A 48,278-nucleotide genomic window follows, 5' to 3' on the forward strand; every position below is an offset into this window, starting at 1 on the left:
TGCGCGTCGAACATGGCGTAGGCCGCGAACACGGGCGCCTCGATCATCTGCGGCGCGGCGGCCAGCTCCGGGCATTGGGCGATCAGGCCGTCGAGCAGCGCCTGGCGGTCCTTCTCGTCCAACCCCTCCGGCAGCCCCGGCTCCGGCGAGCCGAGCACCTCGAAGATCAGGAAGGCGGTGGCTTCGACGGGGCTGTGCAGCCGCGCCGCCATCGGCTGGCGGCGCTGCGAATCGGCCAGAGCCGTGATCTGCTCGTGGAGGTCGTGCAGCGTCAGGCGTTCCAGCGTCGCGTCGGTCAGCAGCCTGGGCTCGACCATGACCACCGTACCGGGCGGAAGGCCCAAGTGCCGGTGCAGAAGGTCGGCCGTCGCCAGGGGGTCGATCTTCAGGCGAAGCGGCTGGGGCAGGTTCGCCTGCAGGGGCAGCTCCAACGCCCCCATGATCGCATAGGAGGGCTTTTCATCGGTCGGCCCGTCCATGACGACGGAGCAGGCGGCCTCCGCCAGCAGGTCGAAAAGCCACTCGGCCATCTCCTCATCGAGCGCCGCCAGGACGGTGAGGAGGTCCTGTTCGCGATCCTGCTCCAGAAAGGCCTGGAGCGTATCCACCGCCGCGTCCGCGTCCCCATGGTCATGCCGCCGGGCGTTGATGAGGTGGATGAGGTCGCGCGTCAGGGGATCGGGCCGATACCAACTCGACATACGGGCCTCCACCGTGGCGTCAGGCGGATTGCTGATCCATGTTGCCAGAGTTGCGCGTCCCTGGCAAGCCCTCAGACGGCCGCGTCCGCCCGACGGCGCCTCACTCGCCGATGATCTTGATCAGCACGCGCTTGCGCCGGCGCCCGTCGAACTCCGCGTAGAAGACCTGCTCCCAGGGACCGAAGTCCAGCCGCCCCCCGGTGACGGCGAGGACGACCTCCCGTCCCATGAGCTGACGCTTGATGTGCGCGTCCCCGTTGTCCTCGCCCGTCTCGTTGTGGCGATAGACCGCCTGCTGCGGCGCCAGCCGCTCGAGGAACTCGTCGTAGTCCTTCAACAGGCCGGGCTCGTCGTCGTTGACGTAGACGCTCGCCGTGATGTGCATCGCGTTGACGAGGACGAGCCCCTCCGTGATGCCGCTCTTCCTCAACGCGGCCTCGACCTGGGGGGTGATGTTCACATAGGCGCGGCGCGTCTTGGTCTCGAACCAGAGTTCTTCCCGGTAGGATTTCATCGGCGAGCGCGCGGATGATCGCGCGCATTCTGCCCCAGCGGTCCCCCAAGATGCAAGGGTGCACTCCGCCCTGGTGCAGGCGCGTGCGAATCGGCATATAATGGGAGCCCTGATTCGCAGCCGGAGGCACCCCATGCCCCAGCGGTCCCGACCCCCGGTCCGCCTCTCCGCCAACGCCCTGACGGTGCTGCGTCGCCGCTACCTCCTGAAGGACGAGGGCGGCCGGCCGATCGAGACCCCGGCGCGGATGTTCCGCCGCGTCGCCGCTAACCTGGCGGAGGCCGAGCGCCTCTACCCCGGCGGCGACCGCCGCGCCCCGCGCGTGGCGGAGGCCTTCCACCGGATCATGAGCCGCCTGGAGTTCCTGCCGAACTCCCCGACCCTCATGAACGCGGGCCGGGACCTGCAGCAGCTCGCCGCCTGCTTCGTGCTGCCGGTGGAGGACTCGCTGGAGTCCATCTTCGACGCGGTCAAGCACCAGGCGCTCATCCACCAGTCGGGCGGGGGGACCGGCTTCTCCTTCAGCCGCCTCCGCCCCAAACACGACCGCGTCGCGACGACGAGCGGCATCGCCTCCGGCCCGGTCTCCTTCATGCGCGTCTTCAACATGGCCACGGAGGTCATCAAACAGGGCGGCACCAGGCGGGGCGCCAACATGGGGATCCTGCGGGTGGACCACCCGGACATCCTGGAATTCATCGGCGCCAAGCAGGATCGCCGGGAGCTGACGAACTTCAACCTGTCGGTGGGCGTGACCGACGCCTTCATGCACGCCCTCTCGCGGAACCGCGACTTCGCCCTCGTGAACCCCCGGACCGGCAAGAGCGTCGCCCGCCGCGCGGCCGCCGAGGTGTTCGACCGCCTCGTGACGGCCGCCTGGGAATCGGGCGAGCCGGGCGTCGTCTTCCTGGACACGATCAACGCCGCCAACCCCACGCCCCACATCGGCCGGATCGAGGCGACCAACCCCTGCGGCGAGCAGCCGCTGCTGCCCTACGAGTCCTGCACGCTCGGCTCGATCAACCTGGCCCGGTTCCTGGCCGGGTCCGCGTCCCGGCCCCGCGTGGACTACGAGCGCCTGGCCGAGGTGATCCCCATCGCGGTGCGGCTCCTGGACAACGTCATCGACATGAACCGCTACCCCCTCCCCGAGATCGAGGCCATGACGAAGGGCAACCGGAAGATCGGCCTCGGCGTGATGGGCTTCGCGGACCTGCTCATCGCGCTCGGCGTCCCCTACGACGACGAGGAGGCCCTCGCCCTGGGCGGACAGGTCATGCGGTTCGTCTGGGAGCGCGCCCGAGCCGCCTCCGCCGAGCTGGCGAAGGAGCGGGGCGTCTTCCCGAACTTCAAGGGCAGCCGGCTGGAGTCGGAGGGGGTCCGGCTGCGCAACGCGACCGTGACGACGGTCGCGCCGACCGGCACGCTCAGCATCATCGCGGACTGCTCGCCGGGCATCGAGCCGCTCTACGGAGTGAGCTTCGTGCGGACCGTCATGGAGGACGTGCGGCTCCATTCCCTCCATCCGCTCTTCGTCCGGAAGGCGAGGGCCGCGGGCATCTACTCCTCGCGCCTCATCAGGGCCGTCTCGGCCAACGAGTCCATCCAGCGCCTGGAGGAGGTGCCGCTGCGGCTCCGACGGCTGTTCGTCACCGCCCACGACGTCCCCCCCGCCCACCATGTCCGGATGCAGGCCGCCTTCCAGCGGTACAGCGACAGCGGCGTCTCGAAGACCATCAACCTCCCCCCGACCGCCACGACGAAGGACGTCGCCAACGCGATCCTCCTGGCCTACCGCTCCGGCTGCAAGGGGCTCACGGTCTTCCGCAGCGGCAGCCGGGAGAAGCAGGTGCTCTCGTGCGCCAACCTGCAGTACTGTTGACGGCATGATCCGCCCGCCCGCCGTGGCCGGCCAGTTCTACAGCGCTTCCACGGAGCAGCTCGACCGGGACGTCTCCCGCTACCTGGACCTGTCGGTGACGGCCGGACCGGCGATCGCCTGCGTCTGCCCGCACGCGGGGCTCATGTATTCGGGCCACGTCGCGGGCGCGGTCTTCGCCGAACTCGCGGTGCCCGGGCGGGTGATCCTCCTCGGCCCGAACCACTGGGGCGAGGGACCGCCCATCTCGCTGTTCGCCGACGGCGCTTGGGAGATTCCCGGAGCGACGATCCCCGTGGACCGGACCCTGGCCGCCGCCCTCCTCGCGCGCTGTCTGGCCGTCGCGGCCGACCCGCAGGCCCATCGGTTCGAGCACTGTCTCGAAGTGCAGCTCCCGTTCCTCCGCCGGCGACGTCCCGACGTCCGGATCGTGCCGGTCCTCCTGGCCACGGCGGACCGGACCACCTGCCGGAACCTCGGCCTCGCCCTGGCCGCCGTCGTCCGTGAGGCCGGCGCCGAGCCCCCACTCCTGCTGGCCAGTTCCGACCTCAACCACTACGAACCCGACGAGCCGACGAGGGCGAAGGACCGCCTGGCCATCGAGGCGATCCTCGCGCTGGACCCGGACCGCCTCGCCGACGTCTGCCGCGCCCACGAGGTCTCCATGTGCGGGCTGGCCCCCACGATGACAGTCCTGCACGCCGCCCGCGCGCTCGGCGCGGGCGGGGCTCGGCTCGTCCGCTACGCCACGTCCGCGGACGCGGGCGGGGACCGCCGCCGAGTGGTCGGGTACGCCGGCATCCTCATCGCCTGACCGTCCGCGCACCACCCCCACGGTTTGACAGGGCCGCCTGACAGTGGTATGAACACGGGCCATCGCCTGTCGGCATACGTACAGGAAAGGAGGACCGATCCATGCTCGGACAGTCCGGCCATGCCACGACCGCAGGCCCGCCCCACGGATGGAGCCTGTCGTTCGCCCGGGAACCGGAACCGGACCTGGAGCTCGACGACGCGCCGGAGGGGGAGGGCGGATCGCATGCCTCCGGCTCGCAGAAGCCGCCGGGCCGCAGGCCGGCGACCCTGGTCCTCCTGCTCCTGCTGGTCGCCGTCGGCGCCTACATCGCCATGGACCCCGGGCTCCTGCTGAACCTCCTCGGCATGGGCGAGGAGGAGACGGCGGAAGCCCCCGCGCCGCCGCCCGCCCCGACGGCCAAGGCGCCGGCTCCTCCGCTTTCTGTGGCCCCCGCGGCGCCGGGATCGCCCGCGCCGGCCGGCCAAGCTCCTCCGCCGACCGTTCAGCCTCCGCGGACGGCCGCCTCGCCTCCCCCGCCCACGCCTCTCTACCGCGAGGGCCAGCGCGTCACGGTGGTCGCCGACCCCGTGAAGCCGGGGCCGGTCGCCCTTCAGGCGGACGCCGCCGGCACCAAGCCGGGACCGACCGTCGCGCCGGGATCGGCGCTGACGGTCGTGGACGGCGAGCTGCGCGGCAGCGCCTGGATCTACGCCGTCAAGACCATGGACGGCGCGGTCGGCTGGGTTCCCGAGGCCAAGCTCAAGGCCAAGTCCTGACCGGGTGCCGGGCCGCTCCGGAGGATCGCCGACGTGGCGGAACGTCGCGGGGCTCGTGCTATAATGCGGCCCTTCCGGAGCCCACGTGATGCTGCGCGCCATCATCTTCGACTTCGACGGCGTCGTCGCGGACAGCGAGCCGACCCACTGCGCCGTCTTCCAGCGCGTGCTCAAGGAAGACGCCGGGGTGGACCTCACCGTCGAGGACTACTACGCCCATTACCTCGGCTATGACGACAAGGGCTGCTTCGCGGCGGTGCTGGCCGACCGAGGCCGGCCCGCGCCCCAGGCCCTGATCGACCATCTCGTCCGCCGGAAAGCCGACATCTTCCTCGACGAGTTGAGAACGCATCTGGTGATCTTCCCCGGCGTGCGCGAGTTCGTGCGGGAGGCGGAGCCCCGGTACCGCCTCGCGGTCGCTTCCGGCGCGCTCCGGCACGAGATCGAGTTCGTGCTCGAGGAGGCCGGCATCCGGAAGGCCTTCGAGCACATCACCAGCGCCGAGGACGTGCGGCGGGGCAAGCCGGACCCGGAGGGGTTCCTCCACGCCCTGACGGCCTTGAACCGCCTCGGCCGATCAGGCGAGGGGCCGCTGGCGCCGGCCGATTGCCTCGTCGTCGAGGACTCGCTCCCCGGCATCAGGGCCGCCCACGCGGCGGGCATGAAGGTGCTGGCCGTCTCAAACACGCACCCCGTCGAGGACCTGCGGGAAGCCGACGAGGTCGCGGCCTCCCTCGCGGGGCTCCGGCCGCAGGATGTCGCCGCGCGGCTGTGGCGTACCGCCTGACCCGACACCATCACCGGCCATGAAGATCTGCTCGCTCTTGCCCGGCGCGACGGAGGTGGTCGCGGCGCTCGGCGCCACGGGAGACCTCGTGGGCATCACCCACGAATGCGACTACCCGCCGGAGGTCAGGACCAAGCCGGTCCTCGTGCGCCCGACCATCGACGCGGACCGCCGCTTAAGCCACGAGATCGACCGCGAGGTCAAGGCGGCGGCCGCCGCCGCCGCGGAGCTCTACGCGCTCGACCTTCCCCTGTTCGCGCGGCTCCAGCCCGACCTCATCATCACGCAGGACCTCTGCCACGTCTGCGCCATCACCCCGACCCAGCTCCAGCGGGCCGTCGCGACGCTCCCCGCTCCTCCCCGCATTCTGTCCCTGAACCCCGTCGGACTCGACGACGTGATCGCGGACGTCGAGCGGATCGGCGAGGCGATCGGCCGGACGGACGAGGCCCGCGCCTACGCCGGGCGGCTGCGCGCCCGAGTGGCCGCCGTGCGCGAGCGAGCGGCCCGGGCCGCTCGGCGGCCGCGGGTGGCCTGTCTCGAATGGCTCGATCCCCTGTACGTCGGCGGCCACTGGGTCCCCGAGATGGTTGCAATCGCTGGCGGCTTGGACGCCCTGGCCGCCCCCGGCGCGCCCTCCCGGCGGGTCGAGTGGGAGGAGGTGTTGGCCGCGGCACCCGACGTCCTCGTCCTGATGCCCTGCAGCTTTACCATCGAGCGGACTCTCCGCGAAGTCGACCGGGTCACGAGCCGCCCCGGCTGGGCGAGTCTCCCCGCGGTCAAAGCCGACCGGGTCTTCGTCGTCGACTCGTCCGGCTATTTCAGCCGTCCGAGCCCCAGGCTCGTGGACGGCGTCGCGGTGTTGGCGGCCCTCCTCCACCCAGACCTGTTCGGCCCCCTGCCCGCCTGCGCCACGCGGCTGGGGCCCGGTCCCGCCCGATGATGCCGCAGGCCGCGATGGACCCCTCGGACGCCCAGGCCTACTGCACCGCCGTCACGAAGCGGAGCGGCAGCAACTTCTACTATTCCTTCCTGTTCCTCCCCAAGGAGCGCCGGGAGGCGATGTACACGGTCTACGCCTTCTGCCGCGAGGTGGACGGCGCGGTGGACGACCCCCCGCCCGGGAGTCGCCCGGAGGAGCAGATCGCGCGCTGGCGGGCCGAGCTGCATGCCGCCTACCATGGAGAGCCGACTTCCCCCGTGGCGATCAGCCTCGCCGGCCACGCGCGGCGGCTCGGCATCCCGCAGGACTATTTCGAGGACCTGCTGCGCGGCGTCGAGATGGACCTGACGACTTCCCGCTACGCCACCTTCGAAGACCTGTCGCTCTACTGCTACCGCGTCGCGTCGGTCGTGGGCCTGATCTGCCTGAAGGTCTTCGGCACCGAGTCGCCCCTCGCTCGGGACTACGCCGAGAGCCTCGGCATGGCTTTTCAGCTCACCAACATCCTGCGCGACCTCGGGTCGGATGCGGATCGCGGGCGGATCTACCTGCCCGGGGAAGATCTGTCGCGCTTCGGCTATCGGGAGGAGGAGCTGCTCGGCAGGACCTACTCGCCCGCCTTTACGGAGCTGATGCGGTTCGAGTGCGACCGCGCCCGGGGTTACTACGAGCGCGCCAGCGCCGTCGCGGCGCGGCTGCCGCCGGCCGACCGCCGCGCGCTGACGGCGGCGGAGATCATGCGGGGCGTCTACGCCCGCATCCTCCGACGCATCGAGGAATCCGGCTACCGCGTGTTCGACTCCCGCATCGGACTGGCCCGGCCGCACCGGCTCGCCATCGCGGCCGGCGTCTGGCTGCGCTCGCGCATGCCCCTTGCCTTCTCCGGATAGATGGCCGGCCGTGTGCTCGTCATCGGGGGCGGCCCGGCCGGGCTGACCGCCGCCTGGCGGTTGAGCGCGCGCGGCCACGCGGTGACGGTGCTCGAACGCCGCGCCGCGCTCGGCGGGCGCCTGGCGGGCGCGAGGCCGCTCGCGCTCGGCCGCCAGGAAGCCACCCAGTCCCTCCTCCGCTCGCTGGGCACGGACCGTCTGCTGGTCCCCGTGCCCCGCTCCCCGGTCGAGTTCCTCCTCCCCGACGGAGGGTGCGTCCGGTTCCGCCGCCCGCCGCTTCCCGCGCCCTTCCACCTCTTCGCCGGCCTGGCGATCTTTCGCGGGCTCCCGGCCGGCGACCGCTGGCGCCTGCTGACGCTCCTGGAGCAGGCCTGGGAAGGACACGCGGCCTGGCCGGCGGACCTGGAGAGCCGGACCGCGGAAGAGTGGCTGGTCGCGGCCGGCCAGTCCGAGGCGGCGCGCCTGGCGGTCTGGGGCCCGCTGGCCCGTTTCCTGGCGGGGGGCGGGTTGCCCGCCGTCTCGGCCTCGGCCCTGCTCACGCCGCTGGCCCGCTGGCTCGCATCATCCCGACGGCATGCGAGCACGACCGTCCCCCTCTGCGACGGGGAGGACCTGCTCATTCGTCCGCTCCAGGACCGGTTGCACCGGCAAGGAACGACGATCCTCACCGGCGCGGCCGCGGTGTCCATCGACTGCGCCGGGGACCGGGCCGAGGCGGTGCGGCTGGCCGATGGAAAACGCCTCGCGGCCGACTGGGTCGTGGCCGCGATCCCGCCCCACGACCTGCGCCCCCTGCTGCCGGAGCGCGTCACGGCCCGCTACGCCTACTTCCAGCAGCTCGGCCTGTTGGCCGCCCGGCCGGCGCTCGCCGTCGAGCTCGACCTCGACGCCCCGCTCGCGGTCCCGAGGCTGGTGTTGCTCGCCGGACAGCCCTTCGACTGGCTGGCCGGAGCCGGCACCCGCCTCTCACTCGTCGCCGCCGGCCGGCCGGAGACGCTCGACCGGTCGGACGGCGTGCTCGGGGAGCAGGCTCACGCCACGGTCCGAGCCGCCTACCCGGGACAGCCCCTCCCCCGCCGCTCGGTCCGCCGCATCCTCCGGGCACCCCGCGCCGGGCTGCTGCCGGCGCCGGGCAGCACCGGACACAGACCGCTGCCGCAGAGCCCGATCCCGAACCTGCTCGTGGCCGGAGACTGGATCGACACGGGAGAACCCGCGTCGCTGGAGAGCGCGATCCGAAGCGGGGAGCGTTGCGCCGAAGTGATCGGCGAGCGGCCGGTATGATCCGATCGCCCTCCCCGCCGCCCTTGCCCGTTGACAGGCGTTGGAGGCCGGCCTAAGATGCCGCTCCATCGGGCCCCCTAACCCGCATTATTCATGAACGCTTCTGCTGCAACCGCGGATTCGCGGCTGCGACAAGCCAGCAGGCGACTGCCGTGCATGCTGGCGAGCGGGCTCGCCGCTCGGACCCTCGACGGAGGGGTTCAAGTACGCCTCGGGTCTTCGCGGCTCCACGCGCCCGTCTCGCGACGCGACTCCACGGTTTCGCGACGAACCGTCATGAATCATGCGGGCCAAGACGAGAGCCGCCGGTGACCCTCCAAGAACTCCGCGATCTTCTGCACGATTGTCAGCGCTGCCCCCTCGCCCGCCTGGGCCGGACCCAGGTGGTCTTCGGCACGGGAAATCCCCAGGCCTCGATCATGTTCGTCGGCGAGGGGCCGGGGTTCCACGAAGACCGCCAGGGCGAGCCCTTCGTGGGTGCCGCGGGAAAGCTCCTGAACGAGCTGCTGCAATCGGCCGGCTTGGCCAGGTCGCAGGTCTACATCGCCAACGTCGTGAAGTGCCGCCCCCCGAACAACCGGGATCCGGAGCCGGAGGAGGTGGCAACCTGCAAGCCCTTCCTGCTCCAGCAGATCGCCCTCATCAACCCCAAGCTCGTCTGCACGCTGGGCCGCTGGGCCACGGAGACGCTCCTCGGCCGGAAGGTCAGCATCACGAGGATTCGCGGGCAGGCGATCCGCGCCGAGTCCTTGACGATCTTTCCCCTGCTGCACCCGGCCGCCGCTCTGCACCAGGGCGGCCTCTTGGAGCCGCTGCGCGAGGACTTCCGCAAGCTCAAGGCCTACCTCGACCAGCTCGCCAGCCAGCCGCCCGCGCCGGCCGGCCGGGCGCAGCCCGAGCCGAAGCAGGTCCAGCTGGATCTCTTCGGGTCCTGATCGAGGGGTGGAGGCGACGGTCCGTCCCGCCGCCCCGCGTCGGACGACGGCCCGGACGGTCATCGAGAAGGCGCCGGCTCAGGACGTGCCGGGGTTGACTCTCGGCGCTGATGAGCGCCCCCGCCCGCCTGAGGATTTCCCGCGCCTTGGTCTAAAGGGCCGGATGCGCGTCGTTGAGCGCCTGCTCGGCCAGCGGGACCGCGGTCGGATCGCTCGCGCGCGCACCGAGCGCCAAGCGGCCGATGGTGCCGGCTGGGTTTCGTGGAAGGGCGTCGGTGCAGGGGACGGAGACGGCGACGGAGGCTCAGGCCTTGCGGTCCGCGGAGGAAGAAGGGCGGGCCGGCTCGGAGTCGCCGGGGGAGTCGCCGGACCCGTCCTCGCCGGCTTCCTCCTCGGGTTGCTCCTCCTCAGGCTCCTCGAACCATTGCACCAGCATCTCCTCCCACCAAGCCTCGTCCACCTCCGGCCCCGGGTCCGTGCCGAGCAGGGCCACGTCCTCCGCCGTGAAGGAGGGGCCGACGAGTTTCGGGTCGTGCTTGGCCCGAAGGATGACCTCCTGGGTCGCGAAGCCGCCGACGATCCAGGAGTCCGGGTCGGCGCGGCGGGACTTGTAGGCCTTGAGCCCGTGCTTGAGGTAGAGGAAGATCGCGCGCTGCCTCTCGTCCCCGACGCCGGCGGGCGGCAGGCTGAGCGTCTTCTCGATCTTCTTGCGCCACTTCCGGTCGTCGTAGCGCGAGGTGATGAGCTGCAACATCCGCTTGCCGGTCTCAGCGTCCAGTGCCACGGTGGTCCTCCTGTTCCCTCCCGCCCAGGCCGATGACGTCCGGCAGCCCGCCGGCTTCCAGGAGCGCTCGGCACCGGGCGTGGTCGGCGTGCGGGACGTAGACGTACAGCCCCGCATACTCGCCGCCGAGCGGGGAGGTCGTCCGGTAGACATCCAGCCTGAGCGCGTAGTCCACGTCGCCCCCGGTCAACAGCCGCTCCGCCGCCTCGGCCTCCGCCACGCTGCCCGCGATGTAGACGAGGCGCAGGTCGGCACCGACCAGCTCCTCCTCGTCGCGGCGGGGGCTCATGAGCGCACCGGGCCGCTCACGGCCGCAAGTGCGTCTTGAAAAAGGCCAGGGTCCGCGCCCAGGCGTCCTTCGCCTCGGCCGGCTTGTAGACGTCCTTCCTCGTGTCGTTGAAGAAGGCGTGGGGCGCGCCGGGATAGGTCTTGATCTCGCCCGGCTTGCCGTACTTCTTGAGGGCCGCGGCGAGCCGCTGCACGTCGGCCTTCGTGATCCAGCCGTCCTCCTCGCCGTAGATGTACAAGACCGGGCAGGCCAAGTCCTTCAGCGGCGCGTCGGGGTTGGGCACCTGGCCGTAGAACGGCGCGGCGGCCTTGATGGCCCGGTTCACGCAGGGCAGCATGAGCGCATAGGAGCCGCCCATGCAGAAGCCCGTCACCCCGATGCGGGCGGCATCCACCCCCTCGACGGACTTGAGGTACGTCACCGTCGCGTTCAGGTCCTTGAGTCCGTCCTCCTGCCGGAGGCTGTTCATGAGCTTGCCCGCCTCGCCGGGATCGGTCGTCACCCGGTTGCCGAGCCGCGAGTAGAGGTCGGGCGCGATCGCCACGTAGCCCTCGCGGGCGTACCGCCGGGCCACGTCTTTGATGTGGTCGTTGAGCCCCCACCATTCTTGCACGACGATGAGGGCCGGCCGGGGCCCCTTGACGGCCGGACCGACCAGATAGGCCCGGACCGTGACGCCCTCGCCCGGATAGGTCACCATCTGCTCTTTCAATTCGTCGGCCATGGTCCCTCCGAAGCAATTGGGTGATGGGGGGATCGATCGGGGGATCGGGGGATTAGCCACTTGGGGGCTTGACGATTGCGCGAGCGCTGGAGGCGCCTCGTCCCGATCTGCAATTCCCTCCCTCCATCCTCCGATGAGCCCATCAACACACCCCTCAGTTCCCCGCGACCGTCATCTCGGCGATCTTGACCGTCGGGCTGGCGATGCGGCCGCGGAAGACGAGGTCGTCGCCGACCGCCTCGATCTCGGCGAACATCCTCTTGAGATTTCCCGCGATCGTGATCTCCTCCACCGGATAGGCGAGCTCGCCGTTTTCGATCCAGAGGCCGGCCGCGCCGCGCGAGTAATCCCCCGTCACCAGGTTGACGCCGAACCCGATCAGCTCCGTCACGTAGAGCCCGTCGCGGACCGAGCCGATGATCTCGGCCGGGGTCTTCCCGCCGGGCACAAGATAGAAGTTGGCGGGGCCTACGCCCGGCGCCTCGCCGACCCCGCGCACCGCGTTGCCCGTGGAGGGCAGGCCCAGCTTCCGGCCCGAGTAGGTGTCGAGCAGGTAGCTCGTCAGGATCCCCCGGTCCAGGACGGCGGTCCTCCCCGTCGGCAACCCCTCCCCGTCGAAGGGACGGGAGCCGAGCCCGCCCGGTATCGAGGCGTCGTCGTAGACGGTCACGAACTCGGGCGCGAGCCGCCGTCCGAGCTGGCCCAGCAGGAAGGAGGCGCCCTTGTAGAGGGAATAGCCGGATACCGCGCTGCACAGATGCCCCAGCAGACTCCCGGCGATCTCGGGATCGAAGACGACCGGCACCTTCCTGGTCGAGACCCGCCGCGCCCCCAGGCGGCGGACCGTGCGTCTGGCCGCCTCGGCGCCGACCGCCTCCGGCGCTTCCAGCCGGGCGAACTTGCGCTGGACCGCGTACCAGGAATCCCGCTGCATGCCGCCTCCGTCGGGCGCGGCGGCGACGGGGGTGACCGACAGGGAAAAGGTCGAGCTGCGATACTCACCGAGGAACCCGCGCGAGTTGGCCAGGAGCACCCGACTCGCGGAGGAGTCGAACTCCGCGCCCTCGCTGTTGGTGATCCGCTCGTCGGCCGCCATCGCGGCGGCTTCGCCGCGGCGGGCCAGCTCGATCTGGGCTTCCGTCGACAGTTCCGTGGGATCGTAGAGGTCAAGGTCGGGGACGTCCGTGGCGAAGGCACCCGCTTCGGGCAGACCGGACACCTCGTCCTCGGCCACCGCCGCGGCCATCCCGCAGAGGTCCTCCAAGAGCCGATCGAGGGACTCCTTCGAGAAGTCCGACGTGGCGGCGCTGGCCGACCGATGGCCGAAGAAGACACGCAGGCCCATCCGTTTCTCCCCCGCCTTCGTGAGCCGGTCCACCGCGGAGAGCCGGACCTGGACCGAGAGATTGGTGCCGGAGGCGATCATCACCTCCGCGTCGGTGGCGCCGCGCCGCCGCGCCCGGTCGAGCAGGTCGGAAGCGAGTTGCGGGAAGTCGTCGCCGGCCATCACGCGCTCGTGCCGCCCACGGTGATCTCATCGATCCTGATCGTCGGGAGCCCCACGCCGACCGGGACCGACTGGCCGTCCTTGCCGCAGGTGCCGATGCCCTCGTCGAGCTTGAGGTCGTGCCCGACCATGGACACGCGGGTCAGGACCTCGGGGCCGTTGCCGATCAGCGTCGCACCCTTGACGGGCCGCGTGACCGCGCCGTCCTCGATCAGGTAGGCCTCGCTCGCGGAGAAGACGAATTTGCCGTTGGTGATGTCCACCTGCCCGCCGCCGAACGACAGCGCGTACAGCCCCCGCTTGACGGACCGGATGATATCCTCGGGGGCCGACTCCCCCGCCAGCATGAAGGTGTTGGTCATGCGGGGGAGCGGAATGCACTGGTAGCTCTCGCGCCGGCCGTTGCCCGTCAGCGGGATCCCCATGAGCCGCGCGTTCAGCCGGTCCGTGAGGTAGCCGCGGAGGATGCCCCGTTCGATGAGCACCGTCCGGCTCGTCGGCGTGCCCTCGTCGTCCATGTTCAGCGAGCCGCGCCGGAAGGCGAGGGTGCCGTCGTCCACGATGGTGCAGAGCTCGGAGGCCACCCGCCGCCCGAGCAGGTCGCTGAACGCGGACGTCTTCCGGCGGTTGAAGTCGGCCTCCAGGCCGTGCCCCACCGCCTCGTGCAGCAGGATGCCCGGCCAGCCGCCCGCGAGCACGACCGGCATGGCGCCCGCCGGCGCCTCGACGGCGTCGAGGTTGACGATCGCCTGCCGGGCCGCCTCCCGGGCGTACCGGAGGTGCTTCTGCCCGTCGAGGAAGAAGCTCACGCTCACGCGCCCGCCGCCGCCGAAGGTGCCGACCTGGCGGTTGGTCCCCGCCTCCGCGATGCAGGTGACTTGCAGGCGCACCAGCGGCTGTACATCCCCGACGACCAGGCCGTCCGTCGTCGCCACGAGCACGACCTTGTGCTCGCTGTTGAAGGAGGCCATGACCTTCTTGATGCGGGAATCGTAGCGGCGGGCCTCCGCGTCGATCGCGTTGAGCAGGTCCACCCGCTCCTTGGTGGCGATCTCCGTGACCGGCGTCTCGAGCGGATAGAGGTCCCGCGCGGGCCTGGCCCGCCGGGTCGCGGGCACCGGCTCGCCCCCCCGCGCGGAGCCAGCGATGTAGCGGGCCGCGTCGGCGGCCAGCTCCAAATCACGCAGGCTGAGCTCGTCCGAGTAGGCGAACCCCGTCTTCTCCCCCACGGTCGCCCGCACCCCGGCCCCCCGGGACACGCTCTTGACGGCCCGCTTGACGAGGCCCTCCTCCATGGACACGGAGTCCGACACGCGGGACTCGAAGTAGATGTCGGCGTAGTCCACCCCGCCGACGGCCACCTTCCCCAGGGTCCGCTGCACCGCGCCCTCGTTCAGCCCGAAGACCGACAGGTCCACCGTCTCGCCCGGTGTCGCCACGTGTTTTCCTCCGTCCATCCCGCCGCGGGCCGAGTATAGCCGATCGCTTTCCGAGGGCGCAACGCCGCGGGCGCCGGGCGGGCCCGCCGCCGCGTCCCGACTGACCGCCTGCCACTTACCGTTTGACTTTTCGGGCGCCGGCCTTTAGACTGGCTCCACTCACCTGCCGCCTGCACGGCGTTCAACGCACCTCCTGGCCGACATCGGCGGAGCACGCATGACCAAAGGCACCGAGATCAGCGTCGGCCACCTCTCCGAAGCGGACCTGCTCGCCCTCCTGGACCCCGACCTGCTCCCGAAGCACGTAGCAATCATTATGGATGGGAACGGGCGATGGGCCGAGCTGCGCGGCCTGCCCCGGATCGCCGGCCACGCCGAGGGCATCAAGTCCGTCCGCGAGGTCATCACCCTGTGTCGGGACCTCGGCATCGGCGCGCTCACGATCTACGCCTTTTCCCAGGAGAACTGGAAGCGGCCCGCCAGCGAGATCAACGCCCTGATGACGTTGCTGGAGCAGTACCTCCAGAGCGAGCTGGAAGCCTTGATCGAGAAGGGCGCGCGCTTCCGTGCGATCGGCCGCGTGGACTCGCTGCCCTCCTCGGCGCTCAACTGGGTGCGGAAGGTGGAGCGGGAGACCGCGCATCTCGACCGGCTGATGCTCAACGTCGCCCTGAGCTACGGCGGCCGGTCGGACATCGTGGACGCGGTCCAGCGCCTGGCGCGGGACTGCCAGAGCGGAGCCGTCCATCCGGACCAGATCGACGAGACTCTCCTGGAAAGCTACCTGTCCACCCACGGGCTCCCGGACCCGGACCTCCTGATCCGTACGAGCGGGGAGGCCAGGATCAGCAATTTCCTGCTCTGGCAGCTCGCCTACACGGAGATGTACTTCACCCCCACCCTGTGGCCGGACTTCCGGCGCCGCGAGGCGCTGCTGGCCCTCGTCGACTATCAGAAGCGGGACCGGCGGTTCGGCCGCCTGTCCGGCGCGGCGTTCCCCGAGCGCGGGCTGTAACACGGGGTCGCGCGGGGTGTACCAGGCAGAGTTGAAAACCGCGGCCCGGGTGCCGGTGCCCGTCCGCCGCCTGGACCCCCGCCGCGTCTATTCGGCGCTGGTCTTCGTCCCGCTGTTCTACGTCCTCGTCCGATACCTGCCCCCCCTCGCTTTCTTCCTCTTGGTCGCCGCGGCCTCCTCGCTCGCCCTGCTGGAGCTCTACCGGCTGCACTTCCGCGAGGACGCCCCCCCTGTGCTCCTGGCCCTGGGTCTGGGCGGCGGGCTGCTCCTCCTGAGCGGCATCCAGTGGCCCGGCCTGCTCGCCGAGCGGACCGCGCTCCTGCTGGCGCTCGCGGCGGTCCTTCTCCACCGGCTCAAGTCCACGAGCGACCTCCGGCGGAGCCTGACCGACTCGGCGGTGCTCCTCTTCGGCCTGCTGTACGTCCCGCTCACGCTGGGCCACCTGCTGCTCACGCGCGCGCGGCCGGACGGCGAGTTCCTCGTCTTTTTCCTGATCCTGGTCACCTGGGCCGGCGACACGGGCGCCTACTACGTGGGAACGGCCATCGGCCGGCACAAGCTGGCTCCGGTCATCAGCCCCAACAAGACCGTCGAGGGGCTGATCGGCGGGCTGGTCCTCGCGGTCGCGGCGGCCTTCCTCGCACGGGCCTGGTTCCTGCCGACCTTCGGTGCGGGCGACTGCCTGGCGGCCGGCCTGCTGCTGACGCTGGCGGGCGTCGCGGGGGACCTGAGCGAATCGGTCATGAAACGCGGCGCGGGCGCCAAGGACACGGGCGGGCTGATCCCCGGCCACGGGGGCATGCTCGACCGGCTGGACAGCCTCCTGTTCACGGCGCCGGCGTTCTATTACTATGTGACCCTGGTGAAAGGGTAGCCGCCAGAGGCCTGCCATGAAAAACATCGTGATCCTCGGGTCCACCGGCTCGATCGGGACGAACACGCTGGACATCGTCGCCAAGTTCCCCGACCGTTTTCGGGTCGTCGGCCTCACCGCGGGCGCCAACGAAAAGGTGCTGGAGGAGCAGGTCCGCGCGTTCAAGCCGGCCGCGGTCGCCCTCTCCAGCGAGGAGGCCGCGGCCCGGCTGCGCGCCCGCTGCCGGGACCTGGCCGTGGAGGTCCTCTCGGGCGAGGCCGGAGCGGCCCGGGTCGCCGCCTGGCCGGACGCCGAAATGGTCGTGTCCGCCATCGTCGGAGCCGCGGGCCTGGTGCCGACCCTCGCCGCGATCCGGGCCGGCAAGCAGGTGGCCCTGGCCAACAAGGAGCCGATGGTGATGGCCGGCCCCCTCATGCAGGAGGAGGCGCGCAAGCGCGGCGTGCGCATCTTCCCCGTGGACAGCGAGCACAGCGCGATTTTCCAGTCCATGGAAGGGCACCGCCGCGAGGACATCCGCCGCCTGATCCTGACCGCCTCGGGCGGACCCCTGTGGGAGCTGTCCCGTGAAGAAATGCGTCACGTCAAGCCCGAGCAGGCCCTTCGACACCCCAACTGGAAGATGGGCGCCAAGATCACGATCGACTCCGCCACCCTCATGAACAAGGGCCTGGAGGTGGTCGAGGCCCGCTGGCTGTTCGACATCCCGGCGAGCCGGATCGAGGTGCTGATCCACCGGGAAAGCATCATCCATTCTCTGGTAGAATACCGCGACGGCTCGGTCCTGGCGCAGCTTGGCCTGCCGGACATGCGGACGCCCATCTCCTACGCGATGGACTACCCCGCGCGCGTGCCCCTGGACCCGCCGCCCCTGGACCTGGCCGCGATCGGGAGGCTGACGTTCCACCGCCCGGACCATGAGCGGTTCCCCTGTCTCGCGCTGGGCTACCGGGCACTGGAGGTCGGCGGCACCATGGCCGCGGCCCTGAACGCGGCCAACGAGGTGGCGGTCGCCGCCTACCTCAAGGAGCGCATCGGGTTCCTGGACATCCCGGAGACCATCCGCCGGACGATGGACGCGCACCGGCCCCGCGAGATCGCCGCCGTCGAGGACGCCCTGGAGGCGGACCGCTGGGCGCGCGAGCAGGCCGAGGCCCTCATCCGCGGGATGGAACGGTAAGGGACGCAAAGGAGCAGCATGGTCCACTCCCTGATCGCCTGGTCGCCCGACGCCGTCTGGGTTCTGCTCCAGAAGGCCTGGTGGTTCCTGGTCGTGCTCGGTGTCCTGGTCGCCTTCCACGAGTTCGGCCACTTCCTCGCCGCCCGCTTCTCCGGCGTCAAGGTGCTCAAGTTTTCGATCGGGTTCGGCCCCAAGCTCTTCGGCCGGCAGGTTGGCGAGACGGAATACCTGCTCTCCGCGGTGCCCCTGGGCGGCTACGTGAAGCTCTTCGGCGAGGAGGAATCCGACGCCCAGACCGAGGAGGAGTGCCGCCGCTCCTTCGCGCACCAGCCGCTGCGCAAGAAAATGCTCATCGTGGCGGCTGGTCCCGCCTTCAACTTCCTGCTGGCCTTCCTGATCTTCTCCGGCTGGCTCGCCACGGGCGCGCCGCTCTTCGTCCCCACCTTCAAGGACCTCACACCGGACGTCGAGGCCCTGCGGCCCGGCTCGCCGGCCGCCGCCGCCGGCGTGCAGGTGGGAGACCGCATCCTCCGGGTCAACGATAAGGACGTCTCCACCCGCACCGACCTGCTCGACGCGATCGCCAGGAGCGAGGGCAAGCCGCTCTCCCTCGACGTGCGCCGCGGCGGGCAGGTCAAGACCCTCATCCTCACCCCCGAGGCCATCCCCTACAAGGACGGCGACAAGGAGCAGGTAGGGTACCAGATCGGCATCGAGGAAACGGCCCCGGTCGTGACCGCCGTCATGGCCGGCTCCCCGGCGATGGCGGCCGGCTTTCAGGACGGGGACCGGGTCGTCCGGATCGAGGACCAGGACATCCACACCTGGTCCCAGATGACCGGCCTGGTGCGGGACCATCCGAACCGTCCGCTCCACTTCCAGGTGAAGCGCGACGGCGCGGTCGTCTCGCTGACCGTCACGCCGGTGCCCGAGAAGGCCATGGTGGACGGAAAGCCGATCGAGGTCGGCAAGATCGGGATCTCCGGTCCCGGCCGCTCGGTGGTCCGCGCGGCCAGCCCCCTGCTGGCCGTCTTCCGCGGCGCGGAGGCCACCTGGGGCTGGACGGAGCTGACGGTCGTCGGCATCTACAAGATGATCGCGGGGGAGATCTCCAGCAAGAACATCGGCGGCCCCCTCACGATCGCCAACATCTCCGGCGAGGCGGCGGCGCAGGGGACGTCCAGCGTCGTGTTCCTGATCGCCATCCTGAGCATCAACCTCGGCGTGCTGAACCTGCTGCCGATTCCGATCCTCGACGGCGGACACCTGCTCTTCTTCCTCATCGAGGCGGTGCTGAGGCGGCCGCTCGGCGAGCGCCAGCGGGAGATCGCCCAGCAGGTCGGCCTGCTCCTGCTCGTCGGCATCATGGTCTTCGCCTTCTGGAACGACATCGAACGGCTGATTGCACACTGAGTCGTCGGTTCTCGGTGTTCAGTCTCTGACCGACGACCGAACACCGGGAACCGCACACTCTGCCCGTAGCGACCATGCGCACGTCACGGCTCCTGATCCCGACGCTCCGCGACGACCCCGGCGAGGCCGAGGTCGTCAGCCACCGCCTGATGCTCCGAGGCGGCTTCATCCGCAAGGTAGCCGCCGGCGTCTACACCTACCTGCCGCTGGGCCTGCGCGTCATCCGCAAGATCGAGGCCATCATCCGCGAGGAGATGAACCGGGCCGGCGCGCAGGAGGTCCTGATGCCCATCGCTTCCCCCGCCGAGCTCTGGCGGGAGACCGGACGCTGGGACTTCTACGGCAAGGAGCTCTTCCGCTTCAAGGACCGCCACGAACGCGATTTCTGCCTCGGGCCCACGCACGAGGAGGTCATCACCGACCTGATCCGGCGCGAGGTGCGCTCCTACCGGCAGCTCCCGCTGAACTGCTACCAGATCCAGACCAAATTCCGCGACGAGATCCGCCCGCGGTTCGGCCTGATGCGGGGCCGCGAGTTCATCATGAAGGACGCGTACAGCTTCGACCGCGACGAGGAAGGCGCCAAGCTCAGCTACCAGAAGATGTACGACGCCTACCACCGCATCTTCACGCGCTGCGGACTGACCTTCCGCGCGGTCGAGGCGGACACGGGCCTCATCGGCGGCACCTCCTCCCACGAATTCATGGTGCTGGCGGACACGGGCGAGGAGACGATCGTCTACGACGAGGAGGGAGCCTACGCCGCCAACGTGGAGCGGGCCGAGGTGGCCCCCCCGACCGAGGAGCCGGCCGAGGCGCCCAGGCCCCTGCGGAAGGTCGCCACCCCCGGGGTCCGGACCGTCGAGGAGGTGACCGCTTTCCTGAACACGAGCCCCGACCGACTGGTCAAGACGCTCCTCTACAAGACGCCCAAGGAGACCGTGGCCCTCCTCATCCGCGGGGACCACGAGGCGAACGAGATCAAGCTGAAGAAGTTCCTGGGTGTGACCGACGTCGAGTTGGCTGGTCCGGACGTCGTCGCCGCCGTGACCGGCGCGCCGGTGGGGTTCGCCGGCCCCGTCGGCCTCACGGGCGTCCGGGTGCTGGCCGACCAGGCCGTCCGGGCCTGTCGGAACTTCGTGGTCGGCGCGAACGAAGCGGACTCCCACTACACGGACTGCAACTGGGGCCGCGACTTCTCCGTCGAAGCCTTCGCCGACCTGCGCAACGCCCGCGCCGGCGATCCCGCCCCGCACGGCGGCGGCCCGCTCAAGGCGGCCAAGGGCATCGAGGTCGGCCACGTCTTCATGCTCGGCCTGAAGTACAGCCGGTCCATGGGGGCGTCCTTCCTCGACGAGAAGGGACAGGAGCGGCTCGCCGTCATGGGCTGCTACGGCATCGGCGTCGGCCGGACCGCGGCGGCGGCCATCGAGCAGAACCACGACGCGAAGGGCATCATCTGGCCGCTCCCGATCGCCCCTTTCCACGTCCACCTGCTGCCGCTGGGCAAGTCCGAGCGGGTCGCGGAGGTGACCGGCGTGCTCTATGACGCCCTGATCGCCGCCGGCGTCGAGGTCCTCTGGGACGACCGGGACGAGCGGGCCGGGGTCAAGTTCAACGACGCGGACTTGATCGGGGCGCCCTTCCAGCTCGTGATCGGCGACAAGGGCCTCGCCCAGGACCAGGTCGAGATCAAGGACCGCAGGACCGGAGGGGTGTCGAAGGTTACGCCGGGCGAGGCCGTCGCCCGCCTCCGGGAACAGGTCCGGGCCGCCGCTTCCTGACACCGCCCTTCCCTTCGCCCGCTTTCCCCTTGCCTTCCATCTGGTTTCCGCCTAGGCTTAAGGCCTGCGTGCCCACCGGCCGGGGCGAAGGGCCGTCCGCTGAAGGGAGGGCTCCGCTCGCCGGAAGGAGCGAGGCGGGCGGCCCAGCCCGGCGCGGGGGCACGAAGCGAGTGAAGACACCGAGTGGTCGTGATCCGCCGCGCGCCATCGCAAGCGCCGCGGCCCAGGCGAGCGAGGTAGGGCCCCATGGAGACGACGAGAAGCCTGGCCGACAACCTCCAGGAACTCCAGCAGAAGGTCGCCTACGCGGAGCACGTCAAGCGGATCACCAACCTCATCCACGCCGCCAAGGACCTCGACCAGATCCTCCTCGACCTGCACAAGGACATCCTGAGCGTCTTCGATGCAGAGGGCCTGACCCTCTACGCGGTGGACGCGGAGAAGAAGGAAGTCTTCTCCAAGGTCCCGGAGATCGACGGCATCCAGGAAATCCGCGTCCCCATCAACGAGCAGAGCCTGGTGGGGTTCAGCGCCAAGTACCTCCGCCCCGTCAATGTCGCCGACGCCTACGACAAGGCCGAGTTGGCCACGCTGAGCCCCACCATCAGCCACGACGCCTCCTGGGACCAGAAGACCGGCTTTAAGACCAAGCAGGTCCTGACCTACCCGATCGTCGCCGAGAACAAGTACCTGATGGGGGTCATCCAGATCCTCAACAAGAAAGGCGGGGGACGCTTCACCAAGAAGGACGAGGAGTCCGTCGCCGAGATCGCCAAGGGGCTCGGCATCGCGTTCCACAACCTCCGCAAGCTGGCCAAGAAGACCCCGACGAAGTTCGACGCCCTCGTGTCGAACAGCCTTATCACGCAGACCGAGCTGGACAGCGCCATCGCCGAGGCCCGGCGGGGCAGCCTGGAGGTCGAAACCCTCCTGATCGAGAAATTCCGGGTGCCCAAGGCGGAGCTCGGCAAGTCCCTCAGCCAGTTCTACCGGTGTCCCTTCGTCGAGTTCAGCGAACGCCTCGTCATCGACCCGGACCTGCTCAAGTCCCTGAACGCCGACTACCTCCGCAAGCACTCCTGGACGCCGCTCCGCCGGGACAAGGGCGCCGTGGAGATCCTGGTCGACGACCCCAACGACCTCGACAAGGTGCAGGACATCAAGCGCATCTTCCCCGGCCAGAATCTCCGGTTCTCCGTCGCTCTCCGTCGCGACATCCTCCAGTTCCTCGACGCCGCCACCGGGTCCGCCGAGCCCGGATCCCCCCAGAGCTCCATCACCGAGATCATGAGCGCCCTGGAGGCCGAGCAACGCCAGGTCGAGCAGGAGCAGGAAGAGGCCGCCGCCCCGACGATCAACGAGAACGACAACGCCATCGTCAAGCTGGCGAACCAGATCATCGCCGAGGCCTACCGGCGGGGCGCGTCGGACATCCACATCGAGCCGTACGGGGAGAAGAAGGACACGATCGTCCGGTTCCGCGTGGACGGGAACTGCACCGAGTACACGAAGATCCCGCCGAGCTACCGGCGCGCCATCGTATCGCGCTTCAAAATCATGGCCAGCCTCGACATCGCGGAGCGTCGCAAGCCCCAGGACGGCAAGATCAAGTTCCGCCTGGGCGAGGGCAAGGAGATCGAGCTGCGCGTCGCCACGCTCCCGACGTCCGGGACCGGGAACGAGGACGTGGTCATGCGCATCCTGGCCGCCAGCGAGCCGATGCCCCTGGAGAAGATGGGCTTCTCCGAGCGCAACCTGCGTGAGCTGAAAGCCATCGCGCAGAAGCCCTATGGGATCATCCTCTGCGTGGGCCCGACGGGGTCCGGGAAGACGACCACCCTCCACTCGGTGCTCGGCTACATCAACACGCCGGACATGAAGATCTGGACCGCCGAGGACCCCGTCGAGATCACCCAGTACGGCCTCCGCCAGGTCCAGGTGCAGCCCAAGATCGGATTCACCTTCGCGATGGCGATGCGCGCCTTCCTCCGCGCCGACCCGGACGTGATCATGGTCGGCGAGATGCGCGACAAGGAGACGGCCGACACCGGCATCGAGGCGTCCCTGACCGGCCACCTGGTCCTGAGCACCCTGCACACGAACAGCGCGGTCGAAACCGTGACCCGTCTGCTGGACATGGGCTGCGACCCCTTCAGCTTCGCCGACGCCATGCTCGGGGTCCTGGCCCAACGACTGACGCGCCGCATCTGCAAGGAATGCCGGACCGAGTACCGCCCTTCCCGCGAGGAGTACGACGAACTGGTCCACGCCTACGGCGAGGAGTCCTGGGCGAAACAGGTCGGCGCCGCCTACGACGACACCTTCACGCTCTACAGGGGTAACGGCTGCGAAGTCTGCAACAAATCGGGGTTCAAGGGCAGGGTCGCGCTGCACGAGCTGTTGCTCGGCACGGACCGGATGAAGCGGATGATCCAGGCCAAGGCCAAGACCGAGGACATGCTCAAGGCCGCCGTCGAGGAGGGCATGACGACCCTCGTGCAGGACGGCGTCCAGAAGGTGCTGCAGGGGCTGACGACCTACAAGGAAGTCAAGGCGGTGGCGATCAAGTAGGGGCGGGAGGGAAGGAGTCAGCGCGCCGCCGTCCGCCTCGCGAAGCGTTCCGGCAGCAGCGCCCCGCCCGTCCGGATGCCGCGGCTGCCCAATCCCTGCTCGACCGCCGCGATCCTGGCGCTGAAGTTCGGGTGGGTCTTGAAGAAGGCCTGGTCGTCCCCCTTGAGGTCGCGGAGCCGCTTCAGCAGTCCGACGTAGGCCCCCGGGTCGTAGCCGACGCGGGAGGCGAAGACCGCCCCCAGTACGTCCGCTTCGATTTCCTTGTCCTGGTCCAGCCCCTCGTCGAGCAGCTTCTTGACCGCCCCGTCGATGATCCCCTTGAAGGCCTCCGGGTTCTGGTTGGCGTAGGCCAGGCCCGCTTGGGCCACCCCGCTGATCTGCTTGCTGCGCTGGATGACCGCCAGAATGTGCTTCTCGCTCACGTGCCCGACCTCGTGCCCGAGGACCGCGGCCAACTCCGCCTCGTTCTTGATCTGCTTCAGAAGCCCGCGGGTCACGAAGATGTAGCCGGCCGGGGCGGCGAAGGCGTTGATCGAGTCGTGGTTGAGGATCGCGAACCGGTAGGGGATGTCCGGCCGGTCGCTCGTCATCGCCACGGCCTGCCCCACCAGGTTCACGTAGCGGGTCAGCGCCGCATCGTCGGAGACGCCGTTGTAGCGGGCGACGACTTGCAGGGCGATCGCCTGACCGATGGACTGCTCTTCCTCGTAGCCGATCGGCAGCAGCCCGCTGATGAGGGTGCCGCCGCCCTTGACGACGCCGACGAGCCGGGGATCGCCGGACTGCCGCGCCGCGCCCTCCGCCACCTGCTGAAGCTCCGCGCACCCCCCCTGGAGGGCGGAAGCGGCGAGGAGCACCGCCGCGCACAGCCCACGGCCCACGCGCTCAGTTCCCGTATTCACCGAGCTTCCCCTCCTTCAGGAAGGCCTCCACCTCGGACTCCGGGACCTGGTAGCCCGTCATGCGATCGATCGCCGCACGGTCCTCGGGCTTGATGCCCGAGCGGTTCGCGTAGTCCTCCGAGGCCTTGTCCAGCCCGCGGGCGCCAGCCGAGGCACTGACGTCCGACGCCTCCCGCTGCCTCATATTTTTCCCGAGCGCGGCCAGCGTGTCGTCGCCGCCCTTCGGCTTGGTCGCGCTGACCTTGTTCGCGAAGATCCAGCCGGTCTGGCCGCCGGCCGTCTTGACCTGCAGCCACTGGCCGTCCCGCTTGACCACCGTCAGCTCGTCGCCGAAGCGCAGGTCCGCCACCTCCTTGTCGAGGGAGGTCTTGCCGGCGCGCAGCTTGGCCGTCCGGCCCTGGACATAGACCGTTTCGGCCGACGCGTCGCCCACCGCCAGCAGCAACGCCATCACCAGGCATGCTCCCGTCCGCCCCAGCAGCCGCATCGTCCTCACCGACCGCGACCTCCCTACTTGGCCTTCAACTCGTAGACGCCGTCCCAGTCCTCGGGCGGCGGGTGCGTCAGGTACTCCTCGGACCGTTCGAGATACACTTGACACAATCCGTCGGCGGGATCAAGCCCCAGCGCCTCCGTGAATTTCGCGCGGGCCGCCGCGAACTCGCGCCGCTTGTAGGCCGCGAGCCCCTCCAGATAGAGGGAGACCAGCCGCCGCCGCGCGGGAGACAGATCACCCTTGCGCCCGATCAGCTCGTAGACCGCGACCGGCTGCTCCTTCCCCTTGACCCGCAGCAGGTCCACCTCGCGGGCCTCGATCGCCTCGCGGGCCAGCTCGTAGGTGCGGGGGCCGAGCAGGATCAGGGTGTGGTAGAACTTGTTGGCCCCCTCCAGCCGCGAGGACAGGTTGACGCTGTCCCCCATCGCCGTGTACTCCATCCGCACCCGCGAGCCCATGTTGCCCACGACGATCGGCCCCGAATTGATGCCGATCCGGGTCGTGAGGGGCTTGAAGCCCCGCGCCGTCAGGTCCCGGTTCAGCTCCTCGTGCGCGGCCTGCACCTCCAGGGCCGCGAAGCAGGCCTGGGCCGCGTGGTCGGGGTCGCCCCGGGGCGCGCCGAAGATCGCCATGATGCCGTCGCCGAGGTACTTGTTCACGTTGCCCCGGTGCTTCAGGATGATGCCGGTCATCAGCGTGAGGTACTGGTTGATGATCTCGACCAGCACTTCCGGCGGGAGCTGCTCGGAGATGCTCGTGAAGCCGGCCACGTCGGAGAAGAACACGGTCAGCTCCTTCTTCTCCCCGCCCAGCTTGACGGACTCCGGGTGCCGCATGATCTCGTCCACCACGTCCGGCGCCATGTAGCGGTCGAAGGCGGAGCGGAGCAGGCGGCGCTGCCGGCCCTCGCGCAGATATTCCGCGGTCGCGGAGAGCGTGTAGGTCAGCGCCAGGGCGCCCTCGGGCACGATCAGGTCGAGCCAGAGCCCGTGTTCGACGAAGGCGTAGGAGGCCGCGCCGTAGTAGGCCGTGGCCGCGCCCGCGGCGAGGCCGACCTTGAGGGCGGTGCGCGAGGCGGCCGCGAAGCCGAGGGCCAGGCCGAGGCACAGCCCCAGGGTCGTCAGGGCCAGGGTCCAGAAGGGCGCCCGGCGCAGCGCGTTCCCGGAGAGGAGGTTGTCGAGGGCCGTCATGTGAATGAGCACCCCGGGGCTGAAGGGCTCGGTCGGGACCGCGCGGAGGTCGTAGGTGCCGGCGGCGGTGGTGCCGATGAAGACGATCTTGTCCTTGAAGAGGGCGGGGTCGAGAAAGGGCTTCTCCCCCCGCTGTTGCTCCGTGTAGGCTCGCAGCACGGCGCCCGCGGAATAGGAAGCGTAGGCCCGCTGCGCGAGCGTGCCGTGCCAGTTGATCACCATGCTGCCGTCCGCGGCCAGGGGCGCGGAGGCCCGGCCCAGGGTGAAGCGGCCGGCCCCCACCCCGGCCCGCTCCGCCCCCGTCACGAACCGCGCGACGGCCGTCACGAGCGACATCGCGTCGCCGCCCCGCGCCTCCCGCCACAACCTCATGCGTCGCGAGACGCCGTCGGGGTCCGGCTCGAAGTTGATGAACCCGAGCCCGCGCGCGGCCTCGACCAGGGAGGGGATCGGCAGCTTGAAGCCCGGCGCCCCCCCGTCGCCCCGCTCCCCCGGCTCCGGCCGATCCAGCGGGATGAAGGCCTTGTCGCTCCCGGCGGCCGTCTCCAGGGTCTCTCGGTCCAGCAAGAAGGGCATGAAGACATTCCCGGCGCCCGCGACCGCCTCGGCGAAGGCCAGGTCGAACTCCTCCTCGTTCCGGTCGGGCTCCATGAACAGGATGTCGAAGGCGATGGCCTTCGCGCCGGCCTCCTTGAGGAACTGCACCAGGTAGCCGTGCCGATCCCTGGGCCAGGGCCAGCGGCCGAAGGCCTCCAGGCTGGCCTCGTCGATGGCGACGAGGACGATGTCGGGGGACGCCTCGGCGGGATCGGCGTGGAGGCGGACGCGGTGGTCCAGGCTCTTGAGCTCGACGACCTCGACCGGCCCGAGAAAGGAGAGGGCGACGGCGAGGAGGGCGACCGCCGCCCCGATGACGACGGCGGTCCCGTAGCGATGCGCCAACAACGACGAACCCGTCATGCCCCTCCCGTCGGTTCGCTTCCGCTCCTCGCCTGGTCGGCTACTTGATCGCCCGCACGATGTCGCCGGGCTGGAAGCCGGCCCCGGAGGACACCCGCGCCTCGGAGACCCGCTCGTTCTGGTGGCTCGCGATGATGATCTCCCCGATCTGCTTCTCGCGCTTGCCCAGCGAGCGGCCCGTCTCCGGGTCGATCAGCTCCTGGCCCGGCCGGTAGACGCCGAGCTTCGTGCCGGGCGCCAGCCGTGACTTTTCGCCGGCCCGGATGATGACCGTCGGGCCGTCCAACGCCAGCACGCGGCCGGTGAAGGGCTGGGCGTTGAGCTTGTTGATCATCTTCTCCATCGCCTTCGAGAGCGCGTCGCGCAGGGCCCCGTCCCGCAACCCCGTGTCCGCCGTCATCCGTCCGCCCATGCCGAGGAACTGGGTGGCGCCCTTGCGGTACTCGCCCATGCCGGACTCGGCCAGCAGGCTCTTGCCCGACGCCACGTCCACCAGCGAGTAGTCCACCTGCACGCGCGCGATCTGGGTCTTGCTCCCCGCCAGCGCGAGGTCCATGCCCTCCTCGACCTCCGAGTAGGCGGTGATCGCGCCCTGGATGCGGTAGTCGACGGACTCGAAGCCCTCGGCGGCGTCCTTCTTGCCCGCCTTGACGGCGCCGGTCTGCTGCAGCTTGATCATCTCCTCCTGTTGCCGCATCGCGTCCTCGCTCACGTCGATCGGCTCCAGCCCCGCGTTCTTCACGAGCGTGCGGAGGATGTCCGTGGCCGATTCCCCGAGCCCCAGCACCTTGGAGGGCGTCTTATTGGAGAACTTGACGATGGCGATCGTGTACTGCGGGCCGGAATACTGAGCCCCGGCTGCCTCCACCCGCTGCGTCTGTCCCGTCACGCTCACATCGTCCTTGACCTGCCCGCTCGTCGTGGGCGAGCAGCCGGCCAGGGCCAGCAGGCCGACCGCGAGCACCCCGCTCCATCTTCCGCTACGCATACGTGCCTCCTTTGCGTCCGATCATCGGCTCCATCGCGTGTCGCCTCACCGGCCCGGGCCCGCCGGGATGCCTCCGGCCCCGACCCGAACGGGCTGGTGCAGCACGTTGCCGTCATGCCAGGTCCCGTTCAGGAGGATCCCCACGGCCGCGTTGGACTCGATCGGGAGCGGCGCCTTCATCGCCTTGGTCACTACCCGCTCGCCGAGCGTGGCGGCCAAGGTGGTGCCGTAATCGCCGGCGGAGTCCTTGCCCACCACCATCGGCGGCAGCTCGAACCAGGGGGCGTTGATCGGATCGCCGAACAAGGGAGGCAGGTCATCCCCGGCCTTCGACGCGTCCACGACCCCTGAGGCCACGGTAACGACCGCGCCGGCCGTGCCGGTGCTCAGCACCCCCTTGACGCCGATGCCGTTCTTCCAGACCGTCTGGCCGTTCGCGCAATTCACCAGCTTCGTCCGCACCCTCACCCGCTTCTCGTTGTAGACGCCCGTCATGAGGTGATTGAACTCGTCCAGAGAGCCGTAGAGCACCCCGTCCACGCCGAGCATCTTCCCCAGTTGCTGGGGGTTCGTCAGGTCGAGCTGCGCCCCGAGGGTGATGCCCATCTGATCCTTGAGGATCTGGTCCACATCGAGCAGGGGCTTCACCGCGTACTGATGCCGTTCCAGCTCCGTGACGATCAGCGCCCGCAAGTAGGGCGGCCCGTCCAGGTCGTTCGTGTTGTTCACCAACGGCAGCACGGCCACGGTCTTGATCGGGTTCGACCTGTCCGGCCGGATCACCGGCGTGCAGGCGGAGAGTGCCAGGACCGCCAGCACCGCCACCACCGCTGCGAGCGATTTGTGTTGCGCCATCTTCCACCTCCCGGACGGCACGGCCGTCACCTCACCCCGCATCACGGACACCGCGTCACAACAGGATCCATTGCGTGAGAGCCAGGAACGCACCGATGCTGGCGATCCTCGCCACGCTGCCGACGAGGATGGTGGCGGCGGTCGCGGGATCATACCCCAGCCGTTTCATCACGAGGGGCATGGCGCCGCCCACCACGCCGCTCACCACCGTGCTGACGACCATGGCCAGGAACATCACCAGCGCCAACGGGCCCGCGCCCGCATGGCCGTGAACGACGGCATACCCGTAGATGCCCGCCGCCGAGGTCAGCCCGACGAGCGCCCCGTTGGCCAGGCCGACCACGACTTCCTTCTTGACCAGGAGTCGCCACTGGCCGTAGTCGAACTCCCCGAGCGTGAACCCCCGCAAGGCGACCGCGAGCGACTGCGCGGCCGTGCCCGCCGATTGCCCCACCATCACCGGCACGAAGGCGGCGACCGCGATCACCTGCAGGATCGTCCCTTCATACAGGCCCACCACGCCGGCGGCCAGGAGACTGCCCAGGAGGTTCACCTGGAGCCAGGGATGCCGCAACGAGAGACTCCGCCGGGTGTTCGTCTGGAGGCGCTCCTCCCGGTCGACGCCGGCCATCTTGGCCGGCTGGGCGCTGAGGTTGAGCAGTTGCTCCTGAAAGAGCGCGTAGCCGCGGACAACGCCGACGATCCGGTCCTCATCGTCGCAGACGGGATATTCCGAAAAATGCCTGGCCTCCAACATCGGCAGGATCTGCGCCACCGGCTGCGCGGCCCTCAGGAAGAAGGGATTCGTGATCATCAACTCCCCGATCCGCTCGCCGGGGTCGGCCAGGAGCAGCTCCCGCATGACCAGCACGCCGATGAACCGGCGCTCCGCGTCCACGACGTAGCCGTAGGTGATGAAGGCTTCCTTCACCGCCTCGCGCAGCCGCTCGACGACCTCCCGAACCGTCATGGTCGGCTCGAACGTCGCCAGCACCGGCTGCATCAACCGGCCCACGCTGCCCTTCGGATAGTGCTGGTTGTACAGCCACTGCTCGCGCTGCTCGGGCGGGGCCGTCTTGAGGATCGCCAACCGGCGCTCGGCGGCGAAGCGCGGCAACAACGCCACGGCCTTCGCGATCGGAAACCGGGCCAACACGGCCGCCGCCGTCGCTTCCGATTCATCCTCAAGGCGGTGGACGATCTGCCAGGGCTCGAGCCTCGACAGCGTCTGCGCCAGGTCCGCAACCGTCGCGGGCCGCCGCCGGCCCGCGACGGCGGAAGGGCCGATCGGTTCGGTCATGTGCCCCCTCGCCTGTGTGGGTGAGCCACCATTCCCCCGCCCCTCCTCGTCCGCCTAGTGAGGCGGGATGAGCGGGACTCAGCGCATCTCGATGTTCCGGATCGCCACCTGGAACTTTTCACCCTGCCGGGACTTCGCTCCCCGAACCCCCTCGCCGTCCGTCAGGCAGGCCTGCTCGCTCGTGAAGGCGAAGGTGGTGCCCCGCTTCACTCCCGCCCGATTCGGATAAAACGCGATGGAGCCGGAGGCCGCACCCCGTGGGGGCAGCTTGACGAACTGGCCACCGCTCTCGACTGTGTTGCCGAACCGGATCTGCACGTCGTTGACCAGCGTCAATTGCCTGTAATGGGCGCCCTCGCTGTCGTCCAGAGCGGAGCGGCCATACAACAGCACCACCTCGATGGCCTCCGCGGTCTTGTTCCGATACGTCAGGAAGAGGGTCACCCGATCCCTCCCCACGTTCAGCTCGTCTACGGTGATGATGAGCTTGTCGTTCTCCATCGTCCACCGTCCGGCCGAAGCCTGGGGCGACGGGTCGGCAGCCACGGGCGGCGCGGCCGCGACCTGGCCGGGCGGCGGCCCTCCCGACCTCGAACCGGGGCAAATGCCACGGACGCAGATCACCAGCGTGTTGCCCGTGGCGGACACGACCTCCAGCTCTAGGCCCTTCAGTTCCTTGCGCGCAATCTCGTCTCCGATCTGCTGGGCCGTGGCCTTGGCGTCCAGCTCCAGGACGGCCACCCCGCCCTCGAAGCTCCGCTGGATGACCGACTGCACGCCGCGCACGTTGGTCTGCAGGAAATCCTTGATGGTCACCAGGTCGCGCATGCTCGCGATGCCGTGGATCGTCACCTGGATAAGCTGGCTGCCCGAGGCCTCCGCCTGCCACTTGGCCGTGATCTGGTCGATCAGCTTGTCGGCGACGACCCGGGCGGCCTTCTCGATGGCCTGGTTGCCGCCCGTATGCTGGACCACGTGCCGCGCGACCCCCTCGCCGCGCGCGGAGGCGAGCACCTGCCCGTTGTCCACGCGGATCGCCGTCACCACGACGTCCGCCAGGTAGGAGCCGACCTGGCTCCCCGCCATCCTCGGTCCCTCCTTGGCCAGGGCCTTGCCCGTGATCACCACCTCGGCGTTGAGCTTGCGGCCGAATTCCCGCGCGCCGTCGTTCGTCAGGTCCGCGATCCGGTAGGCGTTCGAGACCTCGAACCGCCCGGTGGAGGCGGAGATGTCCACGACGTTGAAGCCCTTGCCGAGGAAGACTTCTTTCAGGGCCGTCTCGGATACCGCCATGTCCACCATCTGACCCTTGAACTCCGCGCCGCGCCCCCACCAGCTCCACCAGAAAACGGCGATCTCCTGGCCGATGTTCTGCTCCGCGACCATGAAGAGCACCCGGGGCTTGCCGACCCGCGCCATCAGCAGCCCTAGGGCGCCGAGGTCGTTCTTCAGGTTGTCCGTCGCCACGGTCGCGGTGATCGTGACGCTGTAGAGGTTCCCCTGGGCCCCCTCCTTGACGATCGCGTACTTCTGGATGTAACCCTGGCTCTTGGACAGGATGTTGTCCCGCACGGTGACGAAGTTCTCGACCAGGGTCTCGGAGGCGACCAGCGCGCCGACCGCCTGCTCGACCGCCTTGCGTTGCGCGTCCCGCAGGGCGTTGTCCCGCGCGATCCCCTGGTCGCCGCCCTGGATGCCCGCGACGCCCTCGGCCGTCACGGTTTGGCTCTGCGCCAGAGCCGGGCCAGCGACCATCAAGCCAAGGCAGAAGAGCCCCCCAAGGACGACCGTCCGGTTCACGCCTCCATGTCTCATGCGCGCCTCCGATCTCCCCTACGTCGTATTGAGTAGCAGCGCAGACTTTGCCATACCCCCCCACCGGGCTGGCAAGCAGTTTGCCGTTCGCGATCCCCTGTCAGGCCACGCTGGCCAGCCGCCCGACGACCCGATAGATTGCGATGAGGGTGGAAATCCGATGCACTGGCTCCATGACGACAGGCTCCCACCCCCATATCGTCAGCGATCCCGAGGTCTGCGGAGGCAGTCCCCGTCTCGCGGGCACGCGCATCACTGTGCGAACGGTCGTGATCGCGAGCTTGCTGCACGGGCAGAGACCAGAAGAGCTTCTGCAGCACTACCCCCATCTGACTCTCGCGGCGATTCATGACGCGCTCTCGTACTACTACGATCACCGCGATGCGGTCTCCTCCTTTCTTGCATCCTTGAAGCGCAAACAGGAAATTATTGACCTCGACGCTCATGGCTGCTTGAACCCTGGTTGGCTTACTGGCTGGTGCCGCTGGTGCAGCCGCCGCCGGAGCGCTGCCCCCCGGCCTCCGCTCTACCGCCTTGCTCGCCAGATCAGCCACAATCCCAGTCTTCGGAATACTCGTCGCCGCCACGGCGAACACCTTCGCGCTCTCGACCGCGATCATCCGGGCGTTGACCTTGATGGTGTTGCCGAGGTCGGTCATGGATCCGGTCACGACGGCCTCTACCCCCAGCACCTGGCCCATCTTCTTGAGACTCTTCTCCTCGATGACCCCCGCCTGTCCCAGGGCCAATTCCTCTTCGAGTTTGAGAAGCTGTCGTCGTTCGACCACCTCGAACTTGCCGGGCGCCACCAAGAAGAGCTGGGCGGTCAACTCCTCGGCCATGAACTGTCCAAGGGCTGTGACCCTCGCGTCGAGGTCAGAGAAGTCGATGATCGCGATCTTGCGAGTGCCCTTATCCGACATCCCTTTCACGATCTTCTCCGCCAAGTCCTTGCCCCCTCCTCCAGGTCGGCAGCCGCCCATACCAGGCCGCCGGCCGGCAGAAGCTCCGCTTGAAGGACAAGGCCCGCCGCTACCGCTCCCCACACTCCTTCAGCATGGATGTCATCCCCCCTTTTCCGTCAACCAGGCTCACGCAGACACCCCCTCGATGCAGCGGATAACAGCGCGCCGGCGGCCGCCGGTGCGACCGTCTCCGAAGGCGACCGGCTGGCTGTCCCTTCGGGCAGCGCCCCTCGGCGACCCAGCACCCGATAGATCGGGATCGGCTCGCTCTTGCCCTTGACCCTGATCGGCTCCATCGGCTCGACCTCGACGGCGGCCTTGACCTCGTCGTAGGTGGCTTGGGTGATGATGATCTCGCCGGCCTTGGCGTTCTGCTCCAGCCGGCAGGCGAGGTTCACCGCGTCGCCGATGACGGTGTAATCCAGAAAGTCCGTCGAGCCCAGGTTGCCGACCGTCACCTCGCCCGTGTTGATCCCCATGCCCACGCCGATGGTCCGGCGTCCCTCCGCCTCCCACTTGCGGTTCAGCGTCCCGATCGCCTCCTGCATCTCCAGGGCCATGAGGACGGCCCGCAGGGCATGGTCCGGCTGCGGCTCGGGGTTCCCGAAGAAGGCCATCACGGCGTCGCCCATGAACTTGTCCAGCGTGCCGCCGTGCGCGAACAGGATGCGCGTCATCTCGGTAAAGTATTCGCCCAGCAGCCGCTGGACCTCGATCGGCTCCATCTTCTCCGACATGCTCGTGAAGCCCCGCACGTCGGAGAAGAACATCGTCAGCCGTTCCTTGCGGCCGCTGGGGTTCGCCATCTCCGGGTTCTTGACGAGCTGGGCCACGACGCGGGCAGACACGTAGCGCCCGAACATGGCCTGGACCTGCCGGCGCTTGCGCGCCTCCTGGTAGCGCTGGTAGGAGATCGCCGCCGAGTACTGCATCGCGACGAGCGCGTAGAGCGGGACGACGTCCAGCCAGTACCGCCACCGCCAGAACAGGAGCCACGCCAGGAGCCCGATGCCCAGGATGAGCGCGAGCCGGAGCGCGGCCACGACGACGGAGCCGGTCCGGGCCTGGAACAGGAGCCCCGAGCCGAGCAGGCCCACGCCCGCCAGGATCGTGGGGACCAAGCCGGGCCGGTCCGCGCTGCGGCCGACGTAGCGGCCGTCGAGGATCGTCTGGACCGCGTTGGCGTGGATCTCGAAGCCGTCCATGCGGACGCCCCGCGTCCCCTCATCCTCGCCCGACAGTCCCTTGACCCGCCGCCGGCCGAAGGGCGTCTGGTAGTAGTCGTGGAGCGAGGGAGCGGAGGCGCCGATCAGCACGATCCGTCCGCGCACCGCCTCGGGCGCGAACTCCCCCTGCACGATCTGCCAGAAGGCGAGGCGCGGGAACGTGGCGGGAGGGCCGTAGAAATTGATCCTCATGCGGCCGTCCTTCACCGGCACCCGGAGTGGGCCGATCCGCACCGCGTCCCGGTCCTCCAAGTCCAGCTCCTGCTCGCCCGTGGGGGCCACATAGTGCCGGGCCAGCTCCAGGCCCATGGCGAGGAAGGGCTCCCCCGGCGGTCCCTGCGACAGGTCGAGGCTCACGAGATGGACGTGCCGCAGCACGCCGTCGCCGTCCAACTGCACGTTGATGTTGGCTTCGCCGAGCGCCGCCTCGCTGAAGCGCGGCAGGGGCGCGGTCTGGCCCTTCTCTCCGATGTACCGGGCGAGCACCACGTTCCCCGCCTCGCCGATGGCGGCGGCAAGGTCCGCGTCCTCCTCCGCGTCCCGCTCGCCGGCAAAGACGACGTCGAACGCGATGATCGCCGCGCCGGCCCTCGCCAGGCGGCGGACGGCCTCGGCGTACAAGGCGCGGCTGATCCCCTTGGCCTGGACGTTCAGCCGCGCCTCGCTCTCCTCGTCGAGGCGGACCAGCAGGACCGGCGTGGCGACCGGCTGGGCGGGCGCCAGCGCGTACCGCAGGTCGTAGGACCACAGCTCCAACCACTCGAAGGCGCCGGCGAGGAACAACAGGATCACCAGGCCGGTCAGACCGCCGCCCAGGAGCCCCTTGAGGACCGGCTCCCGTTCCACCCAGCCGCGGACCCTGTCGCGCATCGCCATGCCCGGACGCCCCCGGTCCCCCCCCGGGTCTACGGCTCCCCGTCGGACCCAGCGGCCATCAGGGGCCCGCCCGGTGCCTCGCCCTTGATCCCGCCGATCAGCGGGTCCGTGACGATCACGACCCTCGACTGCTGCAGCGCGGCCGCCAGGGCCGGATCGTTCCTGATCTTCTTGGCGTCCTCGCTGCTGATCATGACGTTGGCCTTGAGCGCCCCGGCCCCGCCCCCGCCCTTCAACTTGAGGGGCCTCCGGCCTTCCCGCGGCTGGACCGGCGGCACGACCTGCACGGGGCGAATGACGACGGCCTCCTCGCCGAAGAGGGTCGAGAGCTCGGCCCCGACCGGCGCGACCTTGTACTGGGCCATCCCCTGTCGTTGCGCATGGTCGCGATCCACCTCGGACGGCCCGTAGACGACGTTGCCCTGCTCGTCAATGACCGCGGGCAGGCAGGCCGGCTTCACGCCGTAGCCCCTCGCGTCGATGATCAGCCCGGTGAAGCCCTCCCGCTCCGGCACGTCGGGCGGAGGGGTCTTGGGCTTCACCCCCTTCTCATCCAGAAAGGGCGCGATGACCGACTCCTGCCCGTACAGCGGCACCTTCACCGTCACCTCCACGGCGCCGTCCGCCTGCACATCGGTCTTGTCCACCTGCGCGCCGCGGACGAAGCCGCTGACCTGGGTCCTGATCACGTCGTTGGTGACCATGAAATTCTCGACGAGCGTGACGGAGTCGATCCTGACCCCCTTGACGACCTCCAGCAGGTTGCGGACCGCCACGACATAGGCCGCCCGCTGGGCCATGGCCCTCGCCTGGCCCGGCCCCGCGTTGGGCGGCGGCGCCCCCAGGCCGGTCGCCTTGACCCAGCCGGTGGACCAGTTCACGACACCCTGCCCCATCGGCTCCACCGCGTCCTTGAGCCCCGCCGATTGGGCCCAGGCCAGCCCGCCGCCGAGCAGGCAGCCCAGGCCCAGCGCGGCCGCGGCCAGGCGCGCGCCGCCCGCCCTTCCCTTCGCCGTCCGTCCCACGATTCCCCCTTTCCCGCTAGAGCTTCAAGGACTCCTTGAAGAATCTGATCGCCAGCAGCGCGTCGGCGCCGGACACCGGTTGCGTGGCCCCGAACTCGCCCGTGGCCTTGTCCGCCTCCAGAATGCCCCTGGTGGTCAGGACCATCGCCGCGTTGAAGTAGTAGACGTCCGAGCGCACGTCGGGGAAGGGCGACCGGTCGCCGACGTGCTTGGTCTGGATGGCGGCATCCCCGGTGACCTTCGCCAGGATGTCCAGGAGCATGACGGCGAACTCCGCCTTCATGACCGGCTTGCCCGGCTCGAACTTGTGGTCGGGCGAGGCCTCCAGCCCGGCGACCCCGAGCGCGAGCACCGTGTCGATGTCGGCCTTGAGGGGGTGCGTCGCGATGTCCGTGGCCGGCTCCATCGCCACGACCTTGTCCGCCTGGAAAGCCTGACCCGGCGCCTTGAAGGAGGGATCGAAGGTCTTGCCCCGCCGCTCGTAGAGCCGGTCGATGCGCAATTCCTCGATGAACAACGCGGCCACGTCGGCCCGGCTGATCCGATCGATCAGGGCGATCTCCTTGCCGATCTTCGTGCCCGGCGCCGCCCGCTGGATCTTCTGGACCAGCTTCCACTCCCGGTCGGCCTCCGCGGAGTATTCCTTGTTGAGGTCGAGCACCGCCTTGAACCGCTCGGCGGCCTTGTCGAACTCGAAGCCCATCCGGTACGCCCGGCCCATGGCGAAGTGCAGGGCGGGATTCTGCCCGTCCCGCTTGACGCCGTCCCTGAAGGCGGATTCAGCCTCCTCGACCCAGCCCGACTTCCGCTCCAGGGCGAGCGCGCGGATCCGCATGACCTGGGCCTCGACCATTCGGCCCTTTTGCAGGCCCTCCGCCTCGTCCAGGTGCTTGCGCGCCCGGGCGAAATCGCCGCGCAGGGCCGACACCAGGCCGACGCCGGCGTGGCCCGGCGCATAGGACGGGTCGAGGGCGAGCGCCCGCTGGAATTCCTTCATGGCGCCGTCGGCGTCATCCTTGTCGAGCAGCCGCAGCCCCGTCGCATAGTGGTGGTCCGGCGTGTCGAGCGCCGCCTCCGGCTTCGCCCGCTCCTCCGCGCAGGCGACCAGCCCCAGGAGGGCCAGGATCGCCGCGGCCGGGACGACCCGGCGCCTGATCGTGTTCATCCGCATCATTCCCATCCTCCCACTCAGGACGACCCGCTAGTCGACGACCACGATCACCCGCGCCTTTTCCAGGAAGCTCAGGTGCTCCTTCATCCCGTGCAGCGCCTGGGCGTCGCCGTTCTTGATCACGAGGTCAGTCTTGTTGGGGCCGTCCGCCCTGACCGCCTTGATCAGGAACGGCCGGTCCGTGACACGCGGGTTGCCCTGGGCCGCTCCGACGTCCTTGAGGTAGCCCACCATCCCCTGTTCGACCGCGTACTGCCGTCCGACGAAGGCGGAGCCGTAGACCTCGCGCCCCTCCTCGTTGCGGATCTTGGGGACCATCGCCGGCTTCACGCCGAGGCCCCTGGCATCCACGATCAGGCCGGTGTAGGCCTGGCCGGACGGGCTCGGCTCGACCGGCGTCGCCGGGGGCGACAGCGGCATGCCGCCGCCCGTCTCCCTGGGCAACAGGGTGTTCGCCATGTCGCCGCTCAACCGGACCCCGACCATCACCTCGACCGAGCCGTCGGGGTTGCTCTTCTCCTGCATGATCTGGGCGCCCTTCACGAACCCGCTGACCTCGGTCTTGATGACGTCGCTCGTCACCATGAAGTTCTCCACGAGGGTCGCGGAGTCCACCCGCACGCCCTTGACGACCTCCAGGAGATTGCGGGTGGCGACGATGTAGGCCGCGCGCTTGGCCATCGCCCGGGCCTGCGCGGCGTTGACGGCGTTGGGCGGCGGCGCGCCCAGGCCGGTGGCCGTGACGAGACCGGCGGTCCAGTCCACGCTCCCGTTCGTGCCCAAGGGCTCGATGACGTCGCCGACCCGGCCGGCCAGTTGCGCGGACGTCGTGCCCGCCCACAACAGCGCGGCCGCGGCCAAGACGAGCCCCACCCTGCCGATGCTCCCCTGTCTCATGGTCCCTCCCTGTTCGCCGGGCCTCGCCGCCCCGGCTGCGCGGCTTCAGCGGCTGACCAACTCCTCGTACAGCGACCGCCGCTCGGTTACCCGCTTGAGATACTGTCGCGTTTCTTCCGGCGTCCTGTCGGTGAGCAACGCGAACACCTGCTGCTCGGACAGGTCCTGGAGCCGGACCCGCTTGAGAATCTTGTTCCGAATGTTGCCCGGCCCCCAGTTGTAGGCGCAGACGACGACGTAGAGCTGCTTCTCGCCCGACGGCACGTCGGCGAACAGGTTGCTCATGAGCAGGCGCAGGTAGGCGACGCCCAGCTCGACGTTGTGGGCGGGATCGGTCAGGTAGCCCGGGTCCAGGACCCGGTCGGTGCCGTAGACGAGGTTGTAGGCGTCCCGCGCCGCGGCGCGAGGGACGAGCTGCATGAGTCCGTAGGCCGGGGCGGGCGATTGCGCCATGGGGTTGAAATAGGATTCCGTCTGGATGACGGCCAGCACGAGGCGCGGGTCGAGGCGCTGGCGGCGCGACTCCCGCAGGACCAGGTCGAGGTACTGGCGGGCGCGCCTCTTCAGGTGATCGGGCGTGAGCCTGACCTTGGCCGTCACCTTCATCCGCTCCACACCGTCCGGCGAGACGACCGGCTTTCGGTCCACCTCCAGCGAGGGAAGGACCTCCTGCTTGACGAAGGCCTCGGCGCCCGGCTTCGTGACGGGCCGGCCGGCGCCGTCGACCACCTGACCGTCGAGGACTCCCTGGCCGGGCCCGACCTCCTGGGTCAGCAAGCGGCCGAACTGCTGGGTGATGCGCTCGCGGGCCTCGGGCGGAACTTCAGCCGGCGCCGGTCCCGGCGTCGGACGAGGTCCTGGGCCGGGCGGCGGTGCGACCTTGGGGACCGGCACGAGGGTCGTGACCTCCACCGTGCCCTCCTCGAAGTTGACGATGCTCCGGGTCTCGAACCTCGAATCGTAGTCCACCCATTCTTTCTTCGTGGACCGCAGGGCCTCACCCCATCGGCGCTCGATCTCCCGCTTATCGTGCTCCCACTTGGCCTGCACCTCCCGCTCCATCCGCTGCCAGTCGGCCTCCATGCCTTCGCGGAGGCCGTGGAAGCGGGACTCGACGTCCGCGAGGGACAGGTCTCCCTCGCGTTGGCGTTGCTCGAAGCGTTGTCGGATCTCGTCGAAGGGGTCGGCGGCGATGCTGTCGGCGGCGGGCGGGCCCACGGAGGTCAGGAGAGCGGCCAGGATGATCAGCGGCTTCGGACTGGCTCCGGTCATCGACGGCTCCCTGCACATCCGCCCCGGCCGAGGCTCAGGATGGGACCACGAAGCACGATCCGAATGAAGGGGAGCCCACGATAGAAGGAAACCAGTAAAAAGTCAACGGAGGCGGGCGGGGTCAGGGGACCGCGGCGGCGGGCGGCAGTTCCTTCAACTCGCTCTCCAGCGCATCCGCCTCGTGCGTGCGGCCCTGGGCACGGGACAGCGCTGCCGCCCGCTGGAGCTCGACGGCGGCGCGCCGGACGTCGCCGATCGCCCGGTAGGTCCAGTAGGCGCGCTGGGCGAAGCCGAAGGCGGCCTCCTTGTCGTCCTGCTTCTCGGCGATCCGGGAGAGGCCGGCCAGGTCGCCGGCGATGGCGGCCCGGTGCTCGTCGGCCTTGTCGAGGGCCAAGGCCTCCTCGTAGCGGGCGCGCGCCTCGGCCAGCCGCCCGGCCTCCTCCGCCGCGAGCCCGAGGTTCGCCAGGTTGGCCGCCTGCCCCCGCCGGTCGCCCAGGGTCTGGTTGAGCGCGAGGGCCGAGCGGAAGGCCGCCTCGGCCTGCTGGAGCCGCCCGGCCGCCTTGTCCAACAGCCCGATGTTGTTGAGCAGGACGGCTTCGCTGCGACGGTCCTGCTCGGTCCGGGCCAGTGCCAGCGCCTGGTCGTAGAGCGAGGCGGCCTCCTCGCCGCGACCGTCGAGCTGGACCGCGGTGCCGAGCTGGGTCAGGGATTCGATCGTCAGGTCCGCGCGGCCCGTCGAGCGGGCGAGGGCCAGAGCGCGACGGTGCAGCCCGACGGCCGCGGCGGCCTCTCCCTCCTGGGCGGACACGGTGCCCAGGTCGTTCAGGGCCTGGACGAGCCCGGGCAGGTCGTCCAGGCTCTCCGCCAGCCGCCGGGCTTCCTCGAAGGCCTCGCGGGCCGCCGCCGGCTCGCCGCGCTCGAGAGCATGCCGGCCCTGCCGGTGCAGGTCGCGGACCTTGCCGGCCAGGACGCTGGGGTCCTCCGGAGGCCCGCCGGCGCATCCGGCCAGGAGCAGCGCCACCGGGAGGAGGCCGGCTGTCGGTCGGACCGGCATCACCGTGACCCCAGGTCCCCCCGCAGGCTGACCAGCCCGTTGCCCCCTCCGCCCTCCGCCGGCGGCTCCGCATTCTTGACCATCGCGCTGACGGGAAAGGTCCGCTTGGCGCCGCGCAGGATGGTGTTCACATCGTCGAGCGTGGCGTGCGCGGTGTGGACGATGCGGGGCAGGTCCTTGGTCGCGCCCTTGACGGCGGCGGTCGTGGCCTTCACGTTGTCGACCGCCTCCTGGGCCGCGTCCATGATCGCCGGCAGCTTGACCGTCGCCTTGCGGACGTCCCCCGTCACCCCGTCCACGGTGGCCAGCGTCCGCTTCACCTGCGCGGTGAGCTCCGGCAGGCTCGCCGTCGCGCGCTCGACGTGCGTCGCGGTCCGCTCCGCCGAGGCGACCAGGACGGGCAGGGCCTTGGAGGCCTTCTCGACGTCGGCCAGGATGCGGTTGCCCGTCTGCACGGCCTGGTGGACGTCCTTCGTGACGGCCTCGACTTCGGCGACGGTCCGTTGGACGGATTCGATGACCGGCTTGACCTCTCGGTCGAACTGCCCCTTGAGGTCGTCGAGGATGGCCAGGTAGTCCTTGGGCTCGTTCGTCTTGATGGTCGCGCCGTCCGTCACCGGGGTCTTGCCCTTGCCCATGGAGATCTCGACCTGCGTCGCCCCGGCGACCACCATGCTCTTGGTGAGGGTCGCGACCGAGTCCTCGCGGATCAGGTCCCGATACCGGCCGAGCAGCTCGAAGGACACGTCGATCGCTCCCTGCGGGGTGAACGACACGGACAGGACCTTGCCGACGGGGATGCCGGACATCAGGACCGGCCCGCCCGGCTCCAGCCCGTAGGAATTGGTGAGGCTGGTGTGCAGCACGAACTTGTCCTCGAAGAGATCGGCGGACTTGGCCATGAAGATGCCGACGACCGCCAGCGCGATCATGGGCACGATGACGAAGGCCCCGACGATCTGCGCGATGCGGTTCGCCGACAGCCCATGCGAATAGTGCATCTTCATCGCAACACCTCATGCTCCCCTTGTGGAATGTTTGCCGGCGGTCGCCCCGGGGGCCAGGTAGGGCTTCATGCCCTGGTCCGCGCCCGCGAGCAGCTCCGCGTAGGAGCCCATCCGCTCGACCCGACCATCCCGCACGAAGGCCACCCGATCGACCGACTCCAGGAGCGGTGAGTAATCGTGCAGAGTGACCAGGATGGTCAGGGCGCGGTCCCGACGCGCCCCCGCCAGCAGCTCGCCGAGCGTGGCCTCCATCTCGGCGTCCAGGCCCTCCCCCGGGCCATCCAGGAGGAGGAGGTCGGGGTCCATGATCAACGCCCGGGCGATGGCCGCCGCCCGCGCCTCGCCCTGGTTGAGCTGGGCCGGAAATCGATTGCGCGCGGAGGCCAGGCCGAGCGGTTCCAGCCTTGTCATGACCGCCCGCTCGATGTCCGGCTCGGGCAGCGCCCGGTGGTAGCGCAGCGGCAGCGCCACGTTGTTGTAGACCGTCATGTTGCTCAGGAGCCCTGGTGGCTGCAGCACGACGCCCATGCGGAGCCGGAAGGCATCCCACTCATCCTCGGTCAGCTCGGCGAGGTCCCGGCCCAGAACCCGTACCGTCCCGCCATCCGGAACGACGAGCCCGGCGCACAGCTTGAGGATCAGACTCTTTCCCGAACGGTTCGGCCCGACGAAGGCCGCGAGCTGGCCACGCTCGACGCTGAGGGTGAAATCGGCCTGCTTCCCCTCCTCGTTCATCCGCACGGATACGCCGGACAGCTCGACGGCGGCCATCAGAAGTAGGCGGTGACCGTCACGAGGATGTCGAGCAGGAGGCAGATCGTGACGGAGTTGATCATGGACTTCGTCGTCTGTTGCGGAACCTCGGTGTAGGAGGTCCCGACCGACAGCCCGTGGTGGCAGCAGATGGCGGCCACGGCGGTGCCGAACAGCGCGCCCTTGCCGACGGTAACGGCGAGGTCCGTCAGCGAGAGCGATCGCGTGATCGCCTCGACGAAGACGTCGAAGGGCACGGTCAGCTTGGCCCGGGCGACGAGGAAGCCGCCGAGCACGGCCACCGCGTCGAAGTAGAGGGTCAGGCAGATCATGGACAGGATCATGCCGACCATCCGGGGCATCACGATGAACCGCATGACCCGGATGCCCATCAGCTCGAGGGCTTCGATCTCCCGCCCGACGCGCATGTAGCCCAGCTCGGTCGTGATGGCCGTGCCCGAGCGGCCCACGACGATGATGGCGGTGACGAGCGGCCCCAGCTCGCGGATCACCACCACCACGATGATCGTGCCGACCAGACCGCCGGCTCCGACGCGTGGTAGCTGCGTGCCGGCTTGGGTGATGATGATGAAGCCGAGCATCAGCGCGATGGCGCTGACGACCGGGAGCGCGTCCACCCCGGTGAACAGAATCTGCCGGACGATGACCCGGAAGGACTCGCCGCGCCCGTGGCGACCCGGCGACAGGAGCTCGCGGAACCCTCCGTAGACGAGCGCGGCGAGGTTGGACACGTAGCCGTACGCATCGAGCACCCGCTGGCCGACGGCGACGAGCATGGCCGGAACCGCCCCTGGTCCGCCGCTGCGCGCCTCACCCCTCCGGACCGCGCGGCGTGGAGGGCCCGGGGAGAGGCGATTGTAGGAGAATCGGTCCGGCATTGCAACGAATGGGGGACGCCGCGCTTGACCGAGCCCCGCTCTTCCTCTAAGCTCCCCGCCAATCGCCCGCCGCCGGGCGGCGGGCGCGCTCCCGGAGACCCTGCATGGACAAGCTGATCGTCGGTGTGCGGAAGTTCCAGTCCGAGGTCTTCGCGGCCCAGCGGGACCTGTTCCGGGAGCTGTCGGAGAAGCAGGAGCCGCGCATCCTCTTCATCACCTGCTCGGACTCGCGGATGGACCCCCTGATCCTCACCCAGAGCCAGCCGGGCGAGTTGTTCATCCTCCGCAACGTGGGGAACATCGTGCCCTCCTACTCCGGCACGCTGGGTGGCACGACGGCGACGATCGAGTACGCCGTCGGCCTCCTGCACGTGAAACACATCGTCGTCTGCGGTCATACCGACTGCGGCGCCATGAAGGCCCTGCTGTACCCGGACCTGATCCAGGACCTGCCAGCGCTGCGGAACTGGATGGTGCAGGCGGAGAGCACGCGCCGCATCGTCCGAGAGCAGTACACCCACCTGAAGGATGACGCCCTGCTGCTCGCCACGATCCAGGAGAACGTCCGCAGCCAGCTCGACCATCTGAAAACCCATCCCACGGTGGCTTCCGGCCTCCGCCGAAAGTCGCTGTCGTTGCACGGGTGGGTGTACGCGATCCCGACCGCCGAGATCTGGACCTACCAGGACGCCCGAGGCGAGTTCGTGAGGCTGGAGGGTGGACGCGAGCCGTAGCCCGCCGCGAGGACGCGCGCCCATGGAACAGGCATCCGACACGGGCCTCCCCCGGGCACAGCCGGCGCCGGCCGCCGGTCCGCCCCTGGACCCCGACTGGGCGACGTGGCCCGACGAGCGGCTGCTGGAGGTCCGGCTCTGCGACCTGCCGCTCCACATCGAGGACAGCCCCATCGAGGCGCCGATCCACCGCCTGGCCGAGGAGCTTGCGGCCCAGGGGCTGGTCTTTCGTCCCCACTACTGGCTCTCGGACGAGTGGTTCACGCCGGACGGGGTCCCGGGCATCGCCATCCCCTTCTACCTCGTCCACCCGCGACTGGCCAGGCTGGAGCTGAACCAGATGCTGGAGGTCGAGGGTGGAACACCGGACTGGTGCATGCGCATTCTCCGGCACGAGGCCGGTCACGCGATCGAGAACGCCTATCGGCTGCGGCGCCGGCGGCGTCGCCAGGCGCTCTTCGGCCGGTCGTCCAAGCCCTACCCGGACTACTATGCCCCCAAGCCCTACAGCAAGAGCTTCGTGCTCCACCTCGACGCCTGGTACGCCCAGAGCCACCCCGACGAGGACTTCGCGGAAACCTTCGCCGTGTGGCTGACCCCCGGCTCGCTGTGGCGTGAGCGGTATGCGGGCTGGCCGGCGCTGAAGAAGCTCGAGTACATGGACGGGCTGATGCGGCAACTCGCCGGCACGCCTCCGATCGTGCCCCCCCAGCCTCCCGTCGACCCGCTCTCCAGCCTGAACAAAACCCTGCGGGAACACTACAAGGCGAAGCGGGAGCACTACGGACTGACCCATCCCGCCTTCTACGACCGCGACCTCCGGCGCCTGTTCTCGGACGCGCCCGAGCTCAAGGACCGCCGGACGGCGGCCAGCTTCCTGAGCCGCGTGCGGAAGGAAGTCCGCCGCAAGGTGGCCGCCTGGACCGGCGAATACCAGTACACGATCGATCAGGTGCTGGAAGGCATGATCGCGCGCTGCCGGGAGCTGAACCTGCGGCTCGCCGTGCCGGAGGAGCAGGCCAAGCTGGACTTCACGATCCTGCTCACGGTCCAGACGATGAATTACCTGCACAGTGGCCGGCACCGGGTGGCGCTATGACGAAGCTGCGGGTGCTGGTGCTCATGCACGAGGATCTGGTCCCGCCGGAGAAACTGGCGGAAGGGGTGGATCCCACGACGGTCGAGTGGAAGACGGAATATGACGTGGTCACGACGCTGCGCGAGATGGGCCACGAGGTCCACCCGCTGGGGCTGAGGAGCGACCTGAGCGTCATTCGGAACGCCATCGAGGACTGGAAGCCGCACATCGCCTTCAATCTGCTGGAGGAGTTCGACGGCGTCGCCGTCTACGACCAGAACGTGGTGTCCTATCTCGAGCTCCTGCGGATGCCCTACACGGGCTGTAACCCCCGCGGTCTCATGCTGGCGCGAGACAAAAGCCTGACGAAGAAGATCCTCTCCTACCACCGCATCGCCAGCCCGGACTTCTTCGTCTGCCCGCTCGGCGACGCGGCCAGACGGCCCAAGCGGCTGGCCTTCCCGTTGATCGTCAAGTCGATCTCGGAGGAGGCCTCGCTCGGTATCTCCCAAGCCTCGATCGTGGAAGACGACGAGAAGCTCAAGGAGCGGGTCGCTTTCATCCACAACAGCGTGGGGACCGGCGCGCTGGTGGAGCGGTACATCGAGGGGCGAGAGCTTTACGTGGGCGTGCTGGGCGGACGGCAGATGCAGGTCCTGCCGGTGTGGGAGCTCGTGATGGACCGGATGCCGGAGGAATGCCGACGCATCGCCACCGAGCGGGTCAAGTGGAGCCGGAAATACCAGGTCAAGTACGGGATCGCCTCCGGCCCGGCCAAGGACCTCCCCAACGGCTTGGGCGGCGCCATCCAGCGGCTCGCCCGGCGGGTCTACCGCAATCTGGGCCTCACCGGCTATGCGCGCATCGACCTGCGGCTCGACGCGCAGGGCGCGATCTACGTCCTGGAGGCCAACCCCAACCCCCAGATCGCCCGGGACGAGGACTTCGCCCAATCTGCCGAGCAGGCGGGGATTGCCTACCCGGTCCTACTCCAGCGCATCCTCAACATCGGCCTCCGTTGGCAGCCGGGCCAGGTGGCGTAGGCCGGTCCCCGTGGCCCGTCCGTCCCTGCCCTCAACCCCCAGACCTTCCCCCTGCCCCCGGGGCGACGATTCCCCGAGAGTGGCGTGCATGCCCGTGAGTCTGGATCTCGACGTCACCGGAAGGATCAAGCAGATCGTGCCGCCGGCGGAGTCCCCGCTGGTCCGAGGGAATCAGCCGACCGGTCAGGCGCCGATGGCGCCGTCGACGGAATTTCTCGTCGGCGGCCGGGCCAGCCTGCGGAGTCGGGCGGCCGATGGGCGGGACGACGAACCCGAAATTGTGAAGGTTCCCGTTTCCCGCCCCGCAAGCTCACTGGCCACTGGCTGCATGGCGTGGGTCGAGCGGCGGGACGTGATACTTCTGCCGCACCAACTCGACCGGCTCCTCCACCACCGACCAGAAGTCCCACCCGGGCGCGAAGAGGTCCACCGAGACCACGGCGCCCCGCGTCCAGGCCACCCAAAACTTCTGCGGATCCAGCGCTCCACGCGCCGAACCGGCAAACTTGTTGATCTCGATCCCCAGATGCCAACTGAAGATCACCGGCAGGATGTGGCCCTCCAGCGGAAGCTTGGGATGCATGCCGGCGGTGAAGGTGGAGACGAGAATCTCCCCCTGCGGCGTCGTGTCGTAGCCGCTGAGGACGTGGGTGGAATCGTGGGGGCGGGCGAAGGCTTCGTTGACACCGTTGGGATCACCGGGGAATGCGTAGCCGTTCTTCTTATAAATCTCCCAGTAGGCCCGGCCGAATGTGCCGGTCGGCAGGGAGCCGAGCGCCTCGTGCCGGGCGACCAGGGCCGGATCGGCCCGCTCCCCCTGGTACGGCAGGATCAGCGCCATGATGTCCTCGTCGTCTCGCCAGGGCTGCTCCCAGAGACTCCTGATGTTCTGGCGCGTCATGTCCGCCAGGGCCCAGCCCAGGTTCCCGCGCGCCGCCTCGGCGAGCTGCGTCAGATACTCCTCCCGCACCCGGAGCGCAGCCGCATACTCGAGCACCAGCCCGATGCGGTCCTCCTCGAGCACCCCGTCCACGAGGGCCGTCACGGCGAGGAATCGTGTGGCCCACTCGGCCAGTGCGGTATCCGACAGGGCGGCCGCCAATTCCGACGGCGTGACCGGGGCGAGTCCATCCACATCCACCCCGTCCTCGAGACAGAAAACGTACCGTGACGCGGCCAGGAGGGACCCACGCCCGGCTTCGGTCAGCGGCTTTGCCCCCTTCAGGGTCGCCACATGACGCATGGCGCTGAGCACGGCCAGGGCCTCGCTGGGCCTGGCATTGACGAGATCCTGCAGTTTCATGGCCGTGTCCTGCTCCCGGCCGCGCAATGGACGATCTCCATGGGACGAGGAACGACGGTGGAGTTCCTCATTGCTGATCTCCGCCTGATCTGAAAAAGAAAAGGCCCGCTGAGCTTGCGTCCAGCGGGCCTTTGTAAACATCCCGGCAGCGTCCTACTTTCCCACTGCCTCACAGCAGCAGTATCATCGGCCTTGGAGGGCTTAACTTCCGTGTTCGGGATGGGAACGGGTGTGACCCCTCCGGTATGGCCACCGGGAACTCTCAGAATTGATTCATTGAGTCATTGCTGATTTGACGATCGAAGAAAGCTTCCGCTTGTTCAGCTTCGTCAAATCCAGCAACCGGCAATGATCCATTCGCCGATTCTCAAAGACCATGTCTATCAGGAGCAAAGTATTGTTAAGCCGCACGGCCGATTAGTACTGGTTAGCTTCAGGCCTTACGGCCCTTCCACACCCAGCCTATCAAACTCGTCGTCTACGAGTGGCCTTCAGGGGGCTTGCGCCCCGGGAGATCTTATCTTGAGGCAGGCTTCCCGCTTAGATGCTTTCAGCGGTTATCCCCACCGGACATAGCTACCCGGCACTGCCGCTGGCGCGACAACCGGCACACTAGAGGTCCGTCCTTCTCAGTCCTCTCGTACTAGAGAAAGCCCCTCTCAAATCTCCTCCGCCCACAACAGATAGGGACCGAACTGTCTCACGACGTTCTGAACCCAACTCTCGTACCGCTTTAACGGGCGAACAGCCCGACCCTTGGGACCGGCTTCAGCCCCAGGATGCGATGAGTCGACATCGAGGTGCCAAACCTCCCCGTCGATGTGAACTCTTGGGGGAGATCAGCCTGTTATCCCCGGCGTACCTTTTATCCGTTGAGCGATGGCCCTTCCACGCAGAACCACCGGATCACTAAGCCCGACTTTCGTCTCTGCTCGACCTGTCAGTCTCGCAGTCAAGCTCCCTTCTGCCTTTACACTCGACGGCTGATTACCGACCAGCCTGAGGGAACCTTTGGGCGCCTCCGTTACTATTTGGGAGGCGACCGCCCCAGTCAAACTACCCACCAGACACTGTCCCCGTCCTGGATGACAGGACCGGGTTAGAATGTCAGAAAAGTCAGGGTGGTATTTCAAGGTCGGCTCCACGGAACCTAGCGGCCCCGCTTCGCAGCCTCCCACCTATCCTACACAGACTCGTCCAACACCCAATGTCAAGTTGTAGTAAAGGTGCACAGGGTCTTTCCGTCTAGTTGCGGGCACCCGGCTTCTTCACCGGAACAACAAATTCGCTGAGTCACTCCCCGAGACAGCGCTCCAGTCGTTACGCCATTCATGCAGGTCGGAACTTACCCGACAAGGAATTTCGCTACCTTAGGACCGTTATAGTT

General features: G+C 69.1%; 41 protein-coding genes, 2 rRNA genes and 2 pseudogenes (1 of these 45 only partly in view). 18 read left to right on the forward strand and 27 right to left on the reverse strand.

Translation table 11 applies throughout. The annotated features are described in order from the left end of the window. Both AC1U7O_RS03300 and AC1U7O_RS03305 read right to left on the reverse strand, forming a co-directional pair. Positions 1 to 701: the 5' portion of a hypothetical protein gene (locus AC1U7O_RS03300; RefSeq protein ID WP_479893149.1), read on the reverse strand. The gene continues 313 nt to the left of window position 1, outside the view; 701 of the gene's 1,014 nt are visible here — the first part of the coding sequence; the start codon lies at positions 699 to 701; the stop codon falls past the left edge of the window. 100 nt (positions 702 to 801) lie between these two features. Next, on the reverse strand, positions 802 to 1,215 hold the full coding sequence (locus tag AC1U7O_RS03305) for a secondary thiamine-phosphate synthase enzyme YjbQ (protein ID WP_479893150.1): 414 nt from the start codon (positions 1,213 to 1,215) through the stop codon (positions 802 to 804). A 133-nt stretch (positions 1,216 to 1,348) separates the two neighbouring features. Here AC1U7O_RS03305 and AC1U7O_RS03310 point away from each other — a divergent pair, with 133 nt between their 5' ends. The 8 genes from AC1U7O_RS03310 to AC1U7O_RS03345 all read left to right on the forward strand — a co-directional run bounded on the left by AC1U7O_RS03310 (position 1,349) and on the right by AC1U7O_RS03345 (position 9,505). Beyond that, positions 1,349 to 3,097 carry an adenosylcobalamin-dependent ribonucleoside-diphosphate reductase gene (locus AC1U7O_RS03310; protein WP_479893151.1) on the forward strand — a complete coding sequence of 583 codons (1,749 nt, stop codon included), beginning with the start codon at positions 1,349 to 1,351 and terminating at the stop codon, positions 3,095 to 3,097. Positions 3,098 to 3,101: 4 nt separating this feature from the next. Next, on the forward strand, positions 3,102 to 3,908 hold the full coding sequence (amrB, locus tag AC1U7O_RS03315) for an AmmeMemoRadiSam system protein B (RefSeq protein ID WP_479893152.1): 807 nt from the start codon (positions 3,102 to 3,104) through the stop codon (positions 3,906 to 3,908). A gap of 101 nt (positions 3,909 to 4,009) precedes the next feature. Further along, positions 4,010 to 4,666 carry a hypothetical protein gene (locus AC1U7O_RS03320; RefSeq protein WP_479893153.1) on the forward strand — a complete coding sequence of 219 codons (657 nt, stop codon included), beginning with the start codon at positions 4,010 to 4,012 and terminating at the stop codon, positions 4,664 to 4,666. 88 nt (positions 4,667 to 4,754) lie between these two features. Then, positions 4,755 to 5,453, forward strand: a complete 699-nt coding sequence (locus AC1U7O_RS03325) for an HAD family hydrolase (protein ID WP_479893154.1) — start codon at positions 4,755 to 4,757, stop codon at positions 5,451 to 5,453. A gap of 19 nt (positions 5,454 to 5,472) precedes the next feature. Further along, complete coding sequence (locus tag AC1U7O_RS03330; RefSeq protein ID WP_479893155.1) at positions 5,473 to 6,396, forward strand: ABC transporter substrate-binding protein; 924 nt, start codon at positions 5,473 to 5,475, stop codon at positions 6,394 to 6,396. Positions 6,397 to 6,410: 14 nt separating this feature from the next. Next, a complete protein-coding gene (hpnD, locus tag AC1U7O_RS03335) occupies positions 6,411 to 7,286 on the forward strand; it encodes a presqualene diphosphate synthase HpnD (protein ID WP_479893156.1) in 876 nt (291 codons plus the stop codon). Beyond that, positions 7,287 to 8,570: a hydroxysqualene dehydroxylase gene (locus AC1U7O_RS03340; protein WP_479893157.1), complete on the forward strand. Its 1,284-nt coding sequence runs from the start codon at positions 7,287 to 7,289 to the stop codon at positions 8,568 to 8,570. A gap of 308 nt (positions 8,571 to 8,878) precedes the next feature. Continuing rightward, on the forward strand, positions 8,879 to 9,505 hold the full coding sequence (locus AC1U7O_RS03345; RefSeq protein ID WP_479893158.1) for a uracil-DNA glycosylase: 627 nt from the start codon (positions 8,879 to 8,881) through the stop codon (positions 9,503 to 9,505). 304 nt (positions 9,506 to 9,809) lie between these two features. Here AC1U7O_RS03345 and AC1U7O_RS03350 read toward each other — a convergent pair whose 3' ends face one another. From AC1U7O_RS03350 to tldD, 5 genes are all read right to left on the reverse strand, one after another. Continuing rightward, entirely contained in the window at positions 9,810 to 10,289 is a 480-nt protein-coding gene (locus tag AC1U7O_RS03350; protein WP_479893159.1) for a hypothetical protein, read from the reverse strand. Further along, the gene (locus AC1U7O_RS03355) at positions 10,273 to 10,578 is read right to left on the reverse strand and encodes a hypothetical protein (RefSeq protein WP_479893160.1); all 306 of its coding nucleotides are present in this window, start codon (positions 10,576 to 10,578) and stop codon (positions 10,273 to 10,275) included. Before AC1U7O_RS03355 ends, AC1U7O_RS03350 begins: the two co-directional genes overlap by 17 nt. Before the next feature lie 16 nt (positions 10,579 to 10,594). Beyond that, positions 10,595 to 11,302 carry a dienelactone hydrolase family protein gene (locus AC1U7O_RS03360; RefSeq protein WP_479893161.1) on the reverse strand — a complete coding sequence of 236 codons (708 nt, stop codon included), beginning with the start codon at positions 11,300 to 11,302 and terminating at the stop codon, positions 10,595 to 10,597. A 154-nt stretch (positions 11,303 to 11,456) separates the two neighbouring features. Beyond that, positions 11,457 to 12,809 (reverse strand): TldD/PmbA family protein, encoded by a 1,353-nt coding sequence (locus AC1U7O_RS03365; protein ID WP_479893162.1) that lies wholly within the window; start codon positions 12,807 to 12,809, stop codon positions 11,457 to 11,459. Further along, complete coding sequence (gene tldD, locus AC1U7O_RS03370; protein ID WP_479893163.1) at positions 12,809 to 14,248, reverse strand: metalloprotease TldD; 1,440 nt, start codon at positions 14,246 to 14,248, stop codon at positions 12,809 to 12,811. Before tldD ends, AC1U7O_RS03365 begins: the two co-directional genes overlap by 1 nt. 217 nt (positions 14,249 to 14,465) lie before the next feature. On the opposite strand from tldD, the gene AC1U7O_RS03375 reads away from it, so the two are divergent. The 6 genes from AC1U7O_RS03375 (at position 14,466) to AC1U7O_RS03400 (ending at position 23,082) form a co-directional block, all read left to right on the forward strand. Continuing rightward, entirely contained in the window at positions 14,466 to 15,263 is a 798-nt protein-coding gene (locus AC1U7O_RS03375) for an isoprenyl transferase (protein ID WP_479893164.1), read from the forward strand. Positions 15,264 to 15,294: 31 nt separating this feature from the next. Beyond that, the gene (locus AC1U7O_RS03380) at positions 15,295 to 16,137 is read left to right on the forward strand and encodes a phosphatidate cytidylyltransferase (RefSeq protein ID WP_479893165.1); all 843 of its coding nucleotides are present in this window, start codon (positions 15,295 to 15,297) and stop codon (positions 16,135 to 16,137) included. A 16-nt stretch (positions 16,138 to 16,153) separates the two neighbouring features. Next, positions 16,154 to 17,314 carry a 1-deoxy-D-xylulose-5-phosphate reductoisomerase gene (locus AC1U7O_RS03385; RefSeq protein ID WP_479893166.1) on the forward strand — a complete coding sequence of 387 codons (1,161 nt, stop codon included), beginning with the start codon at positions 16,154 to 16,156 and terminating at the stop codon, positions 17,312 to 17,314. A gap of 18 nt (positions 17,315 to 17,332) precedes the next feature. Beyond that, complete coding sequence (gene rseP / locus AC1U7O_RS03390) at positions 17,333 to 18,727, forward strand: RIP metalloprotease RseP (RefSeq protein ID WP_479893167.1); 1,395 nt, start codon at positions 17,333 to 17,335, stop codon at positions 18,725 to 18,727. A 74-nt stretch (positions 18,728 to 18,801) separates the two neighbouring features. After that, positions 18,802 to 20,511 carry a proline--tRNA ligase gene (locus AC1U7O_RS03395; protein ID WP_479893168.1) on the forward strand — a complete coding sequence of 570 codons (1,710 nt, stop codon included), beginning with the start codon at positions 18,802 to 18,804 and terminating at the stop codon, positions 20,509 to 20,511. Between the two features lie 246 nt (positions 20,512 to 20,757). Continuing rightward, the gene (locus tag AC1U7O_RS03400; RefSeq protein WP_479893169.1) at positions 20,758 to 23,082 is read left to right on the forward strand and encodes an ATPase, T2SS/T4P/T4SS family; all 2,325 of its coding nucleotides are present in this window, start codon (positions 20,758 to 20,760) and stop codon (positions 23,080 to 23,082) included. A gap of 17 nt (positions 23,083 to 23,099) precedes the next feature. On the opposite strand, the gene AC1U7O_RS03405 is transcribed toward AC1U7O_RS03400, so the two are convergent. The 7 genes from AC1U7O_RS03405 to AC1U7O_RS03435 form a co-directional block, all read right to left on the reverse strand. Continuing rightward, entirely contained in the window at positions 23,100 to 23,984 is an 885-nt protein-coding gene (locus AC1U7O_RS03405; protein WP_479893170.1) for a M48 family metalloprotease, read from the reverse strand. Continuing rightward, positions 23,968 to 24,471 carry an SH3 domain-containing protein gene (locus AC1U7O_RS03410; protein ID WP_479893190.1) on the reverse strand — a complete coding sequence of 168 codons (504 nt, stop codon included), beginning with the start codon at positions 24,469 to 24,471 and terminating at the stop codon, positions 23,968 to 23,970. Before AC1U7O_RS03410 ends, AC1U7O_RS03405 begins: the two co-directional genes overlap by 17 nt. Positions 24,472 to 24,494: 23 nt before the next feature. Then, on the reverse strand, positions 24,495 to 26,630 hold the full coding sequence (locus tag AC1U7O_RS03415) for a CHASE2 domain-containing protein (protein ID WP_479893171.1): 2,136 nt from the start codon (positions 26,628 to 26,630) through the stop codon (positions 24,495 to 24,497). A gap of 40 nt (positions 26,631 to 26,670) precedes the next feature. Beyond that, complete coding sequence (locus AC1U7O_RS03420) at positions 26,671 to 27,618, reverse strand: CsgG/HfaB family protein (protein ID WP_479893172.1); 948 nt, start codon at positions 27,616 to 27,618, stop codon at positions 26,671 to 26,673. Positions 27,619 to 27,663: 45 nt separating this feature from the next. Beyond that, a complete protein-coding gene (locus AC1U7O_RS03425) occupies positions 27,664 to 28,473 on the reverse strand; it encodes a GNA1162 family protein (protein WP_479893173.1) in 810 nt (269 codons plus the stop codon). 55 nt (positions 28,474 to 28,528) lie between these two features. Further along, entirely contained in the window at positions 28,529 to 29,773 is a 1,245-nt protein-coding gene (locus AC1U7O_RS03430; protein WP_479893174.1) for a magnesium transporter, read from the reverse strand. Positions 29,774 to 29,851: 78 nt separating this feature from the next. After that, the gene (locus AC1U7O_RS03435; protein WP_479893175.1) at positions 29,852 to 31,588 is read right to left on the reverse strand and encodes a flagellar assembly protein T N-terminal domain-containing protein; all 1,737 of its coding nucleotides are present in this window, start codon (positions 31,586 to 31,588) and stop codon (positions 29,852 to 29,854) included. Positions 31,589 to 31,761: 173 nt separating this feature from the next. Between AC1U7O_RS03435 and AC1U7O_RS03440 the strand changes: the two are divergent. Continuing rightward, positions 31,762 to 31,896 (forward strand): annotated as a pseudogene (locus AC1U7O_RS03440) (DUF433 domain-containing protein); the annotation flags it as partial. 264 nt (positions 31,897 to 32,160) lie between these two features. Here the strand turns inward: AC1U7O_RS03440 and AC1U7O_RS03445 are convergent. The 10 genes and pseudogenes from AC1U7O_RS03445 to AC1U7O_RS03490 all read right to left on the reverse strand — a co-directional run. Beyond that, positions 32,161 to 32,571 (reverse strand): annotated as a pseudogene (locus AC1U7O_RS03445) (FlgO family outer membrane protein); the annotation flags it as partial. A 98-nt stretch (positions 32,572 to 32,669) separates the two neighbouring features. Continuing rightward, on the reverse strand, positions 32,670 to 34,655 hold the full coding sequence (locus AC1U7O_RS03450) for a CHASE2 domain-containing protein (protein WP_479893176.1): 1,986 nt from the start codon (positions 34,653 to 34,655) through the stop codon (positions 32,670 to 32,672). A gap of 29 nt (positions 34,656 to 34,684) precedes the next feature. Next, the gene (locus AC1U7O_RS03455; protein ID WP_479893177.1) at positions 34,685 to 35,680 is read right to left on the reverse strand and encodes a hypothetical protein; all 996 of its coding nucleotides are present in this window, start codon (positions 35,678 to 35,680) and stop codon (positions 34,685 to 34,687) included. A gap of 16 nt (positions 35,681 to 35,696) precedes the next feature. Next, entirely contained in the window at positions 35,697 to 36,854 is a 1,158-nt protein-coding gene (locus AC1U7O_RS03460; RefSeq protein ID WP_479893178.1) for a hypothetical protein, read from the reverse strand. A gap of 27 nt (positions 36,855 to 36,881) precedes the next feature. Then, on the reverse strand, positions 36,882 to 37,748 hold the full coding sequence (locus AC1U7O_RS03465) for an LPP20 family lipoprotein (RefSeq protein WP_479893179.1): 867 nt from the start codon (positions 37,746 to 37,748) through the stop codon (positions 36,882 to 36,884). Between the two features lie 45 nt (positions 37,749 to 37,793). Next, positions 37,794 to 39,020 carry a murein transglycosylase domain-containing protein gene (locus AC1U7O_RS03470; RefSeq protein WP_479893180.1) on the reverse strand — a complete coding sequence of 409 codons (1,227 nt, stop codon included), beginning with the start codon at positions 39,018 to 39,020 and terminating at the stop codon, positions 37,794 to 37,796. A gap of 121 nt (positions 39,021 to 39,141) precedes the next feature. Continuing rightward, complete coding sequence (locus tag AC1U7O_RS03475; RefSeq protein ID WP_479893181.1) at positions 39,142 to 40,074, reverse strand: tetratricopeptide repeat protein; 933 nt, start codon at positions 40,072 to 40,074, stop codon at positions 39,142 to 39,144. Further along, positions 40,074 to 41,081, reverse strand: a complete 1,008-nt coding sequence (locus AC1U7O_RS03480; protein WP_479893182.1) for an MlaD family protein — start codon at positions 41,079 to 41,081, stop codon at positions 40,074 to 40,076. Before AC1U7O_RS03480 ends, AC1U7O_RS03475 begins: the two co-directional genes overlap by 1 nt. Positions 41,082 to 41,090: 9 nt before the next feature. Beyond that, positions 41,091 to 41,852 (reverse strand): ABC transporter ATP-binding protein, encoded by a 762-nt coding sequence (locus tag AC1U7O_RS03485; RefSeq protein WP_479893183.1) that lies wholly within the window; start codon positions 41,850 to 41,852, stop codon positions 41,091 to 41,093. Next, positions 41,852 to 42,631, reverse strand: coding sequence for an ABC transporter permease (locus AC1U7O_RS03490; protein ID WP_479893184.1), 780 nt, complete (start codon positions 42,629 to 42,631; stop codon positions 41,852 to 41,854). The genes AC1U7O_RS03485 and AC1U7O_RS03490 overlap by 1 nt, the downstream gene beginning before the upstream one ends. A 206-nt stretch (positions 42,632 to 42,837) precedes the next feature. On the opposite strand from AC1U7O_RS03490, the gene AC1U7O_RS03495 reads away from it, so the two are divergent. The 3 genes from AC1U7O_RS03495 to AC1U7O_RS03505 are packed head-to-tail and all read left to right on the forward strand — an operon-like array spanning position 42,838 to position 45,588. Then, positions 42,838 to 43,467 carry a carbonic anhydrase gene (locus tag AC1U7O_RS03495; protein ID WP_479893185.1) on the forward strand — a complete coding sequence of 210 codons (630 nt, stop codon included), beginning with the start codon at positions 42,838 to 42,840 and terminating at the stop codon, positions 43,465 to 43,467. 22 nt (positions 43,468 to 43,489) lie between these two features. Further along, positions 43,490 to 44,566, forward strand: coding sequence for a putative zinc-binding metallopeptidase (locus tag AC1U7O_RS03500; RefSeq protein ID WP_479893186.1), 1,077 nt, complete (start codon positions 43,490 to 43,492; stop codon positions 44,564 to 44,566). Then, positions 44,563 to 45,588 (forward strand): D-alanine--D-alanine ligase family protein, encoded by a 1,026-nt coding sequence (locus AC1U7O_RS03505; RefSeq protein WP_479893187.1) that lies wholly within the window; start codon positions 44,563 to 44,565, stop codon positions 45,586 to 45,588. The genes AC1U7O_RS03500 and AC1U7O_RS03505 overlap by 4 nt, the downstream gene beginning before the upstream one ends. Positions 45,589 to 45,898: 310 nt before the next feature. On the opposite strand, the gene AC1U7O_RS03510 is transcribed toward AC1U7O_RS03505, so the two are convergent. The 3 genes from AC1U7O_RS03510 to AC1U7O_RS03520 all read right to left on the reverse strand — a co-directional run. Further along, positions 45,899 to 46,891 carry a hypothetical protein gene (locus AC1U7O_RS03510; protein ID WP_479893188.1) on the reverse strand — a complete coding sequence of 331 codons (993 nt, stop codon included), beginning with the start codon at positions 46,889 to 46,891 and terminating at the stop codon, positions 45,899 to 45,901. A gap of 140 nt (positions 46,892 to 47,031) precedes the next feature. Further along, positions 47,032 to 47,148 (reverse strand): 5S ribosomal RNA (gene rrf, locus AC1U7O_RS03515). Between the two features lie 139 nt (positions 47,149 to 47,287). Beyond that, positions 47,288 to 48,278: ribosomal RNA gene (locus tag AC1U7O_RS03520) — 23S ribosomal RNA — on the reverse strand; the annotation flags it as partial.

This window comes from Candidatus Nitrospira neuquenensis (genome assembly GCF_979578155.1).

Coding starts and splice junctions, on each gene's coding strand:
- AC1U7O_RS03305 (WP_479893150.1), bottom strand. CDS start 1,215: ATGAAATCCTACCGGGAAGAACTCTGGTTCGAGACCAAGACGCGCCGC.
- AC1U7O_RS03310 (WP_479893151.1), top strand. CDS start 1,349: ATGCCCCAGCGGTCCCGACCCCCGGTCCGCCTCTCCGCCAACGCCCTG.
- amrB (WP_479893152.1), top strand. CDS start 3,102: ATGATCCGCCCGCCCGCCGTGGCCGGCCAGTTCTACAGCGCTTCCACG.
- AC1U7O_RS03320 (WP_479893153.1), top strand. CDS start 4,010: ATGCTCGGACAGTCCGGCCATGCCACGACCGCAGGCCCGCCCCACGGA.
- AC1U7O_RS03325 (WP_479893154.1), top strand. CDS start 4,755: ATGCTGCGCGCCATCATCTTCGACTTCGACGGCGTCGTCGCGGACAGC.
- AC1U7O_RS03330 (WP_479893155.1), top strand. CDS start 5,473: ATGAAGATCTGCTCGCTCTTGCCCGGCGCGACGGAGGTGGTCGCGGCG.
- hpnD (WP_479893156.1), top strand. CDS start 6,411: ATGGACCCCTCGGACGCCCAGGCCTACTGCACCGCCGTCACGAAGCGG.
- AC1U7O_RS03340 (WP_479893157.1), top strand. CDS start 7,287: ATGGCCGGCCGTGTGCTCGTCATCGGGGGCGGCCCGGCCGGGCTGACC.
- AC1U7O_RS03355 (WP_479893160.1), bottom strand. CDS start 10,578: ATGAGCCCCCGCCGCGACGAGGAGGAGCTGGTCGGTGCCGACCTGCGC.
- AC1U7O_RS03360 (WP_479893161.1), bottom strand. CDS start 11,302: ATGGCCGACGAATTGAAAGAGCAGATGGTGACCTATCCGGGCGAGGGC.
- AC1U7O_RS03365 (WP_479893162.1), bottom strand. CDS start 12,809: ATGGCCGGCGACGACTTCCCGCAACTCGCTTCCGACCTGCTCGACCGG.
- AC1U7O_RS03375 (WP_479893164.1), top strand. CDS start 14,466: ATGACCAAAGGCACCGAGATCAGCGTCGGCCACCTCTCCGAAGCGGAC.
- AC1U7O_RS03385 (WP_479893166.1), top strand. CDS start 16,154: ATGAAAAACATCGTGATCCTCGGGTCCACCGGCTCGATCGGGACGAAC.
- rseP (WP_479893167.1), top strand. CDS start 17,333: ATGGTCCACTCCCTGATCGCCTGGTCGCCCGACGCCGTCTGGGTTCTG.
- AC1U7O_RS03395 (WP_479893168.1), top strand. CDS start 18,802: ATGCGCACGTCACGGCTCCTGATCCCGACGCTCCGCGACGACCCCGGC.
- AC1U7O_RS03400 (WP_479893169.1), top strand. CDS start 20,758: ATGGAGACGACGAGAAGCCTGGCCGACAACCTCCAGGAACTCCAGCAG.
- AC1U7O_RS03410 (WP_479893190.1), bottom strand. CDS start 24,471: ATGCGGCTGCTGGGGCGGACGGGAGCATGCCTGGTGATGGCGTTGCTG.
- AC1U7O_RS03415 (WP_479893171.1), bottom strand. CDS start 26,630: ATGACGGGTTCGTCGTTGTTGGCGCATCGCTACGGGACCGCCGTCGTC.
- AC1U7O_RS03420 (WP_479893172.1), bottom strand. CDS start 27,618: ATGCGTAGCGGAAGATGGAGCGGGGTGCTCGCGGTCGGCCTGCTGGCC.
- AC1U7O_RS03425 (WP_479893173.1), bottom strand. CDS start 28,473: ATGGCGCAACACAAATCGCTCGCAGCGGTGGTGGCGGTGCTGGCGGTC.
- AC1U7O_RS03430 (WP_479893174.1), bottom strand. CDS start 29,773: ATGACCGAACCGATCGGCCCTTCCGCCGTCGCGGGCCGGCGGCGGCCC.
- AC1U7O_RS03435 (WP_479893175.1), bottom strand. CDS start 31,588: ATGAGACATGGAGGCGTGAACCGGACGGTCGTCCTTGGGGGGCTCTTC.
- AC1U7O_RS03450 (WP_479893176.1), bottom strand. CDS start 34,655: ATGGCGATGCGCGACAGGGTCCGCGGCTGGGTGGAACGGGAGCCGGTC.
- AC1U7O_RS03460 (WP_479893178.1), bottom strand. CDS start 36,854: ATGATGCGGATGAACACGATCAGGCGCCGGGTCGTCCCGGCCGCGGCG.
- AC1U7O_RS03465 (WP_479893179.1), bottom strand. CDS start 37,748: ATGAGACAGGGGAGCATCGGCAGGGTGGGGCTCGTCTTGGCCGCGGCC.
- AC1U7O_RS03470 (WP_479893180.1), bottom strand. CDS start 39,020: ATGACCGGAGCCAGTCCGAAGCCGCTGATCATCCTGGCCGCTCTCCTG.
- AC1U7O_RS03475 (WP_479893181.1), bottom strand. CDS start 40,074: ATGCCGGTCCGACCGACAGCCGGCCTCCTCCCGGTGGCGCTGCTCCTG.
- AC1U7O_RS03480 (WP_479893182.1), bottom strand. CDS start 41,081: ATGAAGATGCACTATTCGCATGGGCTGTCGGCGAACCGCATCGCGCAG.
- AC1U7O_RS03485 (WP_479893183.1), bottom strand. CDS start 41,852: ATGGCCGCCGTCGAGCTGTCCGGCGTATCCGTGCGGATGAACGAGGAG.
- AC1U7O_RS03490 (WP_479893184.1), bottom strand. CDS start 42,631: ATGCTCGTCGCCGTCGGCCAGCGGGTGCTCGATGCGTACGGCTACGTG.
- AC1U7O_RS03495 (WP_479893185.1), top strand. CDS start 42,838: ATGGACAAGCTGATCGTCGGTGTGCGGAAGTTCCAGTCCGAGGTCTTC.
- AC1U7O_RS03500 (WP_479893186.1), top strand. CDS start 43,490: ATGGAACAGGCATCCGACACGGGCCTCCCCCGGGCACAGCCGGCGCCG.
- AC1U7O_RS03505 (WP_479893187.1), top strand. CDS start 44,563: ATGACGAAGCTGCGGGTGCTGGTGCTCATGCACGAGGATCTGGTCCCG.
- AC1U7O_RS03510 (WP_479893188.1), bottom strand. CDS start 46,891: ATGAAACTGCAGGATCTCGTCAATGCCAGGCCCAGCGAGGCCCTGGCC.